At 45.0% G+C, this 57,671-nt stretch carries 56 protein-coding genes and 2 riboswitches (1 of these 58 running past the window's edge); of the genes, 35 read left to right on the forward strand and 21 right to left on the reverse strand.

Annotation, left to right across the window (positions count from 1 at the left end; translation table 11 throughout):
* Positions 1 to 105: 105 nt before the first annotated feature.
* The 9 genes from garR to EV210_RS18420 form a co-directional block, all read right to left on the reverse strand.
* Complete coding sequence (gene garR / locus EV210_RS18380) at positions 106 to 1,008, reverse strand: 2-hydroxy-3-oxopropionate reductase (protein ID WP_279388515.1); 903 nt, start codon at positions 1,006 to 1,008, stop codon at positions 106 to 108.
* A gap of 50 nt (positions 1,009 to 1,058) precedes the next feature.
* Complete coding sequence (gene gudD / locus EV210_RS18385; RefSeq protein WP_132082833.1) at positions 1,059 to 2,405, reverse strand: glucarate dehydratase; 1,347 nt, start codon at positions 2,403 to 2,405, stop codon at positions 1,059 to 1,061.
* Between the two features lie 15 nt (positions 2,406 to 2,420).
* Positions 2,421 to 3,824: an enolase C-terminal domain-like protein gene (locus EV210_RS18390; protein WP_132082834.1), complete on the reverse strand. Its 1,404-nt coding sequence runs from the start codon at positions 3,822 to 3,824 to the stop codon at positions 2,421 to 2,423.
* Between the two features lie 25 nt (positions 3,825 to 3,849).
* Positions 3,850 to 5,199, reverse strand: a complete 1,350-nt coding sequence (locus tag EV210_RS18395; RefSeq protein WP_132082835.1) for an MFS transporter — start codon at positions 5,197 to 5,199, stop codon at positions 3,850 to 3,852.
* Between the two features lie 100 nt (positions 5,200 to 5,299).
* Positions 5,300 to 6,217 (reverse strand): 4-hydroxy-tetrahydrodipicolinate synthase, encoded by a 918-nt coding sequence (gene dapA, locus EV210_RS18400; RefSeq protein ID WP_132082836.1) that lies wholly within the window; start codon positions 6,215 to 6,217, stop codon positions 5,300 to 5,302.
* 192 nt (positions 6,218 to 6,409) lie between these two features.
* Positions 6,410 to 7,174, reverse strand: coding sequence for an IclR family transcriptional regulator (locus EV210_RS18405; protein ID WP_243650632.1), 765 nt, complete (start codon positions 7,172 to 7,174; stop codon positions 6,410 to 6,412).
* A 286-nt stretch (positions 7,175 to 7,460) separates the two neighbouring features.
* On the reverse strand, positions 7,461 to 8,870 hold the full coding sequence (locus EV210_RS18410; RefSeq protein WP_132082837.1) for an MFS transporter: 1,410 nt from the start codon (positions 8,868 to 8,870) through the stop codon (positions 7,461 to 7,463).
* A gap of 94 nt (positions 8,871 to 8,964) precedes the next feature.
* Positions 8,965 to 10,587, reverse strand: a complete 1,623-nt coding sequence (locus tag EV210_RS18415; RefSeq protein ID WP_132082838.1) for a putative polysaccharide biosynthesis protein — start codon at positions 10,585 to 10,587, stop codon at positions 8,965 to 8,967.
* A 49-nt stretch (positions 10,588 to 10,636) separates the two neighbouring features.
* Entirely contained in the window at positions 10,637 to 11,239 is a 603-nt protein-coding gene (locus EV210_RS18420; RefSeq protein WP_424218170.1) for a DedA family protein, read from the reverse strand.
* A gap of 131 nt (positions 11,240 to 11,370) precedes the next feature.
* Here EV210_RS18420 and EV210_RS18425 point away from each other — a divergent pair, with 131 nt between their 5' ends.
* Positions 11,371 to 12,051: an N-acetylmuramoyl-L-alanine amidase family protein gene (locus EV210_RS18425; protein WP_132082839.1), complete on the forward strand. Its 681-nt coding sequence runs from the start codon at positions 11,371 to 11,373 to the stop codon at positions 12,049 to 12,051.
* 39 nt (positions 12,052 to 12,090) lie between these two features.
* On the opposite strand, the gene gyrB is transcribed toward EV210_RS18425, so the two are convergent.
* The 7 genes from gyrB to dnaA form a co-directional block, all read right to left on the reverse strand.
* Positions 12,091 to 14,010: a DNA topoisomerase (ATP-hydrolyzing) subunit B gene (gene gyrB, locus EV210_RS18430; RefSeq protein ID WP_132082840.1), complete on the reverse strand. Its 1,920-nt coding sequence runs from the start codon at positions 14,008 to 14,010 to the stop codon at positions 12,091 to 12,093.
* Between the two features lie 40 nt (positions 14,011 to 14,050).
* The gene (gene remB, locus EV210_RS18435; protein WP_132082841.1) at positions 14,051 to 14,308 is read right to left on the reverse strand and encodes an extracellular matrix regulator RemB; all 258 of its coding nucleotides are present in this window, start codon (positions 14,306 to 14,308) and stop codon (positions 14,051 to 14,053) included.
* Positions 14,283 to 15,143, reverse strand: coding sequence for a DciA family protein (locus EV210_RS18440; RefSeq protein WP_132082842.1), 861 nt, complete (start codon positions 15,141 to 15,143; stop codon positions 14,283 to 14,285). The genes remB and EV210_RS18440 overlap by 26 nt, the downstream gene beginning before the upstream one ends.
* A 5-nt stretch (positions 15,144 to 15,148) precedes the next feature.
* Complete coding sequence (gene recF / locus EV210_RS18445) at positions 15,149 to 16,258, reverse strand: DNA replication/repair protein RecF (protein WP_132082843.1); 1,110 nt, start codon at positions 16,256 to 16,258, stop codon at positions 15,149 to 15,151.
* A gap of 10 nt (positions 16,259 to 16,268) precedes the next feature.
* Positions 16,269 to 16,484 (reverse strand): RNA-binding S4 domain-containing protein, encoded by a 216-nt coding sequence (locus tag EV210_RS18450; RefSeq protein ID WP_132082844.1) that lies wholly within the window; start codon positions 16,482 to 16,484, stop codon positions 16,269 to 16,271.
* A 13-nt stretch (positions 16,485 to 16,497) separates the two neighbouring features.
* Positions 16,498 to 17,607, reverse strand: a complete 1,110-nt coding sequence (gene dnaN / locus EV210_RS18455) for a DNA polymerase III subunit beta (protein WP_132082845.1) — start codon at positions 17,605 to 17,607, stop codon at positions 16,498 to 16,500.
* Positions 17,608 to 17,848: 241 nt separating this feature from the next.
* On the reverse strand, positions 17,849 to 19,321 hold the full coding sequence (dnaA, locus tag EV210_RS18460) for a chromosomal replication initiator protein DnaA (protein WP_132082846.1): 1,473 nt from the start codon (positions 19,319 to 19,321) through the stop codon (positions 17,849 to 17,851).
* 502 nt (positions 19,322 to 19,823) lie between these two features.
* Here dnaA and rpmH point away from each other — a divergent pair.
* The 9 genes from rpmH to noc all read left to right on the forward strand — a co-directional run bounded on the left by rpmH (position 19,824) and on the right by noc (position 27,032).
* Positions 19,824 to 19,958, forward strand: a complete 135-nt coding sequence (gene rpmH, locus EV210_RS18465; protein ID WP_132082847.1) for a 50S ribosomal protein L34 — start codon at positions 19,824 to 19,826, stop codon at positions 19,956 to 19,958.
* Between the two features lie 78 nt (positions 19,959 to 20,036).
* On the forward strand, positions 20,037 to 20,393 hold the full coding sequence (gene rnpA / locus EV210_RS18470) for a ribonuclease P protein component (protein WP_132082848.1): 357 nt from the start codon (positions 20,037 to 20,039) through the stop codon (positions 20,391 to 20,393).
* A gap of 10 nt (positions 20,394 to 20,403) precedes the next feature.
* Entirely contained in the window at positions 20,404 to 20,613 is a 210-nt protein-coding gene (yidD, locus tag EV210_RS18475) for a membrane protein insertion efficiency factor YidD (RefSeq protein WP_132082849.1), read from the forward strand.
* A 61-nt stretch (positions 20,614 to 20,674) separates the two neighbouring features.
* On the forward strand, positions 20,675 to 21,301 hold the full coding sequence (locus tag EV210_RS18480) for a YidC/Oxa1 family membrane protein insertase (protein WP_132082938.1): 627 nt from the start codon (positions 20,675 to 20,677) through the stop codon (positions 21,299 to 21,301).
* A gap of 4 nt (positions 21,302 to 21,305) precedes the next feature.
* The gene (gene jag, locus EV210_RS18485; RefSeq protein ID WP_132082850.1) at positions 21,306 to 21,929 is read left to right on the forward strand and encodes an RNA-binding cell elongation regulator Jag/EloR; all 624 of its coding nucleotides are present in this window, start codon (positions 21,306 to 21,308) and stop codon (positions 21,927 to 21,929) included.
* Positions 21,930 to 22,047: 118 nt separating this feature from the next.
* Positions 22,048 to 23,433, forward strand: a complete 1,386-nt coding sequence (mnmE, locus tag EV210_RS18490; protein ID WP_132082851.1) for a tRNA uridine-5-carboxymethylaminomethyl(34) synthesis GTPase MnmE — start codon at positions 22,048 to 22,050, stop codon at positions 23,431 to 23,433.
* Between the two features lie 30 nt (positions 23,434 to 23,463).
* A complete protein-coding gene (gene mnmG / locus EV210_RS18495) occupies positions 23,464 to 25,341 on the forward strand; it encodes a tRNA uridine-5-carboxymethylaminomethyl(34) synthesis enzyme MnmG (RefSeq protein ID WP_132082852.1) in 1,878 nt (625 codons plus the stop codon).
* A complete protein-coding gene (rsmG, locus tag EV210_RS18500) occupies positions 25,341 to 26,054 on the forward strand; it encodes a 16S rRNA (guanine(527)-N(7))-methyltransferase RsmG (protein ID WP_132082853.1) in 714 nt (237 codons plus the stop codon). The genes mnmG and rsmG overlap by 1 nt, the downstream gene beginning before the upstream one ends.
* A 63-nt stretch (positions 26,055 to 26,117) precedes the next feature.
* Positions 26,118 to 27,032, forward strand: a complete 915-nt coding sequence (noc, locus tag EV210_RS18505; RefSeq protein ID WP_132082854.1) for a nucleoid occlusion protein — start codon at positions 26,118 to 26,120, stop codon at positions 27,030 to 27,032.
* A 46-nt stretch (positions 27,033 to 27,078) separates the two neighbouring features.
* Here noc and EV210_RS18510 read toward each other — a convergent pair whose 3' ends face one another.
* Genes EV210_RS18510 through EV210_RS18520 form a run of 3 tightly spaced genes read right to left on the reverse strand, consistent with a single transcriptional unit; the run spans position 27,079 to position 31,054 of the window.
* On the reverse strand, positions 27,079 to 27,939 hold the full coding sequence (locus EV210_RS18510; RefSeq protein WP_132082855.1) for a methylenetetrahydrofolate reductase: 861 nt from the start codon (positions 27,937 to 27,939) through the stop codon (positions 27,079 to 27,081).
* On the reverse strand, positions 27,936 to 30,317 hold the full coding sequence (locus EV210_RS18515; protein ID WP_132082856.1) for a homocysteine S-methyltransferase family protein: 2,382 nt from the start codon (positions 30,315 to 30,317) through the stop codon (positions 27,936 to 27,938). The genes EV210_RS18510 and EV210_RS18515 overlap by 4 nt, the downstream gene beginning before the upstream one ends.
* 56 nt (positions 30,318 to 30,373) lie before the next feature.
* A complete protein-coding gene (locus EV210_RS18520; RefSeq protein WP_132082857.1) occupies positions 30,374 to 31,054 on the reverse strand; it encodes a vitamin B12 dependent-methionine synthase activation domain-containing protein in 681 nt (226 codons plus the stop codon).
* A 63-nt stretch (positions 31,055 to 31,117) separates the two neighbouring features.
* Positions 31,118 to 31,219, reverse strand: a riboswitch (SAM riboswitch).
* 253 nt (positions 31,220 to 31,472) lie between these two features.
* On the opposite strand from EV210_RS18520, the gene EV210_RS18525 reads away from it, so the two are divergent.
* The 10 genes from EV210_RS18525 (at position 31,473) to EV210_RS18570 (ending at position 39,199) form a co-directional block, all read left to right on the forward strand.
* Positions 31,473 to 32,234: a ParA family protein gene (locus EV210_RS18525; protein ID WP_132082858.1), complete on the forward strand. Its 762-nt coding sequence runs from the start codon at positions 31,473 to 31,475 to the stop codon at positions 32,232 to 32,234.
* Entirely contained in the window at positions 32,227 to 33,129 is a 903-nt protein-coding gene (locus EV210_RS18530) for a ParB/RepB/Spo0J family partition protein (protein WP_132082859.1), read from the forward strand. Before EV210_RS18525 ends, EV210_RS18530 begins: the two co-directional genes overlap by 8 nt.
* Before the next feature lie 63 nt (positions 33,130 to 33,192).
* Complete coding sequence (locus EV210_RS18535) at positions 33,193 to 34,611, forward strand: aspartate ammonia-lyase (protein ID WP_132082860.1); 1,419 nt, start codon at positions 33,193 to 33,195, stop codon at positions 34,609 to 34,611.
* Between the two features lie 20 nt (positions 34,612 to 34,631).
* Positions 34,632 to 35,855 carry a [FeFe] hydrogenase H-cluster maturation GTPase HydF gene (gene hydF / locus EV210_RS18540; protein ID WP_132082861.1) on the forward strand — a complete coding sequence of 408 codons (1,224 nt, stop codon included), beginning with the start codon at positions 34,632 to 34,634 and terminating at the stop codon, positions 35,853 to 35,855.
* Positions 35,856 to 35,957: 102 nt separating this feature from the next.
* The gene (locus EV210_RS18545) at positions 35,958 to 36,635 is read left to right on the forward strand and encodes a DUF554 domain-containing protein (RefSeq protein WP_132082862.1); all 678 of its coding nucleotides are present in this window, start codon (positions 35,958 to 35,960) and stop codon (positions 36,633 to 36,635) included.
* A gap of 31 nt (positions 36,636 to 36,666) precedes the next feature.
* Positions 36,667 to 37,182, forward strand: coding sequence for a DUF4446 family protein (locus EV210_RS18550; RefSeq protein WP_132082863.1), 516 nt, complete (start codon positions 36,667 to 36,669; stop codon positions 37,180 to 37,182).
* Between the two features lie 96 nt (positions 37,183 to 37,278).
* Entirely contained in the window at positions 37,279 to 38,211 is a 933-nt protein-coding gene (locus EV210_RS18555; protein WP_243650633.1) for a M23 family metallopeptidase, read from the forward strand.
* Positions 38,212 to 38,230: 19 nt separating this feature from the next.
* The gene (locus tag EV210_RS18560) at positions 38,231 to 38,617 is read left to right on the forward strand and encodes a bactofilin family protein (RefSeq protein WP_132082864.1); all 387 of its coding nucleotides are present in this window, start codon (positions 38,231 to 38,233) and stop codon (positions 38,615 to 38,617) included.
* 84 nt (positions 38,618 to 38,701) lie between these two features.
* On the forward strand, positions 38,702 to 38,938 hold the full coding sequence (locus EV210_RS18565; protein ID WP_165898967.1) for a YkuS family protein: 237 nt from the start codon (positions 38,702 to 38,704) through the stop codon (positions 38,936 to 38,938).
* Between the two features lie 24 nt (positions 38,939 to 38,962).
* Positions 38,963 to 39,199, forward strand: a complete 237-nt coding sequence (locus EV210_RS18570) for a YkuS family protein (protein WP_132082865.1) — start codon at positions 38,963 to 38,965, stop codon at positions 39,197 to 39,199.
* Between the two features lie 75 nt (positions 39,200 to 39,274).
* Here the strand turns inward: EV210_RS18570 and yyaC are convergent, their stop codons facing one another.
* Positions 39,275 to 39,859, reverse strand: a complete 585-nt coding sequence (gene yyaC / locus EV210_RS18575) for a spore protease YyaC (protein ID WP_132082866.1) — start codon at positions 39,857 to 39,859, stop codon at positions 39,275 to 39,277.
* A 647-nt stretch (positions 39,860 to 40,506) separates the two neighbouring features.
* On the opposite strand from yyaC, the gene EV210_RS18580 reads away from it, so the two are divergent.
* The 11 genes from EV210_RS18580 (at position 40,507) to EV210_RS18630 (ending at position 53,893) form a co-directional block, all read left to right on the forward strand.
* Positions 40,507 to 41,613, forward strand: a complete 1,107-nt coding sequence (locus tag EV210_RS18580; protein WP_132082867.1) for a class II glutamine amidotransferase domain-containing protein — start codon at positions 40,507 to 40,509, stop codon at positions 41,611 to 41,613.
* Complete coding sequence (locus EV210_RS18585; RefSeq protein WP_132082868.1) at positions 41,601 to 43,235, forward strand: glutamate synthase-related protein; 1,635 nt, start codon at positions 41,601 to 41,603, stop codon at positions 43,233 to 43,235. Before EV210_RS18580 ends, EV210_RS18585 begins: the two co-directional genes overlap by 13 nt.
* Positions 43,236 to 43,248: 13 nt before the next feature.
* Complete coding sequence (locus EV210_RS18590; protein ID WP_132082869.1) at positions 43,249 to 45,573, forward strand: FAD-dependent oxidoreductase; 2,325 nt, start codon at positions 43,249 to 43,251, stop codon at positions 45,571 to 45,573.
* A gap of 435 nt (positions 45,574 to 46,008) precedes the next feature.
* Positions 46,009 to 47,181, forward strand: a complete 1,173-nt coding sequence (locus tag EV210_RS18595; protein ID WP_243650637.1) for an ABC transporter substrate-binding protein — start codon at positions 46,009 to 46,011, stop codon at positions 47,179 to 47,181.
* Positions 47,182 to 47,499: 318 nt separating this feature from the next.
* Complete coding sequence (locus tag EV210_RS18600; protein ID WP_132082941.1) at positions 47,500 to 48,627, forward strand: ABC transporter substrate-binding protein; 1,128 nt, start codon at positions 47,500 to 47,502, stop codon at positions 48,625 to 48,627.
* Positions 48,628 to 48,684: 57 nt separating this feature from the next.
* Positions 48,685 to 49,581, forward strand: a complete 897-nt coding sequence (locus tag EV210_RS18605; RefSeq protein WP_132082871.1) for a branched-chain amino acid ABC transporter permease — start codon at positions 48,685 to 48,687, stop codon at positions 49,579 to 49,581.
* Positions 49,582 to 49,590: 9 nt separating this feature from the next.
* On the forward strand, positions 49,591 to 50,553 hold the full coding sequence (locus EV210_RS18610; RefSeq protein WP_132082872.1) for a branched-chain amino acid ABC transporter permease: 963 nt from the start codon (positions 49,591 to 49,593) through the stop codon (positions 50,551 to 50,553).
* Positions 50,531 to 51,298, forward strand: a complete 768-nt coding sequence (locus EV210_RS18615) for an ABC transporter ATP-binding protein (protein ID WP_132082873.1) — start codon at positions 50,531 to 50,533, stop codon at positions 51,296 to 51,298. The genes EV210_RS18610 and EV210_RS18615 overlap by 23 nt, the downstream gene beginning before the upstream one ends.
* Entirely contained in the window at positions 51,298 to 52,002 is a 705-nt protein-coding gene (locus EV210_RS18620; RefSeq protein ID WP_132082874.1) for an ABC transporter ATP-binding protein, read from the forward strand. Before EV210_RS18615 ends, EV210_RS18620 begins: the two co-directional genes overlap by 1 nt.
* A gap of 84 nt (positions 52,003 to 52,086) precedes the next feature.
* Positions 52,087 to 52,734: a CBS and ACT domain-containing protein gene (locus EV210_RS18625; RefSeq protein WP_132082875.1), complete on the forward strand. Its 648-nt coding sequence runs from the start codon at positions 52,087 to 52,089 to the stop codon at positions 52,732 to 52,734.
* 44 nt (positions 52,735 to 52,778) lie between these two features.
* Positions 52,779 to 52,856, forward strand: a riboswitch (NiCo riboswitch).
* A gap of 119 nt (positions 52,857 to 52,975) precedes the next feature.
* Positions 52,976 to 53,893 carry a cation diffusion facilitator family transporter gene (locus EV210_RS18630; protein WP_132082876.1) on the forward strand — a complete coding sequence of 306 codons (918 nt, stop codon included), beginning with the start codon at positions 52,976 to 52,978 and terminating at the stop codon, positions 53,891 to 53,893.
* Positions 53,894 to 53,916: 23 nt separating this feature from the next.
* Here the strand turns inward: EV210_RS18630 and EV210_RS18635 are convergent, their stop codons facing one another.
* Entirely contained in the window at positions 53,917 to 54,786 is an 870-nt protein-coding gene (locus EV210_RS18635; protein WP_132082877.1) for a hypothetical protein, read from the reverse strand.
* A 172-nt stretch (positions 54,787 to 54,958) separates the two neighbouring features.
* Between EV210_RS18635 and selD the strand changes: the two genes are divergently transcribed.
* The 4 genes in view from selD to EV210_RS18655 are tightly spaced (at most 18 nt apart) and all read left to right on the forward strand, a layout consistent with a single transcriptional unit that may run on beyond the window.
* Positions 54,959 to 55,990, forward strand: a complete 1,032-nt coding sequence (selD, locus tag EV210_RS18640) for a selenide, water dikinase SelD (RefSeq protein WP_132082878.1) — start codon at positions 54,959 to 54,961, stop codon at positions 55,988 to 55,990.
* Positions 55,980 to 56,576 (forward strand): sulfurtransferase-like selenium metabolism protein YedF, encoded by a 597-nt coding sequence (yedF, locus tag EV210_RS18645; RefSeq protein WP_132082879.1) that lies wholly within the window; start codon positions 55,980 to 55,982, stop codon positions 56,574 to 56,576. The genes selD and yedF overlap by 11 nt, the downstream gene beginning before the upstream one ends.
* A gap of 1 nt (position 56,577) precedes the next feature.
* Positions 56,578 to 56,865 carry a putative Se/S carrier protein gene (locus EV210_RS18650; protein ID WP_165898968.1) on the forward strand — a complete coding sequence of 96 codons (288 nt, stop codon included), beginning with the start codon at positions 56,578 to 56,580 and terminating at the stop codon, positions 56,863 to 56,865.
* A gap of 18 nt (positions 56,866 to 56,883) precedes the next feature.
* Positions 56,884 to 57,671, forward strand: partial view of a mechanosensitive ion channel family protein gene (locus EV210_RS18655; RefSeq protein ID WP_132082881.1) — the 5' portion only. It continues 34 nt past the right edge of the window; the window shows 788 of its 822 coding nt (coding positions 1-788); its start codon is at positions 56,884 to 56,886; its stop codon lies beyond the right edge, outside the window.

Below are 57,671 nucleotides of genomic sequence, written 5' to 3' on the forward strand. Positions count from 1 at the left end.
GACAAACTTGATTTTACAACAAAAAAATGGCTCCCGGCTACTGCCGGTGCCATTTTTTTGTTTTCAGAACTATCTTAGTGCGACAGCCCCTTTTTTATTACTATTTTATCTTTTTACTTCTACGTGAGCCAGCTTTTCGTAATAGCGGATGAGGCTGCCATGATCAGCATCGCCCATACCATCCACTCGCAATGCCTGCATCATTTCCATAACTGCCGCCGTTAAGGGCAAGGGTACTCCCATTTCATGGGAAGTCTCCAGTACATTATTTAAATCCTTAATATGCAGATTAATGCGGAAACCAGGATCAAATTTACGATCCATTACCAAGGGCGCTTTAGCCTCCAGCACGGTACTGCCGGCTAAGCCACCCCGGATGGCCTTATATACCAGCTCCGGTTCTACTCCTGCTTTACTGGCCAGCACTAGCGCCTCCGACATCGCCGCAATATTGATAGCTACAATTATTTGATTGGCTAATTTGGTAACATTACCTGCCCCGATATCACCGGTAAGCACTACCGAACCGGCCATAGCCTTCATTACTGGATAACATTTGTCAAATATCGCCTGATTTCCGCCTACCATAACCGATAGAGTACCATCTATGGCCTTGGGCTCACCACCGCTTACCGGTGCATCTAAAAAAGCAACACCTTTTTCAGCTAACTGTGCTCCCACTTCCCGGCTGACCAGTGGTGCAATAGAACTCATATCGATTACTATGGTCCCTTGCTTAGCACCTTCGATAATGCCACTTGCCCCCAACACGACTTCTTTTACATGAGGAGAGTTGGGCAGCATTGTAATAACAATATCAGACTGAGCTGCAACGTCTTTGGGAGTGGCAGCGCTTACTGCACCAGCGGTAACCAATTCGCCTACCGCCTCTTGGTTGCGGTCCATAACAGTCAGCTCATAACCCGCCTTCAGCAAGTTTTTGCTCATCGGCTTGCCCATAATTCCTAATCCAATAAATCCAATTTTCATTGTTCTATACTCCTTGATTATTATTTGTATAACTGAAATCTAATTGCTGGTCTGTTGCACGGCTTGGACTAACGCACCAGGCAGGGTTGTTTGTTATTAAATTGCCAATTGGGAATTAAGTACTGCATGGCTATGGCATCATTGCGGGAACCTAGGCCCATTTTTTGATAAACCTGATGGGCTTTCTCCACTTGGTCCATATCAATTTCCACACCTAGACCCGGTTTATCAGGAACAGCCACCATGCCGCCAATAATTTTAAAAGGCTCTTTCGTCAGGCGTTCCTGACCTTCCTGCCATATCCAGTGAGTATCTAAGGCTGCAATTTTTCCTGGTGCCGCTGCCCCAACGTGAGTAAACATTGCCAAAGAAATATCAAAGTGATTGTTAGAATGAGATCCCCACGTTAAACCCCATTCGTGACACATTTGAGCAACACGCACCGAGCCCTGCATTGTCCAGAAGTGAGGATCAGCCAAGGGAATATCTACCGAATGAAGCTGAATGGTGTGCCCCATCTGGCGCCAGTCAGTAGCAATCATATTAGTAGCTGTAGGAAGACCCGTTGCCCGTCTAAACTCAGCCATCACTTCTCTTCCTGAGTAGCCATTCTCTGCACCGCAGGGATCTTCTGCATAAGCCAGAACGTGATGTTGATTGCGGCAAAGCCTGATAGCCTCTTCCAGTGACCAGGCACCATTGGGATCAATGGTAATTCGGGCATTGGGGAAACGCTTGGCTAAAGCCGTAACGGCTGCTATTTCCTCCTCGCCGCTTAATACGCCGCCTTTCAGCTTAAAATCATTAAAACCGTAACGGTCGTGGGCTGCTTCTGCAAGCTGCACAATTTCCTGAGGCGTTAGCGCCTCTTCGTGACGCAGGCGCAGCCAGCCATCCTTAGCATCGGGAGCACTCAAATAAGGCAGATCTGTTTTTTGGCGATCTCCTACATAAAACAGATATCCCAGCATTTCTACTTCTTTACGCTGCTGCCCTGTACCAAGCAATGCAGCTACCGGCACTCCTAAGAATTGTCCTAACAAATCCAGCAAAGCAGCTTCCAAGGCTGTTACAGCATGAATGGTAATCCGTAAATCGAAAGTTTGCAGGCCCCGTCCGCCCGAGTCCCGGTCAGCAAAACGCTGCCTTACTGTATTGAGAATATTATTATACATACCGATACTTTGACCAATAACCAATGGCTTTGCATCTTCCAGCGTTTGGCGAATTTTTTCGCCGCCAGGGACTTCGCCAACACCGGTATGACCGGAATTATCTTTCATAATGACAATATTCCGGGTAAAGAAGGGGCTATGGGCACCACTAAGATTAAGCAGCATACTATCATATCCTGCAACAGGAATAACCAGCAATTCAGTAATAATTGGTGTACTCACCGTATTTGTCCGGTTCATTTACTCTCCTCCTTCTTAACGAACAAAGCATGGAGCTTTACAGTCATATTTCCAGCCCGGCAGCAAGTACTGCATGGCCATGGCGTCATCACGGGCACCTGTTCCAACCTTATTGTACAGTTGATGGGCCTTTTCAATTTGGTCCATATCGATTTCTACTCCAAGCCCTGGTTTGTTTGGTACTTCTACCATGCCGTCAACAATTTTAAAGGGTTCTTTTGTTAGTCGCTCCTGGTCCTCCTGCCAAATCCAATGGGTGTCAATAGCGGTTATATTTCCTGGAGCAGCAGCAGCCGCGTGCGTAAACATAGCAAGGGAGATATCAAAATGATTATTAGAGTGGGACCCCCAGGTTAATCCCCATTCGTGGCACAGCTGAGCTACCCGTACCGATCCCTGCATTGTCCAGAAATGTGGATCAGCCAGAGGAATATCTACCGAATGGAGGTTCACAGAATGACCTAATTGACGCCAATCTGTTGCAATCATGTTAGTTGCAGTTGGTATTCCTGTTGCCCTCCGGAATTCTGCCATAATTTCGCGGCCTGAGTAGCCATTCTCCGGACCGCAGGGATCTTCAGCATAAGCCAAAACATGGCCCTGGTTGCGGCATAGTTTAATTGCTTCTTCCAATGACCAGGCACCATTAGGGTCAATGGTAATGCGAGCATCAGGAAAACGATTGGCAAGTGCAGTAACCGCTTCCATCTCTTCAATACCATTCATCACTCCTCCTTTCAGCTTAAAGTCCTTAAAACCGTACCGTTCACTTGCCGCTTCGGCAAGACGGACAATGGCTTTAGGCGTAACGGCTTCTTCGTGACGCAGACGCAGCCACGCATCTTTGGCAGCAAGGTTATGGAGATACGATAGATTAGTTTTTCTCCTGTCGCCGATATAGAATAGATACCCCAGCATTCTTACGGCATCACGCTGCTGACCGCTGCCAAGCAGGGCCGCAACAGGTACTCCCAAAAACTGGCCTAAGAGATCCAGCAGGGCTGCCTCAATTGCGGTAAGGACATTATCAGTACGCAAGTTAATTTCATGAGGTTGTTTTAAGACTGCTGCTTCCGCTGCTGACGTTACTTTATGCACAGTAGCCTGCGGACCGGTTGTAGCGGGGCTTAATAGTTGCTTCCTAATCGTATTTAAAATGTTGTTATACAGGCCTATTGATTGGCCGATAACTAAGTCCTGCGCCTTTTCCAGCGTCTGCCTTATCCCTTCCCCTCCCGGTACTTCGCCAACACCGGTACGTCCGGAATTATCTTTCAAAATGACAATATTACGGGTGAAATAGGGAGCATGAGCACCACACAGGTTAAATAACATACTGTCATGTCCTGCTACGGGAATAACTTGCATTTGGACAATAACCGGTGTACCTGATTGAAGACTGACTTCCTGTTTACACATATGCCGGAACCTCCTTAGCTTGTCATTATTTAAGCTCAACCCGCTTAATCTCTCCCACAATAAACAGATAACTCGCCATTGCCAGGAAAGCATGAATACCGACATAAATCAATGCTCCGTTAAAAGAGCCTGTTGTTCCAACAATGTAGCCAATGGCAATTGGCGTGGTAATACTGGATAAGTTACCACAAGTGTTTAATAAGCCGCCGCTCAAGCCTGCAATTTGCTTTGGTGCGGTATCAGAATTAACCGCCCAGCCCAGAGCGCCTATTCCCTTGCCAAAAAAAGACATCGCCATTATTGCTACAATAACCCACTGTGTATCTACATAGTTACAAATGATCATGCTCATGGATAGCAGCATGCCCAGCACAATAGGTACCTTTCTGGCAACTGATAAGGAATAACCCTTTTTTAGCAGGTAATCAGAAATAACTCCACCTAAAACGCCACCGACAAAGCCGAATATAGCCGGAACGGATGCAGCAAAGCCTGCTTTGAGAATAGTCATACCTCTTGCCTGTACGAGATAAACAGGAAACCAGGTAATAAAAAAATAGGTAAGCGCATTGATACAATATTGGGCAACATAAATACCTACCATCATGCGATTGCGGAGCAGTTCTTTAATATAGTGCAAGTTAGGTCCTTCCTGCTTACCGCCTGCTTTGTTATCCTGATCCATATTGACTAAGGCTCCGCCTTGCTCAATATACTGTACTTCAGCCTCATTAATCATAGGATGTTCTTTAGGGTTATGAATGTACTTCTGCCAAACCAGTACGAAAAGAATCCCCAATACACCCATAACAGTAAAAACATAATGCCAGCCAAAATTATGGACAAGCCAGCCCATAATCGGTGCAAAGATTACGGTAGCAGCATATTGGGCTGAGTTGAAAATCGCTGATGCAGTACCGCGCTCCGAAGCGGGAAACCAGGCAGCAACAATCCGGCTATTAGCCGGGAAAGAAGGGGCCTCGGCAGCGCCTACCAGAAACCGTAAACAAAATAACGTTATAATAGCTGTAGCTCCCGTTAAGAATCCAACAAACCCCTGGAATAATGTAAAAACTGACCATAGAAAGATACTAAAAGCGTACACTTTTTTGGAACCGAACTTATCTAATAACCAACCACCCGGCAATTGGCAAATAACATAGGCCCACCCAAAAGCAGAAAAAATATAACCCATTGCTATAGGGTCCATTTTCAATTCTTTGGCAATTGCCGGACCAGCAATGGAAATAGTGGCACGATCAGCGTAATTAATCACGGTAATAAAGAATAATACGGCGACGACGATCCAGCGGACGTTTGTCTTTTTCTCCATGGAAATAGCAGAATTCGTTACAGCCAAATTTTTATTATCCATGTAAATCACCTTATGGAATGGTTAATGACCACTCCACTTTTATCCTTTCTTTATTTTTATTTATAAACGACAATTGCCCTTCCCTTAATGGGAAACATTCCTATTTCAATAATCCCATCTCTAGCAAAACTTGACGAACCTTATCACGCTCCTCTTTCGTCATTGGTCCTACCGGATCCATGCAAGGTCCTGCTTCAATCCCTAACTGTTCAAGTGCTTCTTTAATAACGGCCGGAAAAGTGCCGATTGTAAAAGCAAGACGCAGCGGCGCTAAAGTAAGCTGAGCTTCAAGAGCTCCCTTAAGGTCACCAGCCATATATTTGTCATAAATATCCGCACACAGCCTAGGTGCGACATTACCGCAAGAAGCAATAGAGCCTGCTGCACCATAGCAAAGTGCTCCATAGATAAGCGTATCCCGTCCGACAAGTACGGAAAAATCATCCCGCTCTTTGGTTAAACGAATATATTCAGCTGTTAATGTTAAATCTCCACTAGAGTCTTTAATACTGACGATATTCGAAACCTCCGCCAGTTTGGCTACTGTAGGCGCAGTCAGATTAACTCCGGTCTTGGGAGGATTATTATAAAGCACAATCGGCAGGGAAGTACTGGCCGCAATACTTTTAAAATGCTCAATTAACTGATCCTGGCTTGGTGTTATAAACATCGGCGTTAATACAGATACGGCATCGACACCACATGCTTGAGCCACTTGCGTGAGCTTGATACTTTCACGGGTAGTAATACCGTTCGTTCCTGCATAAACCGGTACCCTCCCTTTCGTTTCATCCATTGTAACCTGAAAAATTTCCCGCTTTTCTTCGGCAGAAAGTCCATAAAACTCACCAGTAGTGCCTACAACAAATAGTCCATGACTACCACCGTCAATTAAATAATTAATTAGCTTCCGCATAGCCTTTTCATTAAACTTTCCCTCTTTATTCAGAGGCGTAATCACTGCCGGAATTATGCCATAAGGCTTAAATCCACTCTTTTGGCCTGTAGTTGTTTTCAAAGCATCATCCTCCTTTTATTTCATATATTGAAATTTAATTTTATAATATAGATATTATTCTTTAATTTTTGAAATATTCCTTTAATTTTATAAAATTTATTTTATTAAGATTATTCTGATTTAATTGCAAAAAAAAGGACTAGACCTATTAAAGGTCCAGTCCCTTATTTATTTACATCTTATATTTTCACTTTAAATCGCACCATTGCTGGAACCTAATCGCGTTGATAAACGATTAGCGCACTCCAATAAAAACGGAATCATTTCCGTAAGATCTGCTACACTATGGTGACTTGTTGGCCCGGATATACTAATTCCAGCCACAATCTCCTCTGTCGGACCGTATACAGGCACTGCTATGCAATTTACGCCATTTGCCCATTCTTCAAGATCCAGTGCGTAGCCTTGCAGCCTGACCTTCTCAAGCTCTTTTTCATATTCGGCAGCGCTCGTAATCGTATTCAGAGTATAACGGCGAACACCACGTTTGAAAATATCCTGAACTTTTTCGGGCTGCCTGCTGATTAAGACCTTTCCTAATGCCGTACAATGAAGCGGCCTTCTCATCCCAATATGAAAGTACCCATACATGCAATAAGGAGTCTCAGCACGAGCAACATAGACTACTTCATTTTCATCAAGAACGGCAAGATTAACATTAACTTTTAAATTAGTTGACAGCTCTTCAATAAATGGCAGGCAAACCTGCCTGATTGTCATGGAATTAATGACGATTCCCTGGTATTTAAGGAAAGCTCTGCCCAAAGAGTAAATGCTGTCATTTTGCTCAATGAGATTAAATTCTTTCATTGTCGTAAGAAGACGGTAAGCAGTGGGCTGGTTAATTCCCGTTAAACTACTGATATCTTTTAACCGCAGCCGGGGTTTTTCATTTGAAAAACAATTTATGATGGTTATTGCTTTAACAATACTGTTATTCAATAGCTCTTTGTTCATAATTATCACCTTAATTTTACATAGTGAAATTTTATTTTTAATTATAAATTATTACTATGTAAAATTCAACCACTAATCGGCTCTTCTTTCTCCTCCAGCCTGATCGGACGTACAACTGATACTTCTTCCCGCGTACCGTCAAGGGAATCGTGATAGACGCTGTATTCCCGTGTCCGGTTGAAAGAGTAAGGCCTTCTCCATTTATTGCATAATCTTTTCTTTATGTGGCTTAGACGTAATTGGGCCCGCCGGCAGCCTCTACTACCCTTGCAAAAAAGTGACATCATTATTCCCTTCCGGCGTTAACGGTATCTCTTTCTCTATACCGCATGCCCAACGCAGTTATTACGCCGAAGCTAGCAAAAATCATTGCCAGAATATATACGTCATGAAACGCTTCGGTCATGACTGTCTGCAGCATACCTGGCACAGCCAAATCACTGCCCTGAGTGTGATAGCTGATTCTATTTTGCAAGTATACCCCAAAGATCGTGGAACCAACTACTCCACCTAAAAAACGCATCATATTAAAAATACCGGAAGCTACGCCCATTTGTTCCCGGGACACCAGATTGGCCACACTGGTTGACAGCGGCGTTCCTGATATACCAAGGCCAATACCTGTAGTCAGCAGGGCAGCTGCCAATACTAAATACCGGCTCTCAAATTTTAATGTAGAAAAAATACCCAAGCCCGCTACTAATACGATCATGCCTGTAAAAGCATACTTCTGCCTTTTTCTTTCGGTTGAGATATTGCCCATTAGCGGCGCCATGACCATCATGGCTACTGACATAGGAAGAATAAGGATCCCTGAATAGGTAGGCGAGAAATCGTGAACCTTCTGCAAATACATCGGTATCAGCAGTAATCCGCCAAACATTGCCATGCTCTGAATAAAGCTTGTCATGATTGTGGCCGAAAAGGGGATATTGCGAAATAACGTAATGGATACAAGCGGATATTTTTGCTTCCGCTCCCACCAGATGAACAAGCCGATAAAAACAACAAATATCGTAAAGAGCAATAGGATTTCCTTCAGGTACAGGCTGATCTCTTTCATTAACGTTATCGACAGCATAAGCGCAACCATGGATACAACGAGGAACACTGCGCCAAGCTTATCGAATTCCGGCTTTTTTTCAACTGTTGCTATCATGGGAATAAATTTGTTTCCCAATAAAATTACAGCGATAGCAAACGGCACATTAACGTAAAATATGCTATGCCAGCCCACATGCTCAGTTAATACGCCTCCCAGTGTCGGACCAATTAACGACCCGGTTGAGGAAACCATCCCCCACCAGCCTAATACTTTAGCCCGTGTGGCAACATCAAACGGACTGGTAATGAGTACCATTGCATTCGGCATAATTGCTGCCGCTCCGATTGCCTGTACGGCGCGAAAAGCTAGCAGCAGCCAGAATCCCCCTGCTATTGAACACAGTAAAGAGCCGATCGTAAAAATGACAACACCTATTAAAAAAATGTTCTTTTGTCCGTAGATATCCCCAAGTCGTCCAAAAATAGGCATTGCTACTGCATAAGGCAGCATATATCCGGAATACAGCCAGGTAGAATACTGAAAATCCACACCAAATTCATTCATAATTGTCGGTAATGCTACATTTACCATTCCGGAATTCAAGATTGAAAAAAAGCTCGCCGTAAAAACAATGCCAATAATTAGTTTCATGTAGCTCTCCCAGTAACGTATTCATTCTTCCTTCTATTAAGGTTTTGCTTTCCGCCGAATTCTATACGTTACGGGATTTTATAGATTTTTACTGTTAGACTGTTTTTTTGCAGAGACCGCACAAGGACAGCAATTGTACCAACCACCTGCCAATGACCGGTATCCGCATTATATCCTGCTCAGTCAGCTCACCCAGCAGTAACAGGAGAATTCCATAAACAACGACAGCGACAAGGATATCAACCAGAATTGCCAGCAGCGCGCTCATCTGTCCGATTACTAGTTCATTTACAATAAAGAGGACAACCCCCATGACTACAGTAGCCGCTAAGATTTTTAGCATCCCCCTTAAGGAAATAGAAAAACGACTGTATCGGTAGACGAAAATGAGATTAAGCAGCGCAGCCACACCAAAATCGGCATTTGTGGCCCAGCCTGCACCTAAAATGCCGAAAGATGGCAGCGCAACCAGCTGCCAGTTCAAAATTACTTTTACTACCGCGGCAATGCCCATATTAATCAATGGCAGCGCAGTATGTCCCATCCCCTGGAGGATACCGGTTGTTACTTGGTGAATGCCCAGCATATAAACCCCAGCTGCTACAACCTGTACTACAGCCCCTGCCTGCGGCGCATGATAGACAGCTGCCGCTACCGGTGTAGCCAGTATTGCGAGCCCAACTGCCGCCGGAATGGTTACCAGGTTTGTCAGCCTGATGGCTGATCCTATTTTTTGTCTTGCCAGCTGCTCATTTCCTGACGAACCCGCTGTAGCCATAGCAGGCACCAACGCTGTCGATAAAGCTGCTGTTATGAGTGTGGCAAGATTAACCAGCGGTATCGCCATCCCGGTTAAGTAGCCAAAATGCTCTGTTGCCTGTTCTACTGTATAACCGGCTTCTTCGAGACGAAGCGGAACAATAAATAGATCAAGATTCGATACCAGTGGCAGCATAAGGCTCGATAGGGAAACAGGCAAGGCCAAATACAGCATGCGGCGAATCAGGCTGGTGCTGCTTTCAGCCGTTATGGCCTGCCGCTGGTCTGCCTTTCGCAGCTTGCGCTGCAAGCGAAAATAATAGTAAATCAGTACAGCCAGTCCGGCGGCAGCGCCAAAACCCGCTCCTAAGCTGGCGCCGCCGGCTGCATATTCAATTCCCTGTGGCAGCAGCAAGGCAGCAAATACCAGCATTGTCCCAACCCGAAACAGCTGTTCCACAATTTGTGATACCGCAGTTGGCGTCATCATCTGCCAGCCCTGTAAATATCCGCGAAAACTTGATAATAACGTCACAAGAAAAATAGCCGGTGCTAGAGCAAGTATAGCCGGATAGGCCCGTCCATCCCGGATGATCCCTTCTTCAATCAGCCAGCCTGCACCAAAATAAACCAGGATACTTAATACGAAACCGGACACAGTCAATAATCCCAGTGATACAGTGAATACACGGTTAGCCCCGCGATAATCCTGTAGGGCAATTTTTTCAGCAGTAATAATGGAGATAGCCACCGGAATCCCGGCTGAAGATAAGCTTAAAGCTAATAAATAAATGGGAAAGGCCATTTGATACAACCCAATGCCTTCACCACCCAGCACACGGGAAAGAATAATCCAATTTAAAGAGCCAATTATTTTAACAACCATACCGGCTATCGTCAATATTAGTGTTCCCTGTAAAAAACTACCGGCAGGATTATTTTGCTTTATATCAGTCATATATCACCGCTGCTCACCCTTTCTAAAAAATTGCCAGTACCGCCAAACTTTAAGACGAGGTCTGTCCCTGCCTTCTCCAATAGAAATAAAGAGCAATACCAACAAGGAAAACAATCACTAAAATCCCTGCTTTATGGCCAATTGTATTGATCAGCTGCCACTTTTCCCCAAGTAATTGTCCGGCATAAAGTAAAGCTACTGTCCATGGAATAGACCCTAAAACAGTATAAATGACAAATTGATGAAAGTTGACCTTAGCAAAACCCGCCGGTAATGAAATAAAGGTTCTCACAACCGGCAGCAGGCGGCTAAAAAACACCGCTCTTATCCCATAGCGATCAAACCACTTTTGAGCAAACTTTACATGCTCTTGTGATAATAACAGATATTTTCCATAAGCGGAAATAAAGGGTTGTCCGCCAAAAAATCCGGCAGAGTAAGCCATAACCGAACCGATTAAACCACCCGCAACACCGGCTAATACTGCAGTCATAAAATCTAGTTTTCCCAGATAGACCATATAACCGGCAAAACCAAAGATAATTTCACTGGGAACCGGAATGCAGGCGCTCTCCAAAGCCATGCCGATAAGAATAGCTGCATAACCCCATTGTTCAATAGATTCAACTATAACCATCAAAAATTGCTCCAAAATAACGGCCTCCAAATACTCTCTTTGTCCAGTATAGCGCTATTTTTTACTTATAGCCAATTGAGACTCACCGAAATCACTGCTTTTCACTGCCTGCTCTGCATATAATTAGCCTATGCGAGGTGAAATATATGCAAATTGTTTACGTGGGTAAGCGTTATTTCAGTTTTTTATTGCTCCCCTTGATTCTTTTCACCCTTACTTTAGCAGCACAAGAAGCAAAACCTGCTCTTACCGATAAAGTTATCATTATTGATGCCGGTCATGGCGGAATTGATACGGGAGCAAGCCGCTCAGGTGTAATGGAAAAAGATATTAATTTAGCTGTAGCTTTACAGTTGAAAACGATACTAAATCAGCAGGGCGCAAAAGTGGTTTTATCCCGTGAAGCCGATGTTGAATTAAGTACAGAATGCGATAACGACAAGGTCCGGGGACGATATCACCGGGACCTGGCAGCCCGTGTCGAGTTAGCCGGCGAGTCGGATGCCGATCTTTTTATCAGTATACATGCCAATGTAGCGGGAAATACCAAGCGGCACGGAGCCGAAGCATTTTATTATGCTAAATCGGAATCAGGTAAGGTACTGGCCAATGCCATTCTTACGGAGCTGCATTCCATTACACCTACTCCTGCCACTGCCAATCCTGGCGATTACTTTGTCCTCAGGCGCAGCAAAATACCGGCCGCTCTGATTGAAATTGGTTATATTTCCAATCCAGACGAGCGCAAATTATTACAATCCGCCGATTATCAAAGAAAGCTGGCAGAAACAATTGCTGCCGGCATTGGTAATTTTTACTTGCAATAAAAATAATGGCACCATAATGGTGCCATCATAGCTGTAGTATTAAATATCCAGATTACGGACTTCTTTGGCATGATCTTCAATAAAGCGGCGACGGGGCTCAACTTTATCACCCATCAGCGTGGAGAAGATTTTATCCGCCTCCACTGCTTCTTCAAGCTCAACCCGCAGAATTGTACGGGCTTCAGGATTCATTGTCGTCTCCCATAACTGTTCGGGATTCATTTCTCCCAGGCCTTTGTAGCGCTGTACATTTACATTATCTCTGCCAATCCGGCCCAGCAGTTGATCCAGTTCGGAATCACTGTATAAATACCAGCTTTCACGGCCTTTTTTAACTAAATAAAGCGGTGGCTGCGCGATATATACGCGTCCTGCTGTAATTAGCGGCTGCATATACCGGTAGAAGAAGGTCAGTAATAATGTCCGAATATGAGCACCATCTACGTCGGCATCTGTCATAATGATAATTTTCCAATACCGGCCTTTATCGAGATCGAAATCTTCACCGATACCGCTGCCAAAGGCAGTTACCATTGCCCTGATTTCCTCATTATTGAGGATTTTATCAAGACGGGCTTTTTCTACATTTAAGATTTTGCCGCGCAGCGGTAAAATCGCCTGAAAACGACGATCCCGACCTTGCTTGGCACTGCCGCCGGCACTGTCGCCTTCGACCAGATAAATTTCGGCCTGCTCAGGATCCTTTACGGAACAGTCAGCCAGTTTGCCTGGCAAAGAGCTAATTTCAAGGGCATTTTTGCGCCGGGTCAATTCCCTTGCTTTACGGGCGGCCTCACGGGCACGGGAAGCCATAACCGCTTTTTCAATTATTTTTTTCGTAACAGCAGGGTTCTCTTCAAAAAATTCACTGAGCCCTTCTGAAACAATTGTATCAACAATCCCCCGCACTTCACTATTGCCCAGTTTTGTCTTAGTCTGTCCTTCAAACTGCGGTTCCCGGAGTTTAACACTGATGACAGCAGTCAGACCTTCCCGCACGTCATCGCCGCTTAGATTCTCATCATTTTCCTTAATGACGTTGTACTTTCTTCCAAAATCATTAATGGCACGGGTTACGGCTGTTTTAAAGCCGCTTAAATGAGTCCCGCCTTCCTGGGTGTTAATATTATTTACGAAGGAATAGACATTTTCACTGTAGCCATCATTATATTGGAGGGCGACTTCAGCAACCGTCGTATCTTTTGAACCTGATAAATAGATTAGTTTGGCATGAACAGCTTCTTTTGATTCATTTAAATATTCGACAAAAGAGATAATGCCGCCTTCATAATGAAATTCTTCCTGAACGCTGTCACGTTCGTCTGTTAAACTGATAAAGACCCCTTTATTTAAAAAGGCCAGTTCGCGAATCCGGTTTTTTAAGGTTTCATAATGATAAACCGTTTCCTCAAAGATTTCAGCATCCGGTTTAAAGGTTATTTTTGTACCTGTTTCATTACTACCGGTTACTCCGATCTCCTCGAGCTGCTTAACCGTAATGCCTCTTTCAAACCGCATATGATAAATCTTGCCATTGTGCTTTACTTCCGCTTCCAGCCACTCGCTGAGTGCATTAACAACAGAAACACCTACGCCATGCAGGCCGCCGGATACTTTATAACCTTCGCCGCCAAACTTTCCACCGGCATGAAGAATTGTTAATACAACTTCAAGCGCTGGTTTGCCGGTTTCATGCATCCCTACCGGAATGCCGCGCCCGTTATCAATGACCGTAATACTATTATCTTTGTGGATAATTACATTTACTTTATCGCAATATCCCGCCAGGGCTTCATCAATACTATTATCAACAACCTCATAAACCAAATGGTGAAGTCCCCGGGAAGATGTACTGCCTATGTACATACCCGGCCGCTTGCGAACGGCTTCCAGGCCCTCCAGAACTTGTATCTGCTGAGCACCATAATTACCATTTACAGTAGTATCATTATCACTCATTCAGTAACCTCCAAAAAAAAATACAACAAAAAATAACAGTTTATTCCTCATCATCCAGTTCTGCTATATATCCTGATCTTTTTTTCAGAGTTGGTGATGATATGGCAGATAAGTAAACGATCTTATCGGTAATTACAAAGCTCTTTGCATTACCTTCCGATACATCGACTATCATGCTTTCTTCCTGCATCGTGTTAATAAATTCATCATTAATTTTAGAAGGGCTGCTCTTGAGATCAGTTATTGCAATAACATCTCTAAGGGGAATGACTTTATCGGCTCCGAGATGTAGAAACATGACTCTTCCTCCTGAATTTTGCAATCTGGTTTTTAATCATATCATCAGTCAGTTCAAACGGAGACAAACCGGTTGTTAACATAGCCAGAGCCGCTTCATCATTTTCATCAGCCTGTCCCATTCGAATATCCTGAATCAAGTTATTCATCAAGTACTGTTTAGCAGTTAAATAATCGGAGAAAGAGCAGGGCAGACTCTGATTAAAATCGTGGTAATTCTGCCAGGGAGCCTGTCTGAGCATTTTGCGAACAGCCGAAAGAGACTCTTTTTTCTGCTCAATTAAACAAGCTGCACAATATCGCTCCGCCGGTGGACAAAGCACACCACAATCGTGGCACTCGTGCCAGCCTTCTTTTTGTCTTACTTTCTTTAGCGCTGTATTTTTATACAACATTGTCAGCAATTTTTTTTGCAAAACTGGATCTGCAACCTCTTCCACCATTTTTCGCGCTTCCATCACTTCCGCTTTTTCCAAGCGGATTGATCTTAATTTCGCATATAATGGGGCAGGCTCATTAGCTTCGGTATTTTCTTCATTCGTTTCTTTATGCCGATTTCCTGCGAGAAACCGGATATCGGTAATAACATTTTGCCCTATATATGTATTAATTTTACCAATTAACTCTTGTTTTAGCAAAAATAAATGGTGCGTCCATACTGAATTGCTGACGGTTACAGTCAAAACGCCTCTTTCCAGGCGCTGTGCCCGGGAATGGCTGGCGATTTCTTCACCAACTATCGTCCGCCAGTATAAGATGGCACACTGGGCATAATACTTTTTCTGAAGTCCCAGACTTGCGATTGTTTCCGGTACAACCACTCCTACCCGGTTCATAGCTGTCACCCCAATACCTGCCCCTGATTAATACGGAAAAAGGCTGCAAATTTAGGTTGATGAAATAACTCCTCATCAGTTGCCGTAATAAAAGTCTGTATGCGGTCTTTTATAAAATGAATCAGTTGATCCCTCCGCGAGCTGTCAAGCTCACTCATTACATCATCGAGTAATAAGATGGGATATTCGCCTGATTCGGATTTAATAAATTCCAATTCAGCCAGCTTAAGTGCCAGCACCCCCGTCCGCTGCTGTCCCTGGGAGCCATAAGTTCTAAGATTAACACCATTAACTGTTAAAACAAGATCGTCCCGGTGAGGGCCGATCGTAGTAATTCCCCGGGCAAGATCTACATTTTTAGCCTGCTGCAGCTTCTCTAAATACCACTGAGCCGAAAAAATATCCTGCTCACTGTCAGCATTATCCTCAAAGTATGGCTGATAATAGGTGATCAATAAGTTTTCCTGACTGTCTGTTATCTTACGATGCATGAGGCTGGCAAGCATAGCTACTTTTTTTAAAGCTGCTTTACGTTTAGCTACCAGTACGGCAGCTCCCTGGGCCAACTGCTGATCCCACGTTTCAAGCTGATCAAAACCTGCTCTTCTCTCTCGGATTTTTTTCAGCAAATTATTTCGCTGCTGCAGAGCCCTGTTATATTGCAGCAATTGCTGGTAATACGAACGACTCGTCTGCGATATCTCTATGTCAAGAAACCGACGCCTAAGCGCCGGAGCTCCTTTTACTAAAGTCAGGTCTTCCGGTGAAAACAAAACAGCTGTCAAATTACCAATTAGATCACGGGTCTTGATTGCCTGGCTGTTTAGTGACACCACTTTATTGGCCTGGCGGCTAAAGCGGATAGATGCGGTATTTTCAACATCATGACGCAAGAAATGGATCTCTATATTGGCTCCGTCCTGCTCCCAATTAATCAGTTCGGCATCGACCGAGGTGCGATGCGAGCGTCCTACTGCACAAATATAGATAGCTTCCAGCAGGTTTGTCTTACCTTGCGCATTGTTACCGCTAAATACCGAAATATTTTTATCAAAAGACAAATCCAGGTGCTGATAATTGCGAAAGTGCCTGAGACTAATTGCGGTTACTCTCATGAGAACACCACTATTCGGCGACTATCTTCCATATCCCCACACCTTTAATTTCCACCGTATCGCCAGGGTGGATTTTTTTTCGCCGTTCAGTTGCCGTTTGTCCGTTGACCAAAATAATTCCATCATCCAGCATTGGTCTAACCTGTCCTCCGGTTTCAATTATTCCTTCCCATTTTAGTAATTGGTCTAATTGAATCACCTGAGTATTAATAACTATTTCTTGCATATTTATGCACTCCTTAGCTTGTGCGTACAGGTGTTATTACATAGGTGTAGTTGTTATCGTCCATCGGTTTTATGCAAGCCGGGCTAAGCGGTGTATTTAATGAGAACACCAGTTTGTCACTGTTGATGTTTTTTAGTATATCTGTCACGTATTTGGCATTAAAGGCAATATCCAGCTCATTGCCATCCATATGGGAAGGAACTGTTTCCGTTGCTTTGCCTATATCAGGATTATTGGAGGTGATTGTGACGGAATCCTCTTTAAAGCTGAATTTAATGACATTATAGTCGGAGTCCCGGGCCAAAAGGGAAACACGTTCAACGGCATCCATAAATTCAGAGGATTTTACAGTTATGTTGGTGGCAAAGCTGGCAGGAATAACCTTGTTGTAGTCAGGGAACTGACCTTCAATCAGCCTGGAGATAATATAGACATGCTCAAATTCAAATGCAACCTGGTTGCGATGCCAGTAAATATTGACATCAACTGGTATTTCTGATGTCAGCAGTCTGGCAAGTTCCGATAAAATTTTCGATGGAATGATCATACGGATCGTCTTATCATTATTGTCCAAATTATCTTTTTTTAATGCGAGTCTGTGTGTATTTGTTGCAACCATTCTGATGCCGTCCGCGTCTGCTTCCAAGAGGCCTCCGGTGAAAATTGGCCGGGCTTCGTCAGCTGCGCAGGCAAAAACGGTTTTCTTAATGAGATCTTTTAGGACATTATCTTTAACAGTTAGGATGTTTTCATCAGAAAGCGGCTTTAGTACCGGGAATTCTTCTGCCGGTAAACTAAGCAGGTTGAATTGAGCAAAGTTGGAGGTAATTTTGATGGTCCGGTCTTCCTGGCTAGTGGCGATTTGTACATGATCGCCTGGCAAACGGCGCACCATTTCCTGAAAATATCGACCTGACAGAACAATTGCACCTGGTTCGTCCACCTGTGCTTCGATAGTGCATTTAATACCAATTTCATAGTCAGTTGCCTGAAGCTGCAGCTGATTGCCTTCAGCTGAGAGATAGATTCCTGTTAAGATGGGCGATGGAGTTTTGGTGGCGACAGCCTTTTGTACGATTTGAACAGCATGATGCAGTTGTTCTTTTGTGCAGGTTATTTTCATTTTTTTTCCTCCTAACGGTTATATGATTACGAGAAGTTGCATATAGTAATAAGATAGTCGTAATAGTAGTAGGGCCTGTCGATATGTGTAAAAGTGGATAAATGGCTTGTCGAATGCTGGACGAGCTTGTTGATAACCTGTCAATAAGCATAGTAGTGGTTATACACATATTAACAGGTTTTTTTGGGTATAAAGTTATACACATTTCGTTGACAAGTTTTCAGGGGAGTTATTAACAGCTTTATGCACCGTTGTTTTCGATACGCTTAATTAATTCTTTAATGGTATTGCTTAGTTTTGCATCCTCATTGCGTTCTTTGGCTATTTTGTCATGTGCATGGATAACGGTGGTGTGATCGCGGCCGCCAAAAACTTCCCCAATGCGCGGCAATGAGGATTCGGTCATTTCCCGGCATAAATACATGGCAATCTGCCGCGGATAGGCAACATTGCGAGTACGCTTTTTAGCAAGCAGATCGTCCATTTTTAATTTGAAATAAGAACATACAACTTCTTGAACCGTTTCAAGGGTGATTTGTCGTGGTTTCCCATTGGGGAAAATATCTTTTAGTGCCTCGGTTGCCAAATTCATGTCGATCGGCATGCTGTTAAGGGAGGCATAAGCCATGACGCGGATTAGTGCTCCTTCTAATTCACGGATATTGTTGTCGATACGGCTGGCAATATAAACCATGACATCATTTGGCACATTCAATTGCTCGACCATTGCCTTTTTGCGCAGGATGGCAATCCGTGTTTCCAAATCAGGCGGCTTTACGTCAGTGATTAATCCCCACTCAAAGCGGGAGCGCAGCCGGTCTTCCAATGTTTGAATTTCTTTTGGGGGTCGGTCACTGGAGATAATGATTTGTTTATTTGCTTCGTGCAGGGTATTAAAGGTGTGGAAAAATTCTTCCTGAGTCCGTTCCTTTTTGGTTAAGAACTGGATATCATCCACCAATAAAACATCAATATTACGGTATTTTTGGCGAAAACTTTCCGGATTTCCGTCGCGAATGGCATTAATAAGATCATTGGTAAATTTTTCGCTTGAGATGTATAAAACTTTTAAGTGAGGATGGGTCTGGACAATGCGATGCCCAATGGCATGCATAAGATGTGTTTTGCCAAGTCCGACACCGCCATAAAGAAAGAAAGGATTGTATACTTTGGCGGGGACTTCGGCTACCGCTAAAGAGGCAGCATGGGCAAAGCGGTTGGAATTACCGATAACGAAGCTCTCAAAGGTATATTTAGGATTAAGGATGGTTGAAAATTCTTCGTTATTGGTAACTGGCTTCAAGTGATTGGCCGTGTGCGGGGTATTAGTGGCGGAAGAATCGTTGACAATATCCGATTCGGTGTCATAAGGAACCGGCTCAGCCTTAACAGAGGGCAAAGGGGTAGTCTGTTCCGGTTTTATCGCTATGTCGGGGACGGAATCCACGGAGTCAGGGATATTTAAATTGATTACAACGACTACAACCTGTTTGTTCAGTATGGAAAAAAGCGCATTTTGAATCAGGGGAACATAGGTTTTTTCGATCCAGGTTTTGACAAACTCTTTAGGAACACCAATTTCCATTGTCGTTTCCGTCAGCGACAATGGCATAATAGAAGACTTGATCCAAGTCTCCCATAAGCTATGGTTGATTTCTTTTTGTGTTAAATGTAAAACCTGCTCCCAAACGGCTGCTAAATGAGAAGTTTTCATCCGTCATCCCTTTCCATGGAGGTCATTTTTATAAAAAAGTTGCAATAACAAGAAAACATAAGTTATCCACATTGTTATTAACAGGTGTGCATAACTTTACGCTTAATTGAGGTGTTTAGGCGAAAAAAAAATACAACAGTGAGGCGGAAGCACCGCACACTTGTATTCTCCAGACCTTTTAATTATGTATAATTGTGGATAAGTCTGTGTATAACAATTGAGTTTTGTGGATATCCTTTGCATTACCTGTAAATAACCTGAGAGTTATTCGATCATCTGTGGATATGTCGGTACTTTTTATATTAACAAATGTACTCCAAGTTATCAACAGGTATTTTCGAAATATGACAGATTACCAACAGGAACAGACAAAATTATCCACAAGGTCGAGCCGCAATTTTCTTGACACTCTACGGCATCTCGTCTATAATTTTAGTAGCTAAAATGAATATCACATTAGCATGGGAAAATGCGCGTTTTACCCGCAAGGAGGTGTAAATAGATGAAACGTACTTATCAACCGAATAACCTTTGGAAAAAAAGAACCCATGGTTTCCGTGAACGCATGAAAACTATAGGTGGCCGCCTGGTCCTGAAAAGAAGACGTGCCAGAGGCAGAAAAAAACTGTCCGCATAGTAGGCCGCCCGGTGTGGCCTATTTTTTCCATTTGGCGCAAGAAGTTCTTGCTATCTTATAGGGCAGGATGATTGTTGCATGTACAAATTTTCGAAACAGAGTGTGTTACGAAAAAATAAAAATTTCCAAACCGTTTACCGGTCTGGAAAATCGTATGCTAACAGGCTGGCAGTGCTTTATGTGCTGTTGCAGCCTAAGAGTACTGCCGGCCGTCGGCGTGCAGGCTTTGTTGCCGGTAAGAAGCTTGGCGGCGCGGTAGTGCGGAATCGGGTTAAACGTTTAATGAAAGAAGTTTACCGTCATACCCAGGATCAGCTGTTAGAAGGCGTTGATCTGGTATTTGTCGGCAGGCAGGGAATGGTAACAGCTAATTACCAGGCAGCTCACAAAGCACTGCTTGATTTATTTGGCAAGGCGCGCGTACTTAACAAGTAGAGGAAGACATATGTTAAAAAAATGCATTCTAATGATGATTATTTTTTATCGCAATTGTATTTCTCCTCTCAAGCCGCCGTCCTGCCGTTTTATTCCTACCTGTTCCGAATATGCGTTATTGGCAGTGGAAAAGCACGGGGCCGCCAGGGGAACTGTACTGGCAATCAAGAGGATACTCCGTTGCCATCCGTTTCATCCCGGAGGTTACGACCCTGTTTAATATAGTAAGTTGTCTCTACCTTTAAGAGGAGTGATATTTTTTGGATTTTTTAAGCGGTATAATGCAGTCGGCCCTGACCTTTTTTTATGGGTTAACCAAATCGGTCGGTGTGCCAAGCTATGGTATTGCCATAATTCTTTTGACTATTGCGATAAAATTGATTCTCTATCCGCTAACTGTCAAACAGGTTAAATCAATGAAGGCTATGCAGGATTTGCAGCCTAAGATGAAAGAGATGCAGGAAAAATACAAAGGTAATCCGGAAAAGCTCCAAAAAGAAATGGCTGCTTTATATAAGGATGCCGGTGTTAATCCACTCTCAGGCTGTCTGCCGTTGATCGTTCAGATGCCTTTTTTAATTGCCATATTCTTTGCTATCCGTGATTTCCATTATGAAGAACAGTTTCAAAGCTTCTTATGGATGTCTAACTTAGCTCACCCAGATCCTACGTACATATTACCTGTCCTGTCTGCTGCCACAACTTATGTGCAACAGAAACAAACCATGACCGATAATTCGCAGCAGAATAAAATGATGATGATTTTTATGCCGCTGTTTATTGGCTATATCAGTTTGACTTTCCCAGGCGGATTAGTATTATACTGGGTTGTTTCAAACTTATTCCAAATTGCCCAACAGTGGTGGATGTACCGTAAACCGGCGGAAACTGTAGGGGAGGCTCGCTAAATCCATGAATGTCGTGGAAAAATCAGCAAAATCGATTGATGAAGCGGTAGAGCAGGCATTAAGTGAATTGGGATTAAAACCGGAACAGGTTGAGGTAGAAGTTTTAGAACAGCCTGCAAAAGCATTATTTGGTTTTATCGGCGGCCGTATGGCCAAAGTGCGTGTTACTGCCAGACAAATTGATCCGGTAGAAGTAGCCAATGAGTTTTTAAAGCAAATTTTTACTACCATGAAAATCACTGTTTCAGTAGAGCAAATAACTACTGAAGATCATGTACTGTTCAATTTGCGCGGCAATGATTTGGGCGTGCTGATTGGAAAACATGGACAAACACTGGATGCACTACAGTATTTGGTCAATCTTGCGGCAAACAGGGATTCTGCTGAACGCGTTAGGGTTCTGCTGGATGTTGAGGATTATCGCAAGCGCCGTGCCGATACGCTGACGCAGCTTGCTCTTCGTTTAGCTGATAAAGTAAAGCGGCGTGGGGAAAAAGTAGTTCTTGAGCCGATGAGTTCTCATGAGCGGAAAATTATTCATATGGCATTGCAGAATGATCATCGCATTGCCACGTATAGTGAAGGGGAAGATCCTTTCCGCAAAGTTGTTATTGCATTAAAAAGATAATGATTTGTGCATGCTAAGGACTAGAATAGTCTTACGGTTAAACCCAGTAATGAAAATTACTGGGTTTTTGATCTTACCAGATAGGAAGCCTGATAGGGAAGGGTAAAGAGGTGGACAAATGTTTCAGGATGATACAATTAGTGCGGTAGCAACAGCTATTGGTGAAGGTGGTATTGGGATTATACGGATGAGCGGGCCTGATTCGATATCGATAGCCGATCAGCTGTTTATTGGTACTAGCGGCCTAACAGCAGCTAAGGCCGCTAGCCATCATGTGTATTATGGTTCAATTGCCGACCCTGAGTCAGGGCAAAAAATCGATGAGGTACTTCTGATCGTCATGAAGGGGCCTCGCTCATATACAAGAGAAAATGTGGTGGAAATTCACTGTCATGGTGGTCCGGTGCCACTGCGCAGAATACTGGAACTTACGCTGCGGTTTGGAGCACGCTTGGCAGAACCAGGGGAATTCACCAAACGGGCCTTTTTAAATGGCCGTCTTGATCTGGCACAAGCAGAGGCTGTTATTGATATTATCCGTTCCAAAACGGATGCATCATTAAAGCTGGCGGTGAATCATTTATCCGGCCATTTGTCAGAAGTCGTCCGTAATATCCGTGATAAAGCGTTAGAGATGATTGCTCATTTGGAAGCAGCAATTGATTTTCCTGAAGATGATATTGAAGAAGTTACTTCCCAGCAGGTGGATGAGCAGCTGGTTCCGCTTATGGCTCAATTGGACCATCTGCTTGCTACAGCACAGACCGGACGGATTTTGCGGGAAGGATTGCAAACCGTTATTATCGGCAAGCCCAATGTGGGTAAGTCTAGTCTGCTGAATGCGCTGCTCCGCGAAAAGCGCGCGATTGTTACTGATATACCCGGTACTACCCGTGATATTATTGAAGAATATGTGAATATCCGGGGCATACCTCTTAAAATTGTGGATACTGCAGGTATCCGTGAAACGGAGGATGTTGTAGAGCAGCTGGGAGTTCAACGAGCCAGGGAATTTGTTGATAAAGCTGACCTGATTTTATTACTTTTAGATAGCTCACTTCCGCTGGCGGAAGAAGATAAGCAGGTTTTAGAACTTTTGGCAGGGCGTCAGGCTTTAGTACTAATTAATAAAACCGATTTACCGCAAAAGCTGGATATGCCGGAAATTATGCAGTATAGTAAGGGATATCAAGTGCTGCGTATTTCCGTCGAAAACGGTACAGGAATTGATGCACTGGAAGAAGCAATTGTCGAGCGGGTATACAGCGGACAAGTAACCCAGAGTGAAGGGGCCTTTGTTACTAATGTGAGGCATATTACTGTACTGAGACAAGCCTATCAGCATCTGGCGGAAGCGAGAAATACAATTGCTGTCAATATGCCGCCTGATTGTATTGTGGTTGATTTACGGGCCGCCTGGGAAAGACTTGGTGAAATTACCGGTGATACGGCAGGAGAAGATTTACTTGATCAAATATTCTCCCGTTTTTGTATCGGCAAGTAGGGAATATGTTCATGAATGTAGGTGGATAGCTTGTTTATTGTGGATACATATGATGTTATCGTTGTAGGGGCCGGTCATTCCGGCTGTGAAGCTGCACTGGCGCCGGCCCGTATGGGATGCCGGACGCTGCTCATTACGCTGAATATGGATAATATTGCTTTGATGCCTTGTAACCCCGCTGTTGGGGGACCGGCCAAAGGGCATTTAGTACGTGAAATTGATGCATTGGGCGGCCAGATGGGAATTAATACTGATCAAACCTGTATACAAGTTCGTATGCTGAATACCGGTAAAGGTCCAGCTGTTCACGCCCTCAGGGCACAGGCTGATAAGTGGTTTTATCAGCATTTAATGAAGGAAACCCTGGAGAATCAGGATAATTTGGACGTTAAGCAATTAATGGTGGAAAAACTCCTGGTAGAAGATGATGGTGTTGCCGGAATTGTTACCGAGCTGGGTGAAATTTATCGCAGCAAGAGCGTTATCCTGGCTACCGGGACATACTTGCGGGGAAAAATTATTGTCGGTGAAACCGTTTATACTGGTGGGCCCAATGGACAGCGGGCTGCGGAAAAGCTGTCTGCGTCACTAAAAGAAGCGGGAATATCGCTTATGCGGTTTAAAACAGGAACACCTGCCCGTGTTGACAGCCGTACAGTCGATTTTTCTAAAATGAGTATTCAACCGGGAGATGAAGAAGTTCACAATTTCTCCTTTCTTTCTGAAATTTCTACAAGGGAGCAGATTCCCTGCTGGCTTACGTATACTAATGAAGAGACGCATACCATTATTCGCTCTAACTTACACCGGGCTCCTATGTATACCGGTATTATTGAAGGGACAGGTCCTCGCTATTGCCCGTCAATTGAAGATAAGGTAGTTCGCTTTGCCGATAAGAAAAATCATCAACTCTTCATTGAACCGGAAGGAAGGCATACGAATGAGATGTATGTCCAAGGCATGTCTACCAGCTTGCCGATTGATGTACAATATGCTTTTTTGCGCACAATTCCAGGTTTAGAGAATGTTAAAATTATGCGTCCCGGCTACGCTATCGAATATGATTGCATCGACCCCACCCAGTTGAAGCCGACGCTCGAATTTAAGGCAGTGAGCGGGTTGTTTTCTGCTGGTCAGGCTAATGGCACCTCGGGTTATGAAGAGGCTGCCGCGCAAGGCCTGGTGGCTGGAATTAATGCTGCTTTATATGTCAGGCAAGCAGAACCATTTGTATTATCCAGAGCAGATGCTTATATCGGTGTCCTGATTGATGATCTTGTAACAAAAGGAACTTCTGAGCCTTATCGTATCATGACGTCCCGTGCAGAATACCGTTTAATTCTCCGGCAGGATAATGCTGATTTGCGTCTTACCGAAATGGGGCGCAAAGTTGGATTGGTCAATGATGAGCGTTACAGGCGTTTTAGTGAGAAGAAACAGGCTATTGAGGAAACACTAATTTATTTAAAAGAAAAAATGATAACACCTACAGTAGAAAATCAGGCAAAGTTATCCGAGCTTGGCTCGTCAGAGCTCCGCACCGGGATGAATTTGTATGATTTATTACGCCGCACAGAGCTGACCTATGAGTTGCTGCAGAGTAAGTTTGAAATGCCTGATGTGCCGCCAGCAGTCAAAGAGCAAATCGAGATTGTTGTTAAATATGAAGGCTATATTAAAAAGCAGATTGATCAGGTCGAGCGGGCGCAGAAATTGGAGACAAAGCTTTTGCCTGATGAGATTGACTATATGCAGATTCAGGGGCTTTCGCTGGAAGCACGGCAAAAGCTTACTAAGATCAAACCTCGTTCTATTGGTCAAGCTGGGCGTATTTCTGGTGTATCACCAGCTGACGTTTCTATATTAATGATCTTTCTTGAACAGCACCGGCGAAAGGAGAACAGCTAGTGTTCACTCTATATTTACAGCAGGCAGCCAGTAATTATGGCATTGCATTGACCCAGGAGCAGCTGGAAGCCTTTAACCGATATTATCAGCTTTTAGTTGAGTGGAACGAGAAGATGAACTTGACTGCTATTACCGAACCGCAGGAGGTAGCTGTTAAGCATATCATTGATTCTTTGTCCTGTTATCATGCTGATTTTTTTCCACCGAAAGCCCGGATAGTAGACGTTGGTACGGGGGCAGGATTTCCCGGCATTCCTTTAAAAATTTACCGTCCTGATTTACAACTGACACTGGTTGACTCTTTAAATAAGCGGCTGACGTTCTTGCAATGTGTAATAACGGAATTAGGGTTAAAAGACGTTACTGTTGTTCATGCCCGGGCAGAAGAAGGTGCGCGTAAAAAAGAACTGCGTGAAAAATATGATGTAGCTCTATCGCGCGCTGTGGCAAGACTGAATGTGCTAAGTGAATTGTGTTTGCCTTTTGTGGCTGTCGGAGGATGTTTTATTGCTTTAAAGGGAGCTCAGTATGAAGAAGAAGCCAACGAAGCCCGCCAGGCAATCAGTCTGCTTGGCGGAAAGTTGATTAAGACGCAGCCTGTGAAACTGCCTGGTCTTGATGATAAACGAGCTGTCCTTTATATTCAGAAAGAGAAATCAACACCTGGTACATATCCGCGTAAACCGGGAACTCCGGAAAAAAAGCCGCTTTAAATTAGAGGAAATTCCCAATTTTATGCCGAATAGGAAGATAGATTGTGGTAAGGCGGTGTTCTCATGAAAAAATTAGCCCGGTTTCTGGGTTTGGGAAATGAGAGAATGGAACAGGACAAGCCGGTGTTAACGCATTTAGAACATATAGCCGAAACAGCTGCTGTTATCGAGAGTTGCGTAGAAAATGCGGTAGAAATTCAGACTGTAGCCATTGAAACAATAGTTCCTAATCCATTCCAGCCTCGAAAGATATTTAATGATGAAGCTTTGCAGGAATTATCTAATTCGATTCGTGAATATGGTATTATTCAGCCATTGCTCGTGCGGCGAACTGATGCCGGATTTGAGCTGATCGCCGGTGAACGGCGTTTACGGGCGTCTAAGCTTGCCGGTTTAACAGAGGTACCTGTCATTATTCGTGATTTGGATGATAAGGAAATGGCTGAGCTGGCGATGATTGAAAATCTCCAGCGTGAAGACCTGCATTTCTTAGAGGAAGCGTTAGGTTATCAGACGCTTTTGTACAGTTTTGGGTTAACTCAGGATGAATTAGCCCGCAGACTGGGAAAAAGCCAGTCTACGATAGCGAATAAGCTTCGTTTATTAAAACTACCCGGTGATGTACAAACTATTCTTGTCGATGATAATCTGACAGAACGGCATGCCCGTTCTTTGCTGAAAATCGAAGATCCTAAAATGCAATTAGAGATCTTGAACAGTGTTCGGGAAAAAGGAATGAATGTACGGGAAACCGAGAATTATATAGAGGAAGTTTTAGAAGACATTTCCCGGGAAATGGCAAAAAAGAATGCTCCGAAGCAAAATGTCGTCAAAATTATTCGCGATGCCCGCATTTTTATTAATACGATTAACAAGGTTGTTTCTGATATCAAAAAATCGGGTTTGAATGTAACAGTAAAACAAGATCAAGATGATGACTATGTTACGATTAACCTCAGAATACCAAAACGGAAATAGCAAAAAAGAAACGCTGCTTTTTGCAGCGTTTCTTTTTTATTGTTTTTTATAATTGATCAGTAAGTGCCACAACTGTTTGAATATCATTTAACGGCATAATATGAACCCCATGAGCGATATTCTTAGTACCTCGCACCAGTTCGGCAGCGATTTCCAGGCCGGCGGCCTTGCCACCTGCTGCCATACGGTCCATGATTACCGGGGGGATTGTAATTCCCGGAACTTTTTCATGCAGATAAAGTGCCATTTTATGACTCTTTAACGGTAATACCCCCATTAAGACGTAAATGGGCAGGTTTTTAACTTTTTCCATAAAGCGTTTGGCAATTTCCAGGTCATAAACAGGCTGAGTTTGCACAAAGCGCGCACCTGCGGTTATTTTCGCTGTTAATTTTTCCAGCTCTTTATCCAAATCTTCTGCTCCAGGATTCACTGCTGTACCAATAAAAAAAGAAGTTCCTTTATGCAGTTCATTACCCATAATATCCTGGCTGTTATTTAGTTTTGCTGCCAGCTCAATTAAACCAGTGGAGTCGGTTTCAAAAACAGCTTTTGCCTGCGGATGATCACCTTGCTGCGGATGATCACCCGTAAGAGCAAGGATATTATGAACCCCAAGCGCTGCTGCGCCGAGCAATTCAGCCTGCAAGCCAATAATATTGCGATCACGGCAGGTAAGGTGAAAAATTGTCTCCAGGCCCACATCAGCCTGGATAACATGGGACAAGGCAATAGGGCTCATGCGCAGGTTAGCCATAGGGCAGTCTGCAATGTTAACAGCATCGATCCGGTCTTTAAGCTGTTTAGCTTCAATGATGGTTTTTTCAGCATCGGCACTTTTGGGGGGATCTAGTTCTACGGTTAATGTAAACCGGCCGGCAGCAAGTTTATTCTGCAATGTACTCATTTTGTGGTTTCCTCCATTAATCGTTTGGCGATAGCAACGGCAGCTACGCCGTCAGGGGCATACGTGTCGGCTCCGGCTTTTGCTGCATACTCCTGAGTGAGCACTGCGCCGCCGACGATCGTTTTTGTTGAGAGACCGGCATCTTTTAGTGCTTTTATGGTTGAATCAATTTGTGGCATCGTAGTAGTCATTAATGCACAAAGTCCAACGATATGCGCTTGATTGCTGTAGGCTGCTTCGACTATTGTTTGCGCGTCTACATCTTTACCAAGATCAATAACCGTAAATCCATTGTTTTCTAGCAGAGCGGCGACAATATTTTTGCCGAGATCATGGATATCGCCCTTTACAGTAGCCAGCACTACTTTTCCACGGCTGGCAGTACTGTGTGCCGGTAAAATTTCCTTAATGGTCAGGAATGCGGCCCGCATCGATTCGGCAGCCAGCATGACTTGCGGCAGGTAGCAGCGGCCTGCTCCATAAGCAGCACCAATATTATTCATAGCTGCCGTCAAGGCGTTATCGGTGATATCAAGTGCATTTTGCCCTTCAGCCAGTGCCTGCCGTACCAGCGGAACAACCGCTTCTTTTTCGCCGTCTTCTACCGCAATGCGAATTTGATCGAGCAGGCTGCCGGTGTTTTCGGCGGCTTTAGCAGGAGCACTTGGTGGTGCCGCTCCGAAAACGGTACTGTAGTGTTTTCCGCTTTTATCATGACCTAAGAGTGCCTGCGCAGTTGTTACGATATCCTGCATCATGGGATCATAGGGGTTAAGAATTGGTGCATCAAGGCCTGCTGCCAGACTCATGGCACAAAAGGCGGCATTCATTAAATCACGCCGGGGTAATCCGTAAGAAATATTGCTTAAGCCCATTACGGTCGGGTACCCAAAATGCTGACGATACAGTCTGAGCGTATCCAGTGTTTCCAGTGCAGCTTGCTTTTCAGCGGCAACAGTTAGGACTAAGGCATCGAGCAGCAGGTCATTTGGCCGCAGACCGGCAGCAAAAGCCGCCTCCACGATTGTGTGAATTACGGCAAGGCGCTCCTGAGCCGTTTGGGGAACGCCGCCAGGAGCTATCGGCAGGCATAAGACTGCTGCACCATATTTTTTAGCTAATGGGAGAAAACTTTCCAGCCGTTCCGGTTCTGCACTTACCGAGTTAATCAGCGCTCTGCCGGGATACGCTTTTAAACCTGCTTCTAAAGCAGCCGTATCGGTAGTATCAATCGCCAGCGGTACATCCACCAGCATTGATAATTCTTTGATTGCCTGTGTCATGGCTGCTGCCTGGTCAATGCCAGGGACGCCCATGTTGACATCCAGGATTTTTGCGCCTGCCCGGACTTGCCCGATTGCCTCTTTTTTTACGGAAATATACTGACCTTCTTTAATATCGGCAGCTAGTGCCTTGCGTCCAGTAGGGTTAATACGTTCCCCTATAACGGCAGTGGGAAAGGAGGGACCAAGGAAAACGGTTTTGCTGCGGCTGGTAAGTGCCGTATACGCTGGTATTTGACGCTCAGGCAGGGCTGCAGCGCAGCTATCCACTGCTTGCCGGATCGCTTTAATGTGGTCAGGCGTTGTACCGCAGCAGCCGCCGATATAAGATACTCCTGCAGCTAATAAACGTGGTATCCAGTCGGCCATTTGTACAGCACTCATGGGGAATACAGTTTGACCATTAATAAGCTCCGGCATGCCGGCATTAGCCTGAATACTAATAGGCAAGCTGGTTGTTTTGGCAATGATTTCGGCAATTGGCAGCAGTTGGGCCGGGCCAAGCGAGCAATTGGCGCCAATAACGGATGCACCCATTGCTTCTAAAATAATTGTTGCCGTCTGGGGATCGGTGCCGGTAACGGTGCGACCGTCTGATCCGTAAGACAGCTGGCAAATGACCGGCTTATTTGTTGCTGCTTTTGCGGCCAGCAGGGCAGCCCGCATTTCCTGAATATCAATGATCGTTTCTATTAGTATATAATCAACACCGGCTTCAGCCAGTGCGCAAATTTGCTCATAGAAAACATCATAAGCTTCATCAAAGCTCAAGTTGCCGATAGGGGCAATAAATTTGCCTGTTGGACCTACGGAGCCGGCAATTTTTGTATGGGGACCGCAGGCAAGGCGTGCCGCTTGAACCGCGCTTTTATTTAGCTCCGATACCTTATCAGTGAGACCAAAGTGCTGCAGTTTAATCCGGTTGGCACCGAACGTGTTTGTTTCGATGATCGTTGCACCGCTTGCAATATATTGCCGGTGAATAGCGGTAATGATCTCCGGCTGATCGATATTATATAACTCCGGACAGTAGCCAAGCGGCAAACCTGCTTGCTGGAGCATCGTACCCATGGCACCATCAAATATGTGTATCATCTTAACTCTCCTTTCCTATATAAAGGCATTAGTTTTGAAATAAAGTTTGGTAATCATCACTCTTTCCTGCTTGCACAGTGTGTTTGGGTACAATTCAGGCAGGACTTCGCTTTTTCTTTATTCTCCTGCGGGACAGCCGAAGTGCGGGGAATAAATCCAATTACAGCTGAAACTGATTTCCGGGGAGACATCATGGCCGTATCCGTTACCGATATCCCGATTTGTTCAGCACCGGCGAGGGTTATAATCGCCGCTTGAGCGGTTATGTCCCAATTGCCATAGCCGGGGCTGAAACGCCAGGTAGTGGTATACCCCTGCCTGGCTGCCTGTTGATTAATCAACTCATTTAATTGATCAGCGACCATTTCAACAGCAGTCGTTGCGGCAGCATCCAGGAGTAATGCCGCTGTATATTCGCCTTTGGCAAAATGAGCAGCAAGGGCCTGCTCTAGCTCACTGCCAATTGTTACGGCCATTACGGCAATCTTTTCGGCGCCAGCTAAGTGTTTTTTTACGGTTGCGCCTGTAAGCGCCAGCGGCTGATCAGCAGCAATCACTGCTGCTTCCGGCTGGTAAGGATATATTTCATAAATACCCATAGGCTTTGCTAAGCTTTGTACATCAAGGCAGGCTTCACTTATTAGTTTAGCAGGGAAATCCTCGCTTCGTGCCAGTCCGGCGTAACGGCGGGTTTCCTTTTCATCGATCTGTTGCAGGGCAGCGTTATAAACCGGCATGGATTTCCCTCCTGTATAATACATAAGCCCCCAATCCGCGAGGGAAAGGGGGCGATACCTTTCCTCTCATCTTTCAGGAATATTTCCTGCTGGATTTGGCACCACTGCATTTCTGCCGGTTGCCGGGTGTCATCGGGCCAGTCCCTCGACCTCTCTGGATAAGAGATATAAGTATGTAGTTATCGTAATGCAATTACTATATCGTAAAAGACAAGATGTTGTCAACTAAAGGTTCGGATTTGTATTTATGTTAACTATCTTTGCTGTTTTTATCTACAAAACTTGAAATTATTATGTAAATCTAAAAAATATCTTCCTTAACTATAGTCATTTCTGCTGTCGGAAGTGTTTTTTTGCAGGAGAAAGGTGGTTTTATGTGGAAATCCAGGAAGACTTACATTAGATGAGGTGAATTATTTTGGTTAAAGTGATCGCCATTGCCAATCAGAAGGGAGGCGTTGGAAAAACAACAACGTCCGTTAATCTGAGTGCCTGCTTGGCTGCTCTTGGCAAAAAGGTACTGCTTGTTGATATAGATCCGCAAGGCAATTCTACGAGTGGTCTGGGAGTAAATAAATCAACTGTTAAACGGTGTGTGTATGATGCGTTGGTTAATGATGTACCGATTGAATCATTAACAATTCAAACAGAGGTTCCGAATTTATCCTTATTACCGGCGACAATTCAGTTGGCAGGTGCTGAAATCGAACTTGTTTCGATTATGTCGCGTGAGACAAAAGTTAAACGTGCACTGGATAAAATTAAGTATAGTTATGATTTTATTCTTATTGATTGTCCACCGTCACTCGGCCTTTTAACAATCAATTCCCTAACTGCTGCAAACTCTGTGCTGGTACCGATACAGTGCGAGTTCTATGCCTTGGAAGGATTAACGCAGTTAATGAATACCATACAATTGGTACAGAAAAATTTAAACCCTTCCCTGACTTTGGAAGGTGTCGTTCTTACGATGTTTGATGCCCGTACCAACCTTTCTATACAGGTTGTGGATGAGGTGAAAAATCATTTTCGCAATAAAGTCTATCAAACAATTATTCCGCGTAATGTCCGCTTAAGTGAAGCACCTAGTCATGGACAACCGGTAATGATTTATGATCCGAAATCAAAAGGTGCAGAAGTCTATTTTGATTTGGCTAAAGAGGTGATTGGCGATGAGTAAACGTGGATTAGGCCGTGGTTTGGATGCATTAATACAAACATCATCAACAGCGAATACCGATCAATTGGGGCCAACTTCCGATATTCCAGTAACGATGATTACTGCTAACAAATTTCAGCCCCGTCGGGTATTTGATTCTGAAGCATTGGCTGATTTGGCTCAATCGATTAAGCAATATGGTATTGTTCAGCCCATTGTTGTAAGGAAGACCTTAAACGGCTATGAATTAGTTGCTGGTGAGCGACGCTGGCGAGCTGCTCAGTTGGCTGGATTAAAAATTGTACCGGCAGTTATCAAAGAGTATACTGATGCCGAAATGACCGAAATTGCCTTAATAGAAAATTTGCAACGGGAAGACTTGAATCCAATAGAAGAAGCTTTTGCGTATAAGAAGCTCATGGAAGAATTCGGATTGACACAGGAGGAAGTAGCTCGCAAGATCGGCCGCAGTCGTTCGCACATTGCCAATATTGTCCGGTTACTCAACCTGGTCGCACCTGTGCAGGAATTTGTTTCACGTGGAACATTATCGATGGGACAGGCTAGACCAATTTTATCACTGGAAAGTGAAGAGCTACAGCTTGAAGCAGCGGAAATTATTATTGAAGAAGATTTATCTGCTCGTGATGCTGAAGAATTAGTAAAGCGATTGGCGACAGCACCACGTGCTAAAAAACAAGTGCAGCCGGAAAAGAGAGAATTCTTTCTAGTGGAGGCTGAGGATCGCCTTAAAATGATTTTGGGAACACAAGTAAAGATTAAGCCCGGGAAAATGAAAAGTAAAATCGAAATTGAGTTTTACTCAGGTGATGATTTGGAACGTATTATTGAAACTCTTGGCGGGCCACAGGCAGAAGCTGCTGCCAGTAAGCTGCAGGGACCATTAGTAGTATAATGTTTCACGTGAAACAAAAAGTTAGGTAGCCTTAAGCTGACGACAAAGATAACAGGTGATGTGATGGATAAAACAGTTCGGATTGAGAAAGATCTCCTCGGAGAACGAGAAGTTTCGCAAACAGCATATTACGGAATCCACACTGTAAGGGCAGTCGAAAATTTTTCGATGAGCGGTTACGCAGTAAATAGTACACTTATTAAGGCTATTGCCTTAATTAAGAAAGCGGCAGCACAGGCCAATTGCGAACTTGGTTATCTAGCTCCTGAGCTGAGTAAGGCTATTTGTCAGGCTGCAGAAGAAGTGATGACAGGCCAGTGGCAAGAGCAGTTTGTTGTTGATGCGTTGCAGGGGGGAGCCGGCACCTCAACTAATATGAATGTCAACGAAGTTTTAGCAAACCGGGCAATTGAAATATTGGGTGGTGAATGTGGGGATTATCACTTGGTACACCCATTGAATCATGTAAATCTTCATCAATCAACGAATGATATTTATCCTACAGCACTAAGAATAGCCGCAATCTGGTTATTGCAGCCACTGAGTGAAGCCTGTGCGCTTTTACAGCAGCGCTTGCAGGAAAAAGAGGCGGAATTTGCCGGTATTGTTAAAGTTGGGCGTACGCAGTTACAGGATGCAGTGCCAATTATGCTAGGCCAGGAATTCAGTGCATATGCTCAGGCTATCTCGCGTGACAGATGGCGTCTGTATAAAGTGGAAGAACGGCTTCGTCAGACCAATCTAGGTGGAACGGCAGTCGGTACAGGCATGAATGCTGATCAAAAATATATTTACTTAATTAATGAACGAGCCAGACAACTTGCAAAAATTGGCCTCACCAGGGCTGAAAATATGGTCGATACAACGCAAAATGCCGATGTTTTTGTAGAAGTTTCCGGGTTAATCAAAGCACTTGCCGTTAATTTGAATAAAATAGCAAATGATCTGCGGTTATTGTCGTCAGGGCCGGCAGCGGGCCTGGGAGAAATACGATTACCGGAGAGACAGGCAGGTTCTTCGCTTATGCCCGGAAAAGTTAACCCGGTTATTCCCGAGGCAGTGAACCAAGTTGCTTTTCATGTGATTGCCGGTGATGCGGCTATAACAATGGCCGCACAGGGCGGTCAGCTGGAATTAAATGCGTTTCTGCCGTTAATTGCCCATCATTTGCTGGGGAACATTCAAATGCTAAGTCGCTGTGTTGCTGCATTCGAAGAATTATGTGTTCGTGGTATTGAAGCCAATCAAGCAAGATGCCATCAGTTGCTGGAGAATAGTCTGGCGACTGCAGCTGCCCTCGTGCCGTATGTAGGTTATGACCAGGCAACGAAGGCAGCCCGTTACGCTTACCACAATGCAATGCCGGTAAAACAAGCGGCTGTAGAATTAGGTTTAGTTAGTAGTGAAGACTGCATAACAATTTTTGATGTGCAAAAAATGACACATCCTCTACAGCGTAAAACTAGTCCACCACTTCGATAATATAGAAATGAGGAATATGTATGCAAGATACACCGAAAGGCTCAAGACTGCATATTGCTATTTTTGGTCGTCGAAATGCCGGAAAATCCAGCCTGATTAACGCGCTGACGAACCAGGATATAGCTCTAGTATCGGATATACCGGGGACTACGACTGATCCTGTCTATAAAGCTATGGAAATTCTGCCTTTAGGACCAGTTATGATGATTGATACTGCAGGTATTGATGATGTCGGCGATTTAGGTGCCTTGAGAGTGGAACGTACGATGCAGGTCTTGAATAAGACGGATCTGGCAGTTGTCGTAATTGATCCTGCTGCGGGAATTACTGAATTTGAGATGTCTCTCAAAGAGAACATCAGTAAACGCAATATTCCAATGGTAGCGGTTGTGAATAAGGCAGATCTAATCACGCCTGAGCAGGACGTTCTAGCCTTATGGGAAAAAGAGCTAGATCTCAAAATTTACTCGCTCAGCGCTCAAACTAAGCTGGGGATCGAAGAATTAAAACGGCTGCTGATCGAGAAGGCACCGGCTGACTGGGAGGGAACACCGGTTATTGGTGACTTACTGCAAGGTGGAGATACGGTTGTACTGGTAGTGCCTATCGATACGGCTGCGCCTAAAGGGCGGCTTATTCTACCGCAAGTACAAACAATTCGCGATATATTGGATCATGATGCCTCTTGTGTTGTCGTAAAAGAGCGGGAATTAAAAGATGCGCTGGCAAACCTGCGTCAGCCGCCACGCATGGTGGTAACAGATTCCCAGGAGTTCTTAAAGGTAGATGCTGATACACCGGAAAATGTATTGCTGACTTCTTTTTCTATTCTGATGGCACGTCATAAGGGGGACTTAGAGACTCTGGTGGCGGGGGCTAAAGCCATTGATAAGCTGCAGCCGGGGGATAAAGTGCTGATCGCAGAAGGCTGCACGCATCACCGTCAGGCAGATGATATCGGCAAAGTGAAAATTCCCCGCTGGCTGCGCCAGTCGGTGGGGGGAGAATTGCATTTTGACTGGGTTTCAGGGATCGATTTTCCCCAGGATATCAGCCAATATCAGCTGATCGTACACTGCGGTTCTTGTATGCTCAACCGCCGGGAAATGTTATATCGTCTGGCCGTGGCAAGAGAAAAGCAGGTGCCTATCGTCAATTACGGGGTATTAATTGCCAAAATTCATGGTATATTGTATCGGGCACTGGGGCCTTTTCCGCTGGCACAAATGATTTTAGACGAATAGCAGCTTAGTTTGAGGCTGCCTGGCAGCCGGACATTGAATAGATAGAAATTGCTGCAGTAGACATAGCTTTGGCAGAGCATGCCGGTGGCAAAGGAGGCAGGAATGAAAGGGACAGTAGTGAATGCTGTGTCAATATTAGCAGGATCATTAGTCGGCTTATTACTCAAAAGCGGTATCCCCGAAAGAAGTCAGAAGACGATTATGCAGGGACTTGGCATGGCAACCTTTATTATCGGAGTACAGATGGCGATAAAATCACAAAATATCCTGATCGTAATTTTAAGTATTGTAGCTGGAGCATTAGTGGGAGAAGCCCTGAAAATTGATGCAAGGCTTGAGAGCCTGGGAGACTGGCTGACGGCGAAAGTCGGTACACGCTATGGCAATGTAGGGGAAGGTTTTATAACTGCAAGTCTGGTGTATTGTGTTGGCGCCATGGCTATTGTTGGTGCCATTCAGGACGGTCTTACCGGTGATGCCTCTACCTTATATGCCAAATCGATTTTGGATGGGGTCTTATCAATCGTTTTATCGTCCAGTATGGGAATTGGCGTGGCATTTTCCATACTGCCAATTTTTATCTATCAAGGCGGAATCACTTTACTGGCCGGTCAAATCGGCAGCATATTTTCCGAAAGTGTTATCAGAGAAATGACGGCTGTGGGCGGAGTACTGATTTTAGGAATCGCAATGATTATAATGGATATAAAAAAAATCAATGTTGCTAATCTGCTGCCTGCAATACCATTGGCGGCTGTCATCACACTGTTATGGTCATAAGTGTAGTTTGCTGGGGAAGGATGTTATAAAAGTGGATTTTAATCAAATAAATGATTTTATTATGGTTAACTTGCAATATATATTGCTGGGAATGACTGCTATTATTTTTATTGCCTTATTAATTTTTATTAATATTAATCTAAAGTTGTCCAAAATGAACCGCCGTTATCAAAAGTTAATGCAGGGAGTGGAAGGGGCAAATCTTGAGCGGCTGCTGCATGCTCATATTGAAGAAGTCAGGGAAGTTGTCGGACAAGTCAATACGTTGTCGAATCAATGCAAGGAAATTAACATAATGTGTAACAACTCATTGCAAAATGTGGGGGTAGTACGGTTTAATGCTTTTGATGATACCGGCAGTGATTTAAGTTTTGCGATAGCACTGCTCGATGGGCACCGTAATGGCCTGGTTGTTTCCAGCTTGTTTGGCCGGAGTGAATCACGGGTATATGCTAAGCCAATCGTAAATGGACAGTCTACTTATTTATTGACTACGGAAGAAAAAGAAGCAATCAGCAAGGCTGTTAGCTCAAAGGAACGTAAATAAAAAAAACAGTACAAGCAGGCAGGAAAATCATACCATAGAGCGAATGTATATCTAGATATGAATTAGCGTCGGATTTTGTAATATGGTGGTGATTGAGTGGCTGTAACAGGTTCAAAAGTCAAAAAACCGGAACGCCGTGAATATACGCTAATGGTTGTTCCGCACCAGGGACAAGCAGTATACAGTATACGTGTACCCATGCTATTGCTAAAATACGCAGGGATAGCACTTGCTATAGTCTTTATATGTCTTTCGGGAGTATTTTTACATTATCGCTATGAAGTTCAAGTGGCACAGGGTGATAAAGCTGAGCTGGATAAGCTGCGCCAGGTAAATGGGGTGCAAGTTCAGCAAATTGAACAGCTAGCTAAAGCGACCTCATCGTTGCAGGACGATATGAATCGCTTAAATACCTTAGACTCGGAGCTTAGGCGTATGGTCAGCAGTGAAGACTCGGCTCAGACCTCTCGCTCCGGTGTTGTTCGTCCTTCTTCCGCTCAGGGCGGTCAGGGCGGGCCTGTCGTAAAACCACAGCCGGAACAATTACTTTTATTAGTGAAAGATTTACAGGAAAGTGTCAAAGTTCGTGAACAAAGCCTGTTGAATTTAAAAGATGCAATTTCCGATAAAAACTCACGGCTGGCGGCAACTCCTTCGATTTGGCCGGCAAGCGGTGAGGTAACTTCCCGGTTTGGCTGGCGCGGATCGCCTTGGGGTGGTGGCAGTGACTGGCATCCTGGGATTGATATTGCCGATGATTATGGTACACCGATTTATGCAACGGCTGATGGAGTGGTTGTTTATAGTGGCTGGTATGCCGGATATGGTAAACTGGTGCAAATTGACCATGGTAATGGAATTCATACGTTATATGGCCATAATTCCGAAAACTTGGTTGAAGTTGGACAGTCAATTAAAAAAGGACAGCACATTGCCAGAATGGGCAGTACGGGTTATAGTACAGGCACACACGTCCATTATGAAGTTCGGGTTAATGATAATGCTGTAAATCCAGCCAATTTTTTATAGCTAGGAAGGGGTAGTTTACGTGTTTGGCACAAAAAGAGTTTCCGTTAACTCCGGTGATCATGTAGGGACGCTTATTGGGCAGGGGACGCAGCTGAAAGGCAGTATTACGTCCACCGGCGGGTTGAGAATAGACGGCGAAGTCGAAGGCGACATTATTTCTTCCAATGAAGTCGTTATTGGAGAAACCGGTGTTGTTAAAGCTATGATCAAAGCCAAAAATGCTACTGTTGGCGGAAGTGTCACCGGTAATATGGAAGTCAGCGAAAGACTGGAATTACTTGCTTCAGCTAAATTATTCGGCGATATAAAAGCAGGAACGCTGATTATCGGCGAAGGGGCAATTTTTAAAGGCGCTTGTGAAATGAGGACAGTTGAAGAAAAAAAATCTAAAGAAAACAAAAATTAAGAGCGGAACAAAAACTTAACAGTTATGAAAATTAGCACCGATGTAAACACTACAATGTAGATGAATACAGGAGGTGCTTTTATTATGCGTCTAGTTTCCGTAGAAACTGGTCTCGATGATATCAAAGCACATTTAAACACCTGCGGCTGCGAAGTAATTGATATGGCCGAATGTGTCCGTCCTGTACAGGCAGTCATTTTTTCCGGTATGGCTGCGGCAGCAGCCAAAAGTTACCGGGCTGCCGGAAGCACTGTTCTTGTTAATGCAGCCGGTAAGACTCCGCAGCAAGTGGCTGATGCCCTAAATGAACAGCTGAGTTAACAACTGAAAAAGTGAGGTGCAGTTATGAATGGATTGATTGCAGTTGAAAAGAACCTGGCCCGGTTAGCCGATTTTTTAGAAAATGAAGGATATGAGATCGTTGATCTCGATGAAAGCAGTCTCGAAACAGTGGATGCGGTGGTAGTAAGCGGAGCAGATAATAATCTGATGAATTTTGAGACAGCTTTGACAGATGTGCCGGTAATTGATGCAGCGGGTAAAAGTGCTGCCGATATTTTAGCTGAGCTGCAGAAGTTATAACAGGCAAAAATAGCAAGTGCTTCCGGATCATCCGGAAGCACTTGCTATTTTTAAGAGCATAACGTGAACAGCCGATCAATGGCGATAGGAGCTCAAGCCAAAGGACAAGCCATGGGCAATCGTATCCGCCATTTTAACAACAAGGTTCAGGCGGGTACTTTGCAGTACCATATGTTCCATGAAGCCTCCTACATTGACAATACCGGTGATGTAGGCATCTCCAACGGAGGGCAGCTCTTTGTTGACTGCTGCACCGGGCTTTACCGGCCCGTAGCCTAATGATACGTAACCGACGCTTTCCAGCTTCCCGAGACAAGCATCAATAGCGATAACAAAAGGATTATGATAGTTTAACTGAATGAAGCTGAGTGTAGTAACAAGATTAGTTGCATGAACGGGATCATCAAGAGTTCCGAAAATATGGGGATGCTGGTTAAGTGTTTTTAGCTTGCTGCCAGTCAGCGGTCCCAGAGCATCGCCTGTTGAACGGTCAGTCCCAATACAGAGCACAATAAGCTCTTTGCTTTCGGCAGCAGCCTGCCGCGCAATGTCTCGTACGGAGTTAGCAATATCATACATAGTAGTAGGCTGATGAACACTGAACTTTTGTTCATTTTTTACAGGTGCGCTCTTAGGAAAGTTGAAAATAGTAGTAAGCATAGGCAAAAGCTCCTTGCTGTATTTTATTACCAGTATTAACGAATTTCGCCACTGCTATACAATTTGCAAAAATATGACCGTTAAATCGGGTATTGATAATATTTTTTGGGGCAGTCGTTGTTATTTTACGGACAAAGATATTTTGTATACAGAAAAACAATTCAATACATTGTTAACAGTATGCAGTTCCATTTTTTAGACAGATTATTGCCGCTAGCAGGTGAATTATTTGATATAGTTAACACTTTGACAAAAAAATGTGCAGGTTTAATTTCATTATTTTTTGCATAAATATACATATAGCTATTGCAGACATTTGCATATAATAGCGAGTTTATTGAATTTATCAGAATAAACTTAATAAATAAATGTATATTGACACATTGAATCAACATTCTTATAATGAAATAAGCAGTTACATCTTTACGTGATAATGTTGCGTAAATCTACTGCGTATAAACAAATATCCAGTGGGAGTGTGCCTAGGGTTCCGCGCAAAGGCGGGCTGGACCGAGCGGCACTAGACGTGGCAGCACGTTACACCGTGGGAAGAAAAAGCCCTAGCGGAAAGTCCCGGATTTTGTCCGGTGCTTCCCTTTAGGGCTTTTATTATTTTAAAAATTAAGTAGGCAGGAGAGGTGAGAACTGTGTGCAGGATAGGTGCTATTAAAAGCAAACACTACTTTCATCCGTCGCAGGCCCTAAAGCTGATGATTCCACAGCAAGAGGGACATGACAATTCAGGGTTCGCCATGGTAATTCAAGATTTAGGTGGCGTTTTTGCCGACTATAAGGATAAACCGCTGATGTCACTGGCTTGTACGCAAAAAGGCGCAAATCTGGTAGAAAACTACATGGAAACACGCGGCTTTATTGCTATTTACGAATGGGTACCCAAAATGAATAAAATGCCAGGGCTTGATATACAGGCCATGCCCCATTATATATTTAAGGTATATGACTATCCTGAGTATTTCAAAAAAGCCAGTAAGGAAGATAAAGAAGATTTACTTACTGAGACCCGCTTAGCGGTGCGGGCTTTGCTGGAAAAAGATGATCAGGGATATGTATATTCTTTTTGGCCTGATGTACTAACTTTAAAAGAAATTGGTGATCCCCGTGATATTGCTACCTATTTCCGTCTGTGGGATGATTCGGGGGACATGGTTGCCAAAAATATCGTGGTTCAGTGCCGGCAGAATACGAACTATGATATTGTCCGGTATGCTGCGCACCCATTCTTTATTCAAGGCTATACACTGTGTGCTAACGGCGAAAATACATTTTACACGAAAAATAAAGAATATCAGCGTTCGTTAAATAAAGGGTATATCGGCTTTGAGTCCGACTCGCAGAATTTCCTGTACACGCTGCATTACGTACTTCGAACGTTGAAATGGCCGATTAAGTACTATAAGCACGTAATTACGCCGCTGCCTTTTCATGAAATTGACAGCCGTCCTGACAAAGCTGTGCTGCATTTAATCCGGCAGACATTAGGGCATTTGGAGATTAACGGACCTAACACTATTATTGGCATGCTGCCTGATGGCAGTATGATGACTTGCTGTGACTCCAAGAAATTAAGACCTGTTATTATTGGCGGTGATGGGGATACAATGGCCATCTCCTCGGAAGTATGCGGACTGAATACGATTTTACCCCATCGCAACAGGGAAATGGATATCTACCCAAATGAACGGGAAGTTGTGATGATAACACCGGAAATGGAGGTGCAACGATGGAAACAGTAAAAATACAAGATATAACCTGTAATGACTTACCGTGGAAAATTGAATATCACCCTGAACGCTGTACAATGTGCGGCAGTTGCGTTGCGGCCTGTACATTTCAAGCTATTGAAGCGGCAATGGAAAGACGTTCTATTACTGTTTCTACGGGGCATCAGCCGGAACCATCGCAGCGTCATACGGCAAGTCCGGTTATTAAGCAGAAAAAATCACTGGCGAACGCCTGTGTTGGGTGCGGTATGTGTGAGAAAGTGTGCCCCAATCAGGCAATTAAGCCGGTAAGAAACCCGGACTCCCGCTTCAACTTGCTGGCCCGCAGCGGCGGATCGCCCATCAAGCGAGGCGGAAGAACCAATGTTATGGCTGACAGGGTGTTGGATAAAATCATCGTGGGGCGCATTTCGCAAATGACTGACCCATCTCTGGACGCCGAGCGACACAGCTTTGATATTCTGGCGCCATTCGGGCGGGTGCTGCTGCCGAAGGAACTGCCGCTCAGCGTTAAAGACGGCAATCTGGAGATTAATGCCAAGACCCCGCCGATAAGCTGGATCTATCCGCTGATTTTCAGTGATATGTCGGTGGGCGCGTTGTCAACACGGGCCTGGGAAGCGGTATCACTGGCTACCGCTTATTTAAATGAAAAACATAATCTGCCTGTCCGGATGTCCTCCGGTGAAGGTGGTATGCCTGTTAAATTATTAAAATCAAAGTATTTGAAGTACACCATTATCCAGATCGCATCAGGCCATTTTGGCTGGAATCGGATAATCAAGGCTATGCCCCATATGGTTACCGATCCGGCGGGTATTTTGATCAAGATCGGCCAGGGGGCTAAACCAGGAGACGGCGGCTTGCTGCCGGCGGCGAAGGTGGCCGAACATATTCAGGCTATCAGGGGTGTTCCAAAAGCAGATCTCTTGTCGCCGCCTAATCACCAGGGGCTGTATTCTATTGAAGAGTCGGTGCAAAAAATGCACATGTCGCTCAATGCGGCGTTTAAATTCCGCGTACCGGTAGCGATTAAATGTGCGGCCTCAGCGACATCTGTTTCTGTTTATAATAATCTGCTGCGTGACCCTTATTATATCTGCGGCGGTTTCTTTATTGACGGTATTCAGGGGGGAACTGGTGCGGCAAACGAGGTTTCGCTTGATCATACCGGGCATCCGGTAGTATCAAAAACCCGTGAATGTTATTTGGCTGCTGTTAAACAGGGCCGTCAGGGGCAGATTCCCTTATGGGCAGGCGGCGGGGTAGGCTTAACCGGCAATGCCGCAGCTGATGCGTTTAAGCTGATTTGTTTAGGGGCAAACGGCGTATTTATCGGAAAAATTCTTGCTCAGTTAATGGGCTGTATAGCCAATGAGCAAGGACGCTGCAACGCATGCAATACCGGCCTTTGTCCAACGGGAATCTGCACGCAGGACCCGCGTCTGGTCAAGCGTTTGGATATTGACAAAGCTGCACAGAGTATCGTGGAATATACACTGGCCTTTGACCAGGAACTGCGCAAATTAATGGCTCCTATTGGCAATAGCTCCCTGCCGGTAGGACGTTCGGATGCTTTAGTCAGTATTGATAAAGCTGTCGCTGATAAGCTGGCCATTCAATATTCTTGTTAGGAGGGAAGCGTTTATGTTTAAAATCAACACAACAAATGGTAATGACCGCATGTCAACGCAGGATCTCCTGCAGGCAATTAATGTAGCTCTGGCTGCAGGCGAGACGGAGTATTATATAGAAGCTTCCGGACAGCATGATATTGGCGGGCCGCTATGGCATCCGGAAGGGAAACCCCTCCGCTTCCATGTGACGAATCCGGGACAGCGCGTAGGTTCTATGTGTCTGGCAGGCACGGAGATCATCGTGGAAGGCTCTGCTTCGGCCGATGTTGGCTGGCTGAACGCAGGTGGAAAAATCATTGTACGCGGTGACGGGGGAGATACAACAGGGCATTGTGCCGCGTCCGGTAAAATTTATGTTGGCGGCCGTGCCGGCACCCGGACGGGTTCTCTAATGAAACATGATCCCAGTGACACTCCGCCGGAAATGTGGATACTGAAAAACTGTGGCAGCTTTTCTTTTGAATTTATGTCAGGCGGAATCGTTGTCGTTTGCGGCTATGACAGTGAGCAGTTTGAATCGGTGCTGGGTGACCGTTCGTGCATGGGGATGGTTGGCGGCAAGCTTTATGTTCGCGGAACGATGAAGGGTTTGTCGGCTAAAGACGTAAAAGTTGAAGCATTGACGGCAGCTGATATTGAATACCTTACCAATAATATGGATGATTTTCTGACCTGCATTGAACGGACTGATTTAAAGCAAGAGTTGACTAATTGGCAGGAATGGCAGAAAGTTACGGCGCTGTCTTATGATGAGCGCCCCAAAAAGGCACATACCGATATAAAAGCCTTTCGTACTAATCAATGGGTGGACGGCGGCATATTCAGCGATGTTTGTAATGATGACTATGCTATTGTGGGCTTAGTCACTACCGGACTGTACCGGCAGCGTATTCCACTATGGGAAAACGCCCGGTATAATGCCCCATGCCAGTTTAACTGCACTGCTTCGATTCCGTCGCAGCTCCGGTTTAACCTGCTGAGGGAGGGCAAGGTAGAGGAAGCGTACAAATTGGTGCTCGATTACACTCCCTTTCCCGGATCTGTTTGTGGTGCCGTATGCCCTAATCCCTGTATGGAAGGGTGTTCCCGCACCGATATCGACGTATCGGCCCAAATCAGCGCATTAGGCAATTATTCTATTGGCGTTGATATTCCTGCACCAGCCAACACAACGGGTAAAATGGTTGCCGTTATCGGCGGCGGCGTAGCCGGGTTGACAGCTGCCTGGCAGCTAAGAAGGCAAGGGCATGATGTCACCGTTTATGATGCCGGAAAAACAATGGGCGGAAAGCTGGAACAGGCAATACCACGCAGCCGGCTGGCCCACGATACACTACTCAGTGAATTAAAACGGATAGAAGATATTGGGATACGTTTTAAAAATAACGTACAGGTTGATAAGGAGAAGTTTGCTGCTATTTCGCGGGACTATGATGCGGTTATTGTTGCTACAGGTGCCCATATTCCCCGTGTATTCCCCTGGCCGGGGCAAGAACGGATTGTAAAAGGCCTTGATTTCCTGAAAGCAATTAATCGTGGTGAAAAGCCGGCTGTTGGCAGAAGAGTAATTGTAATCGGCTGTGGTAATTCCGGTATGGATGCGGCTGTAGGGGCTTATCAAATGGGGGCTGAGCAGGTCATTTGTATTGATGTGCAAAAACCGGCGGCATTTGAGAAGGAAATTGAACATGTTGAAGCTTTAGGCGGGCAGTTAATGTGGCCGGTAGCAACCAAAGAAGTCACGGCAGAAGGGATTATGACAACCACCGGTGAGCTTATACCGGGCGATACGGTCATCATAACGGTCGGTGAAAGTCCTGATCTGACGTTTCTGCCTGAGGGAATGCCAATAGAACGGGGCTGCCTGAAGCCAGATAATCAATACCGTATTGCTGATAAAATCTTTACGGCAGGTGACACTATCCGGCCAGGCAGGCTGGTTGATGCTATTGGTGCCGGACGGGAAGCCGCCTTGTCGGTAGACGCCTATCTGGCAGGCAGTCAATTTGTTGCAGCAGCTAAAACCGTCATACCGCAAGGCAAATTAAGCACGGCCTACTTTAAGAAGTGCGATGCTGCTGATGTACCGGCTGCCAATGAGGATTATCTGCGCTGCATTAGCTGCGGGACCTGCCGTGACTGTCACATGTGTCAAAAATCCTGCCCGGAAAATGCGATCAGCAGGATTGCCAAAGATGGAGCGTTCGAATATGTATCGGATGAGAAAAAATGCATAGGCTGCGGAATTTGTGCCGGGATATGCCCATGTGGTATTTGGACAATGAGCAATAATGCCCAGCCGATCAATATGTATAAAACTGAAAAAGCACATTAAAAATACACCGGGTACTTGCAAAAAGTACCCGGTGTATTAATTTTATAGACCAGATGAAAAATTTTGAAACATATGTACACAGTGGACAAACATTGTATATATTTATGCTGCAAACTTTACAAAAATTCTATTGACACGCTGCAAAGTGTCCTCGTATAATGTGTATATAAACACAAGTATCCCTGAGTGGTGAACCAAAGAGTGATAAGCAGTGTAAACTTTACTGATCTTTGGAGACTGGTTAGGTGTTGTGACTGCAAGTACCGAGGGTTTACAAGACCCCGGCGGAAGAAGCCCTGGTGCAAGGGTCTGCTGGGGATTTTCTATTTTAGAGCCCGGTACAGTGAAGGGGGGAGGTAATAGAAGCAGTCGGAGAAGCAGTAAGTTCGGGAATTATATTTTATTGCTAAACAGGGTAGAGGGGGACTTGTAATGATAAAAAGGAAATGGTGGTCTTTAACCAGTCTGGCCGTTGGCGTTACCATGATCGCCGGGCTGGTGGCCGGGTGCGGCGGCTCGCCATCGGCAACTGAGTCCAAAGATATTAAAATAGGCGGAAATTTTGAGTTAACAGGCGGCGTGGCTACCTTTGGCCAATCGGCAGCCAATGGGATTAAGCTGGCCTTTAAAGAAATCAATGCAGCTGGTGGCGTTCTCGGCAAGCAGCTGGTATTTGTAGCTGCAGATAACAAATCGGAGCCATCTGAATCAACAAATGCAACCACGAAATTAATTACGCAAGATAAAGTCGTTGCCATACTGGGGGCTGTTGCCAGCACTAATACACTGGCAGCAGTACAAGTTGCCTCGGATAACAAAATTCCGCTGATTACTCCTACCTCGACTAACCCGAAGGTTACTGTCGACAATGGCAAAGTCCGGGATTGGGTATTCCGCTCCTGCTTTATTGATCCTTTCCAAGGAACTGTTATGGCTTCCTTTGCAAGCAAAAGCCTCAAGGCCAAAACGGCAGCTATCCTGACAGATAACAGCTCTGACTACTCCAAGGGGCTGACACAGGTCTTTGAAGAGAGCTTTGCAAAAGCTGGTGGTAAAGTAGTATCAAAAGAAGCTTTCCTGCAAAAGGATCAGGATTTCAAAGCAACATTAACGAAGATAAAAGCCGCTAATCCTGATGTAATCTTTATACCGGCTTATTATGAAGAAGTCGGCCGTATTGTTAAGCAGGCCCGTGAGCTGGGAATTACTACTCCGCTGATCGGCACTGATGGCTGGGATTCACCGAAGCTGGTTGAAATAGCCGGTGCACAGCCTCTGGAAAACACCTATTTCAGTAATCACTACTCCCCTGAAGATAAAGATCCCAAAGTTGTTAAGTTTGTAGAGTCTTATAAGAAAGAGTATGGCCAAACGCCTGATGCCCTTGCCGCTCTTGGTTACGATGCAGCGCTCATGGTGGCTGACGCCATCAAACGCGCTGGTGCAGCTGACCCGGCTAAAATTAAAGATGCTCTTGCTCAAACTAAAAATCTTCAACTCGTCAGTGGTATTATCACTCTTGATGCTGACCACAATCCCATTAAGAGCGCTGCTATCATTGAAATGAAAGATGGCAAACAGGTATTTAAGGAAAAAGTAAATCCCTAGGCAATGAAGCCTAAATAATGTACACAAGAGGGATAATGCGCAAGCGGTATCCCTCTTGTGGATTTTATTCTATGACAAAACCTCTCGGGTGTACACTGTACGAGGACACGAACTGTTCATGTCTCCCCCATAAACATTGACAGGTACTAAAAGTCCATCTATAATATACACCATGACTATGCGATACAGCAGAGTGAAATTTCTCAGGCGTGGACAGTACTGAGGAAGAATATTCTGCCAAATCAGCAAGTACCGGGAGGAAGAATAATGAAACTAAAACAATGGAAAAAAGTTGCCGGTTTTGTGGTAGCATCAGTGATGGCTACAGCCATGCTGACAGGCTGCGGCGGTTCCCAGCAAGGCGGCTCAGACACTATCCGTTTGGGAGCGAATCTTGAAATGACAGGCGGAAATGCCACGTTCGGCGGATCTGCGGCAAATGGTGCCAAACTTGCAATCAAAGAAGTGAATAGCAAGGGCGGAGTTTTGGGCAAGCAGCTGTCATTGGTTATTGCTGATAACCGCAGTGAGGCTTCTGAATCGGCTAATGCTATGCAGAAATTGGCAACACAAGACAAAGTCAGTGCAATTATTGCCCCAATAGCATCATCCAGCGTTATCGCAGGTGCACAGGTAAACCAGGACAATAAGATACTGGCTATCAGCCCAACTGCTTCTAATCCGAAGGTAACAGTAGATCCGGCAACCGGAAAAGTACGGGATTTTATCTTCCGTGCTGCGTTTATTGATCCTTTCCAAGGTTCGGTAATGGCCAGCTTTGCATCTAAGTCTTTGCAGGCAAAAACGGCGGCAATCTACATTGATAATTCCAGCGACTACGCAAAAGGGCTTGGCCAGTTTTTCAAAGAAACTTTTGTTAAAAATGGCGGCGTTATCGTCAGCGAAGAAGGCTATTTGCAAAAAGACACTGATTTCAAAGCTACATTAACGAAAATGAAGGCCAAAAACCCTGATGTAGTTTTTGTACCAGGCTATTATCAAGAAGTTGGTATGATTATTAAACAGGCCCGTGATTTAGGTTTGACGGTACCGTTCCTGGGAGGAGACGGCTGGGATTCGGCTAAATTGCCTGAGATTGCCGGTGCCCAGGCGTTGAATAATAGTTTTTTCAGCAATCACTACTCGCCTGATGACAATAGTGCAGCTGTAAAGAACTTTGTTGAGGCTTATAAAAAAGAATATGGCCAAACACCGGACGCTTTTGCTGCACTTAGCTATGATGCGACAATGATGATCATTGAGGCAATGAAACGGGCTAATTCGGCTGATCCGGTGAAAGTGAAAGATGAATTGGCTAAAACCAAAGACTATGCTGCAGTTTCCGGTCAAATCTCGTTGAATGCCACTCATGACGCCGTTAAGAGTGCTGTTATTGTCGAAATGAAAGACGGTAAACAGACATTCCGCGAAAAAGTAAATCCATAAACGCTGATTTCCGGCTGCATACAATTATTTTATTACTTTGAAGAGGAGGGATCTCCCATGGACTTTGCATCATTCGGTTCGCAGCTTGTGCAACAATTGGTCAACGGTGTGTCTCTCGGCAGTATTTATGCGCTGATTGCCCTTGGTTACACCATGGTATATGGTATTATCCGGTTGATAAATTTTGCACATGGTGATATTTATATGTTAGGCGCCTATGTCGGTTTTTATGCCACCACCATGGGAAAGTTACCCTTCTTTCCAGCACTGATTATTGCTATGGTTGTCGCAGCCATCGTAGGTGTTGTTATTGAACGGCTGGCATATCGCCCGCTTCGCAATCACCCCAAAATTGCTGTTTTAATAACGGCAATAGGTGTATCCTTATTATTGGAATATGGCGGCATGCTGCTCGTATCGCCGCAGCCCCGCACGTTCCCACCTGTTTTTGGTAATGAAATTTATAATGTTGCCGGAATTATTGTCAATCTCCAGCAAATTGTAATTCTTGCTATTTCCGTTGCCTTAATGGTTATCTTGACGTATGTTGTCAACCATACGAAAGTCGGCAAGGCAATGCGGGCTGTTTCCTTTGATACCGATGCGGCAAGGCTGATGGGTATTAATGTAGACCGCATCATTTCCTTTACGTTTGCCATTGGCTCCGGCTTGGCAGCTGCCGCTGGGGTACTGGTTGGCATCTACTACAATTCCATTGATCCGTTAATGGGCATTATGCCGGGATTAAAAGCGTTCGTTGCTGCCGTTCTGGGCGGTATCGGCATTATACCGGGTGCAATGCTGGGCGGAGTGCTGCTGGGAGTAGTTGAATCGTTGGTCAGCGGCTTTATTTCTTCTACTTTCCGTGATGCAGCAGCTTTTGGCATATTAATTATCATTCTGCTCTTTAAACCTTCGGGCTTGCTGGGCAAGAATGTGCGCGAGAAAGTGTAGGTGACGAACATGAACGGAATACTAAAAAAAGATCTGCTAGTGTTTGGCGCCTGTCTGGTTTTGTATGCGATTGTGCAAGGCTTAATTGAAACTGATATTATTGGACCTTTCTGGGTGCTTAATATCATTCTTATCTGTATCAATATCATACTGGTTACCAGTCTGAACTTGATTAATGGATTCACCGGACAGTTCTCGATCGGTCATGCGGGTTTTATGGCAGTTGGTGCTTATCTAGCGGCCGTATGTACCGTTAAATTACAGCTGCCGTTTATTGTTGCCATTTTGGCAGGAGCTGCGGCAGCCGGCATTTTAGGCTTTCTGATTGGTTTGCCGACACTTCGTCTGAGCGGCGACTATCTGGCGATTGCAACACTGGGTTTAGGTGAAATTATCCGGATTACGATCTTGAATATCCCCTATGTAGGCGGTGCGTCCGGACTGATGGGAATTCCCCGTTATACTAACTTTACCTGGGTGTTTTTTGCTACCGTTCTTACTGTCTTTTTCATTAAGAATCTGATTAATTCCACTCACGGCCGGGCTTGCATTTCTATTCGGGAGAATGAAATCGCCGCTGAGGCCATGGGGATTGATACCACTCGTTACAAGGTACTTGCCTTTACGATCGGAGCTGCTTTTGCCGGTGTTGCCGGTGCATTGTTCTCCCATTACTTCTATATTGCTCATCCTGCCTCTTTTACTTTTATGAAGTCGTTCGATATCCTGACAATGGTAGTATTGGGCGGCCTGGGCAGTCTGACTGGCTCGATAACTGCATCGATTTTGCTTACTTTTGTGTCGGCAGCGCTGGCCAGTTATCCCGAATGGCGTATGGTAATTTATTCACTCCTGCTGATTATACTCATGCTGTACCGGCCACAAGGCTTGTTCGGTAATAAAGAATTAAGCCTTAAGATGTTCGGCAGGCTGATGGGAGGTAGCAAAAATGGCTCTGCTAACAGCAACTAAACTATCCAAAGTATTCGGCGGGCTGCGAGCGGTGTCGAATTTTACCATCGATATCAATCAAGGTGAGTTAATTGGCCTGATTGGTCCCAACGGTGCCGGTAAAACAACAGCCTTTAACCTGCTCACGGGAGTGTATGAGCCAACTGACGGCCAAATTGATTTTGACGGCAAAAGCCTAATTGGGCTTAAACCGTATCAAATTACCCAGAGGGGAATAGCCCGGACTTTTCAAAATATCCGCCTGTTTTCCAATCTGACTGTTTTGGACAATGTTAAAATTGCGTATCATTTTCACGTGAAATACGGCCTCGTAGAGTCGGTTATGCGCTTTGGACGCTACTTCCGGGAAGAAGAAGAATTGGAGCAAAAAGCAATCCGTTTCTTGGAAATCTTCCAGCTGGATCACAAAAAGGATGAGATTGCCCGCAATCTGCCCTATGGTGAACAGCGGCGCCTGGAAATAGCCCGTGCTTTGGCCGCTCAGCCCCAGCTGCTGCTGCTGGATGAACCTGCTGCCGGTATGAATCCGCAGGAAACCCAGCAATTAATGGAGATGATCCGCTGGATTCGTAAAGAATTTAACCTAACCATTCTTTTGATCGAACATGATATGAGCCTGGTTATGGGCGTCTGCGAGCGTATCTATGTGCTTGAGTATGGCAGCATAATCGCTCATGGTACACCAAACGAAATTAAAAATAATCCGAGAGTCATCGAGGCCTACCTCGGCGAGGAGGTACACTGATGCTGACAATTAAAGATATTAATGTATACTACGGTGCTATTCATGCGTTAAAAGGCATCAGCGTAGACGTAAAAGAAGGGCAGATTGTCACTCTTATTGGAGCTAATGGTGCCGGGAAAAGTACTACTCTTAGGACTATTTCGGGATTGCTGCGGCCCAAGAGCGGCGAAATAGTATTCGAAGGTAAGAATATCGCGGCTATGCCTGCGCAGGATATTGTTAAGCAGGGCCTTTCACAAGTACCGGAAGGCCGGCGTGTTTTTGCTAACATGACAGTATTGGAGAATCTGGAATTAGGAGCGTATACGCGTTCTGATTCTGCCGGTATAGCGGAAGATATGGACGTCGTATTTAAACGCTTTCCCCGCCTGTATGAGCGGAAGGCTCAGCTGGCAGGCACATTGTCCGGTGGTGAGCAGCAAATGCTGGCGATGGGGCGTGCTTTAATGAGCAGGCCGCGCCTTCTGTTATTAGATGAGCCATCCATGGGCCTGGCACCTCTCTTGGTAAAAGAAATTTTTTCTATTATTAAAGAGATCAATCAGACAGGAACAACCATCCTGCTGGTCGAACAGAATGCACATATGGCATTATCCATTGCCAACTATGCTTATGTACTGGAAACCGGTCGTATCACCATAGAGGGGCCGGCGGCTGAACTTTCGCAAAGTGAGGAAATCCGCAAGGCATATCTGGGTGGTTAATCGGGGCTGTCGTAAGCGTCCCCTTGTTATTGCAAAAAACGCCCTTGAGTATGAGCGAAGCAATCTTAAAGGAGGAGACTTACCATGTTTGTCAGCAATCGAATGACGGCTAACCCTTTTACACTCTCCGCCAACGCCACGGTAGCGGATGCTTCGGAAGTTATGCGGACACATAAATTCCGCAGACTGCCAATAGTAGAAAACGGGAAATTGGTGGGAATTGTTACTGATCGCGATTTGCGGGAAGTATCACCTTCACCAGCTACCACGCTGTCGATTTTTGAGTTGAATTATTTATTGGCAAAAATGATGGTTAAGGACATTATGAAAAAAGATGTATTAACCATCCAGGCTAATTCGACTATCGAAGAAGCTGCTTTACTCATGTATAAGAACAAAATCGGCGGGTTGGTAGTAGTAGATGAACAGGCGGCAGTAATTGGTGTTATTACGGAAACGGATATTTTTAAAACATTTGTCGATGTAATGGGCATTACCCAGGGAAAAACGACCCGTATTACTATTGATGTATCCGATAAAGTCGGCATTTTGTGCGATATAACAGGCATTTTTAAAGAGTTGGGAATGAATATCAGCAGTTTAGTCAGCTATCCGCTGACTGATGAATCCTACGAACTGGTGATTCGTGCCCAAGTAGATAACAGCGAACTACTGGTAGAGCGCCTGTCTGCCGCCGGATATCCGGTACGACACATAACCCAGATTATCTAGGCACCGCTGTATTTAATTTTACACATTTTCGCTGTTGTGGTAATATAATAGAACAGGATCAGGCAGCCGTACTATTTCGGTGTAGCCGGGCTGATTGCAGCAGGAAAACCTGCGGGACCTTTTTAGGGACCGCAGGTTTATTTACGTCTGTCAGGCCCAAACTTTCGGATTGCTTGCCCGGTACAGCGGTTATACTGATACTGTGGGAAAGCTGTTCGAGTATTTACAGGAGGGTTTCTGTTTGGAATCATATAATCAGTTGAAAAAAAATACAGCACGCCTATCGGTTATCTCCAATTCCCTGCTGGTCATTTTAAAGTTAGTGGTAGGCTTATTAACCGGTGCGGTAAGTATTGTATCGGAAGCTGCGCATTCGGCAGTGGATCTGATTGCAGCGATAATTGCCTTTTACGCCGTAAAAAAATCCAGTAAGCCGCCCGATGATGACCATGCTTACGGACATGGAAAATATGAAAATTTGTCTGCAGCTATCGAGGCATTCCTGATTATTTTAGCTGCATTGTGGATTGTTTATGAAGCAGTCGTCAAGCTGCAGTCGCCGCAGGCGCCGGAAATGCTGGAATACGGTATTGCCGTTATGCTTATCTCAATCGGTGTCAATTATTGGGTGTCGGGGAAACTTTTGGCTGTAGCTCATGAAACGGAATCGCATGCACTCGAAGCGGATGCATTGCATTTACGGGCTGATATCTGGACTTCGGTGGGAGTATTGGCAGGGCTGAGTATTATGAAAGTAACCGGATTGAACTGGCTTGACCCGGTAATTGCCATTGCTGTTTCCATTATTGTTTTCAAAGCGGGTTATGAAATGACCCGCAAAAGCCTGTATGAATTGACAGATGTCAGCTTGCCCGAGGAAGAAGAGAATATCATAAAAGAAATTTTGGATAGTCACCCTGAGGTTATTAATTTCCATCAGCTGCGGACTCGGCGCTCCGGCAGCCGGCGCCTGATTGACGTTCATTTGGTGTTGAACAAAAACATGCATCTTAATCAGGCCCATGCTATCTGTGATCAATTGGAAGCGATTATAACGGTTGAATTAGGAAACTGTGATGTCGTGATTCATATTGAGCCTTGTGATTATCATGAAGATTTTGGCTATTGCCCAATCGACGGCAGTGAAACAAATAAATAAGCATGAGCAGCCTATGCTCATGCTTATTTATTTTTCTTATCCCGGTTACTTTTCCTTGGTTGGCCATAAGGATCATCAATATTCTTGAGCCGGACACGGCTGGGACGAGGCATGTGAGTTTCGGTTTTTAATTCATTTAAAACAGCTTCATTTTCTTCCGAGGCTTTAGCAGCAATAGCCGCAGCAATTGCTGCAGTGGAAGGCTGCACCGTTTCACCGTTTTGTGCTGTCACTTCGTTAGGCAGCGGATTCGATAAAAAGCCAGGCTGTGTAAGATTGCTGATAATTTTGGTTTCTACTACCTCGGCGATATCGTTGTCTACAGGCAGGGCGGTTTGATCTTCGTCGTCTGAGGATGGCGGTGTGGAGGCCGGAGGGGTAGGCGTGACAGGCGGTTTTGGACAGACAACCGGCCTGTCAGGCAGGCAGTAGTGGTCACCGCATAAATTGTCCTGCAAGCGCCTCAGCGCAGCCAGACCAACAACTTCTTCCGCCGTACGGCAGGGAATATCCTGACCATCCAGGCAGGTGACAAGATAACGTACTAAATCAACAGGACCGCAGGTTACCCGAAGCAGCTCGGAACTAAAGACGATTTTGCAGCACAGCAGCTCCAGCAAAACATCCAGCAGCATACCGGCATTATCATAACGGCGCACTGCCCGCTCAAATACATCCGGACAAACGTTGGGAGTGCGGTTAATTTCCTCTGCCGCGCCTACAAGTAACCGGTATGAGCTAACCAGACTGTTGAAGTTGGGAAGTACGGCATTAACATCGGAAAGTATTAAATCAATGATTGCCAGCGGTGCGAGGTCTGTAGTTGTAGTGGATGACGTAGTGGTAGTCGTATCGGATGTAACGGTCTGAGAGGTAGTAGTGCTGATAGGCATGTCAAACACCTCGCTTGTTTGCTACGCTATTATATGCACAGCTGCCGGTTTTGGCGATGATAAAAAGTAGGATTTAGAAAAGGATTTTTCCCTGTAAAAGTATAAATTAAAGGATAGCAAGGCAATAACTAGTACAACAAAACCAGCGATGCTGTTTGTGAGGAGGTAGACCATGGATATCAAATTGACTCAGTATGCGGCAAATGGCGGCTGCGCCTGCAAAATCGGCCCTAATGCATTATCCCGGGTGCTGCAGGAACTGGAGCCTCCCCGAGATCCCCGGTTACTTGTCGGTATAGACACATCGGATGATGCCGGTGTATACAAGCTGAATGAGACAACGGCACTTATACAGACACTGGATTTCTTTAGCCCTGTTGTGGACGATCCTTACTTGTTCGGGCAAATCGCGGCGGCAAACAGCCTGAGTGATGTATACGCTATGGGCGGCAAACCGCTGACTGCAATGAATATTGTTGCTTTTCCTCTTACTACCCTTGACGGAAGTATCCTGCTCGCTATTTTAAAAGGCGGACTTGCTAAAGTAACCGAGGCAGGCGCTATTATTGTCGGCGGGCACAGCATCTATGATAAAGAGCCGAAATATGGGCTAAGTGTTACCGGAACTGTGCATCCTGATGCTGTTTTGACAAATGCAGCAGCAGTTCCCGGGGATATTTTGATTTTAACGAAGGCTTTGGGGACAGGCATCCTGTCTACTGCAGCCAGGGCAGGAATGTTTGCAACCGGCGTGGAAGCAGCAAAGCAAAGTATGATTACCCTGAATAAAAAAGCCGCTGAATGCATGGAACGATTTCAGGTTCATGCTTGCACCGATGTGACCGGCTTTGGCCTTTTGGGTCATTTGTATGAGATGGCTTCAGGTAGTGGTACACAGGTGGAAATTAACAGCTCAGCCCTGCCGCTGCTGCCGGAGGTACTGGAGGCAGCTGATATGGGACTTGTGCCGGCAGGTGCTTACAGCAACCGTGACTATCTAAAATCAGTCAGCTTTGCTGCTTCTGTACCGGAAAAAATGCGGGATGTTTGCTTTGATCCGCAGACATCGGGCGGTTTGCTGATGAGTATTCCGGAAAAGCAGGCTGCCCAATTATTAGCGGCGCTGCATGTTGCCGGTGTCACAACAGCAGCGATAATTGGTAAAATGACAGCAGCAGGAAGGGGAGAGATTCATGTCTATTAATGTGGATGCCCGGGGGATGCTTTGTCCCCAGCCGGTTATTGTAACTAAGAAAGCTTTGGACAACATAACGGAAGGCGTAATCACGACGATTGTCGATAACAGCGTCAGTAAGGAAAACGTCGTTAAATTTGCGAAAGCGAATTTATGTGAAGTCGCTGTTGCCGAAAAGAGCGGACATTTTTATATCACCATTACGAAAGGGGCACCGAACGGCCTTGCGCTGCCAGTGCAAACCCTGGTGGAAGAATCGGGCGGGACGCATGTTTTTCTTATTACACAAAATACCTTTGGACATGGCAGCAGTGAATTAGGAACGGTTTTAATCAAATCCTTCTTCTTTACCATGGTGGAAAAAGAGCCGCTGCCAAAGACGGTGCTGTTTGCCAATAGCGGCGTCAAGCTAACCGTTGAGGGCTCTCCTGTGCTTGATCATTTGCAGGCTCTTGCTGCGCGGGGAGTCGAAATTCTTTCCTGCGGTACCTGCCTGGATTACTATCAGTTAAAAGAGCAGCTTGCAGTGGGCGGTATCACTAATATGTATACGATTATGGATGAGATTACCACCCATAAAGCGGTTACCTTGTAAGATGTTCGTTATTTATCCGTATTATGACCGGCTGGTATCGTTTTCCTCTGTTCATCATGGGATGAGAGCAGAAAAACTCCTTGCTGAGGCCGGTATACCATCCGTAGCAGCACCGACCCCGCGGGAAGTGGATATCAGCTGCGGACAATGTCTGCTTTTTGCAGCTGAGAATGAGCGAGCGGTAATCACGCGGCTAACAGAGGGGCAGGTCTGCTGGTCAAAGCTTTTTATCCGCGACGGAGAGAAGAAAAGCTATCGGCTGATTCGCGTTTACAATAAGGAAGAGTAACAGTTATGGAGGGTAACAGTGGGATTAACAGAGTTTTTAACTCCTGAGTTCTGGTTTCATATCGCCGGTAAAGGTGTGCGTATTTTGGTTATTATTACCGCAGCGGTTATTGTACAGCGTATCTTGGGCGCTGTGGTAGAGCGGTTTTTCTTTGTTGGCGGCGGTATTACCGCTCTGCATTTTGAAGAAAAAAGGGCCAGGACGCTGACCGAGCTGTTAAAGACATTAATTCGCTATGTACTTTATTTTATCGCGCTCGTACTGGTATTATCAGAATTTCAGGTTGATACTACGTCACTAATTGCCGGTGCCGGTGTGGTCGGTTTGGCATTAGGTGTCGGTGCACAAAGCTTAATTAAAGATTTCATTACCGGTTTTTTTATCATTTTGGAAGATCAATATGCCATGGGGGATTATATCGTCAGCGGTGATCAGGCGGGCACAGTCGAAGAAATTGGCTTTCGTGTTACTAAGCTTCGCGATGGCAAAGGCGTACTGCATATTATTCCCAACGGCAGCATCGTAAAAGTAAGCAATCATACGCGCGGGCCTATGCAGGCTGTTGTCGACATTCCTGTCGCTCAGGAGGCGGATATTGATCAAGTGCTAAAGCTGCTGGAGCAAGCCTGCAGTGAAGTGAAAGAGATGCTGGAAGTGGTAGAAGGGCCTAAGGTCCTTGGAATTGTAGAACTGCGGGCTGCGGAAGTTGTTGTCCGGCTTACTGCTAAAACAATTCCCTTAGAGCAGTCTAAGGTTGAAACGGCGCTCAGATATAAAATTAAACGCTTGTTTGCAGAAGCGCATAT

This window comes from Anaerospora hongkongensis, assembly GCF_004339805.1.
Lineage (GTDB): Bacteria > Bacillota > Negativicutes > Sporomusales > DSM-15969 > Anaerospora > Anaerospora hongkongensis.

Excerpts from the sequence above, each read along its gene's own strand:
- gudD (WP_132082833.1), bottom strand. The coding sequence starts at position 2,405 with ATGAACCGGACAAATACGGTGAGTACACCAATTATTACTGAATTGCTG.
- EV210_RS18390 (WP_132082834.1), bottom strand. The coding sequence starts at position 3,824 with ATGTGTAAACAGGAAGTCAGTCTTCAATCAGGTACACCGGTTATTGTC.
- EV210_RS18395 (WP_132082835.1), bottom strand. The coding sequence starts at position 5,199 with ATGGATAATAAAAATTTGGCTGTAACGAATTCTGCTATTTCCATGGAG.
- EV210_RS18405 (WP_243650632.1), bottom strand. The coding sequence starts at position 7,174 with ATGAACAAAGAGCTATTGAATAACAGTATTGTTAAAGCAATAACCATC.
- EV210_RS18410 (WP_132082837.1), bottom strand. The coding sequence starts at position 8,870 with ATGAAACTAATTATTGGCATTGTTTTTACGGCGAGCTTTTTTTCAATC.
- EV210_RS18415 (WP_132082838.1), bottom strand. The coding sequence starts at position 10,587 with ATGACTGATATAAAGCAAAATAATCCTGCCGGTAGTTTTTTACAGGGA.
- EV210_RS18425 (WP_132082839.1), top strand. The coding sequence starts at position 11,371 with ATGCAAATTGTTTACGTGGGTAAGCGTTATTTCAGTTTTTTATTGCTC.
- gyrB (WP_132082840.1), bottom strand. The coding sequence starts at position 14,010 with ATGAGTGATAATGATACTACTGTAAATGGTAATTATGGTGCTCAGCAG.
- remB (WP_132082841.1), bottom strand. The coding sequence starts at position 14,308 with ATGTTTCTACATCTCGGAGCCGATAAAGTCATTCCCCTTAGAGATGTT.
- EV210_RS18440 (WP_132082842.1), bottom strand. The coding sequence starts at position 15,143 with ATGAACCGGGTAGGAGTGGTTGTACCGGAAACAATCGCAAGTCTGGGA.
- recF (WP_132082843.1), bottom strand. The coding sequence starts at position 16,258 with ATGAGAGTAACCGCAATTAGTCTCAGGCACTTTCGCAATTATCAGCAC.
- EV210_RS18450 (WP_132082844.1), bottom strand. The coding sequence starts at position 16,484 with ATGCAAGAAATAGTTATTAATACTCAGGTGATTCAATTAGACCAATTA.
- dnaN (WP_132082845.1), bottom strand. The coding sequence starts at position 17,607 with ATGAAAATAACCTGCACAAAAGAACAACTGCATCATGCTGTTCAAATC.
- dnaA (WP_132082846.1), bottom strand. The coding sequence starts at position 19,321 with ATGAAAACTTCTCATTTAGCAGCCGTTTGGGAGCAGGTTTTACATTTA.
- rpmH (WP_132082847.1), top strand. The coding sequence starts at position 19,824 with ATGAAACGTACTTATCAACCGAATAACCTTTGGAAAAAAAGAACCCAT.
- rnpA (WP_132082848.1), top strand. The coding sequence starts at position 20,037 with ATGTACAAATTTTCGAAACAGAGTGTGTTACGAAAAAATAAAAATTTC.
- yidD (WP_132082849.1), top strand. The coding sequence starts at position 20,404 with ATGTTAAAAAAATGCATTCTAATGATGATTATTTTTTATCGCAATTGT.
- EV210_RS18480 (WP_132082938.1), top strand. The coding sequence starts at position 20,675 with ATGCAGTCGGCCCTGACCTTTTTTTATGGGTTAACCAAATCGGTCGGT.
- jag (WP_132082850.1), top strand. The coding sequence starts at position 21,306 with ATGAATGTCGTGGAAAAATCAGCAAAATCGATTGATGAAGCGGTAGAG.
- mnmE (WP_132082851.1), top strand. The coding sequence starts at position 22,048 with ATGTTTCAGGATGATACAATTAGTGCGGTAGCAACAGCTATTGGTGAA.
- noc (WP_132082854.1), top strand. The coding sequence starts at position 26,118 with ATGAAAAAATTAGCCCGGTTTCTGGGTTTGGGAAATGAGAGAATGGAA.
- EV210_RS18510 (WP_132082855.1), bottom strand. The coding sequence starts at position 27,939 with ATGAGTACATTGCAGAATAAACTTGCTGCCGGCCGGTTTACATTAACC.
- EV210_RS18515 (WP_132082856.1), bottom strand. The coding sequence starts at position 30,317 with ATGATACACATATTTGATGGTGCCATGGGTACGATGCTCCAGCAAGCA.
- EV210_RS18520 (WP_132082857.1), bottom strand. The coding sequence starts at position 31,054 with ATGCCGGTTTATAACGCTGCCCTGCAACAGATCGATGAAAAGGAAACC.
- EV210_RS18530 (WP_132082859.1), top strand. The coding sequence starts at position 32,227 with ATGAGTAAACGTGGATTAGGCCGTGGTTTGGATGCATTAATACAAACA.
- EV210_RS18535 (WP_132082860.1), top strand. The coding sequence starts at position 33,193 with ATGGATAAAACAGTTCGGATTGAGAAAGATCTCCTCGGAGAACGAGAA.
- hydF (WP_132082861.1), top strand. The coding sequence starts at position 34,632 with ATGCAAGATACACCGAAAGGCTCAAGACTGCATATTGCTATTTTTGGT.
- EV210_RS18545 (WP_132082862.1), top strand. The coding sequence starts at position 35,958 with ATGAAAGGGACAGTAGTGAATGCTGTGTCAATATTAGCAGGATCATTA.
- EV210_RS18565 (WP_165898967.1), top strand. The coding sequence starts at position 38,702 with ATGCGTCTAGTTTCCGTAGAAACTGGTCTCGATGATATCAAAGCACAT.
- EV210_RS18570 (WP_132082865.1), top strand. The coding sequence starts at position 38,963 with ATGAATGGATTGATTGCAGTTGAAAAGAACCTGGCCCGGTTAGCCGAT.
- yyaC (WP_132082866.1), bottom strand. The coding sequence starts at position 39,859 with ATGCTTACTACTATTTTCAACTTTCCTAAGAGCGCACCTGTAAAAAAT.
- EV210_RS18585 (WP_132082868.1), top strand. The coding sequence starts at position 41,601 with ATGGAAACAGTAAAAATACAAGATATAACCTGTAATGACTTACCGTGG.
- EV210_RS18590 (WP_132082869.1), top strand. The coding sequence starts at position 43,249 with ATGTTTAAAATCAACACAACAAATGGTAATGACCGCATGTCAACGCAG.
- EV210_RS18600 (WP_132082941.1), top strand. The coding sequence starts at position 47,500 with ATGGCTACAGCCATGCTGACAGGCTGCGGCGGTTCCCAGCAAGGCGGC.
- EV210_RS18605 (WP_132082871.1), top strand. The coding sequence starts at position 48,685 with ATGGACTTTGCATCATTCGGTTCGCAGCTTGTGCAACAATTGGTCAAC.
- EV210_RS18610 (WP_132082872.1), top strand. The coding sequence starts at position 49,591 with ATGAACGGAATACTAAAAAAAGATCTGCTAGTGTTTGGCGCCTGTCTG.
- EV210_RS18615 (WP_132082873.1), top strand. The coding sequence starts at position 50,531 with ATGGCTCTGCTAACAGCAACTAAACTATCCAAAGTATTCGGCGGGCTG.
- EV210_RS18620 (WP_132082874.1), top strand. The coding sequence starts at position 51,298 with ATGCTGACAATTAAAGATATTAATGTATACTACGGTGCTATTCATGCG.
- EV210_RS18625 (WP_132082875.1), top strand. The coding sequence starts at position 52,087 with ATGTTTGTCAGCAATCGAATGACGGCTAACCCTTTTACACTCTCCGCC.
- EV210_RS18635 (WP_132082877.1), bottom strand. The coding sequence starts at position 54,786 with ATGCCTATCAGCACTACTACCTCTCAGACCGTTACATCCGATACGACT.
- selD (WP_132082878.1), top strand. The coding sequence starts at position 54,959 with ATGGATATCAAATTGACTCAGTATGCGGCAAATGGCGGCTGCGCCTGC.
- yedF (WP_132082879.1), top strand. The coding sequence starts at position 55,980 with ATGTCTATTAATGTGGATGCCCGGGGGATGCTTTGTCCCCAGCCGGTT.
- EV210_RS18650 (WP_165898968.1), top strand. The coding sequence starts at position 56,578 with ATGTTCGTTATTTATCCGTATTATGACCGGCTGGTATCGTTTTCCTCT.